The organism is Marinilabilia rubra, assembly GCF_003121985.1.
Taxonomy (GTDB): domain Bacteria; phylum Bacteroidota; class Bacteroidia; order Bacteroidales; family Marinilabiliaceae; genus Marinilabilia; species Marinilabilia rubra.
This window is the reverse complement of the sequence record NZ_QEWP01000011.1, coordinates 115,344-173,014: the sequence shown is the minus strand read 5'-3', so window position 1 is coordinate 173,014 and position 57,671 is coordinate 115,344. Positions and strand designations below refer to the sequence as shown.

Here is a 57,671-nt window from a genome sequence, read left to right as displayed (position 1 = left end):
TATTGATTTCAGTAACTGTATGGCATAACTATTCATGTAATTCCGTCCTGTAGCTGTTACCATGTTTTTGGCAATTTCCATTAAAGCTTCTGCTTTTAGGTTGATGATTTCACTATCATTTTTATCTATCGCAAGTAAATAATCAGATAACTGAGCCGCCCATTGATAATCTTCTTCTTTGAATGCCTCTAAGGCTTTCTCTTTGAGAATTTCTATCCCTCCAAGCATGTTTGCCATTCTTTCGGCTTCGGCTAGTGGAGTGAGTTTATTAAAGTTTATAGGATTACCGTCAAACCACCCTAAATAGCCATTGAAGATTGAACGAACAGCCCAATCCACACGACCGTAATATTCGATTAAATAGGGTTTGGTAGCAAGGTTTTCGGGTAGTTTTACATACTCAACCAATTGGTCGGGAGTCATACCTTTATTCATGCCTTCAATGGTTTTGTCGAATACAAATTTTATGGCATCGTGGTAATTGGTTAACGTTTCTTTTACCTTGTCTTTTCCAACTACAGGGCGAGTGTGGCCGGGCAGTAAATATTCCGAATTCTCGTTTCGCATTTTATCTATGCTTTGGTACCAGCTTTGCACATCACGGTATTGCGAGCCACGGATGGTATAAAGGTTAGGAAACGATTTGTAATAGGTATCCCCACAAAAAAGGATTTTTTGTTCTGGCATAAAAACATACATGTTGTCGTAGGTTTCACCTGAAGCAGCAACCAATTCAAATTTCACGCCGTCGATTTCAATTTGTTTTCGCTCTTCTGTAAAGAAATGTGTTGGACTAAATTCGGCTGTTTCCTTTCCACGGGTAAACATAGTTCGCTGTTTGTCGGGTTTGGCAGCAACGCCATTGTTAATATGAAGGGAATCGGGAAGAATAATACCAGCTTGTCGTCCCCCACGCACATTACCATACGTTAAGCCCGCCAGTTTACCGGCATTGGCTTCTATGTTAAAACCAACATTGTTGCCCAATGCTCCCCTTCTTCCCCAAACCTGTGGATTGCTACCTTCATCTAAAAACGCCTGAATGCCACCAAAATGGTCGCCATGCCCATGTGTGATAATAATTGCTTTTATCGGTTTGTTGGTAATCTCACGGAATTTCAATCGAAGTTTTTCCATTCGTACAGGAGACATTCCGGCATCGATTAATATAATCCCGGTTTCACCTTCAATCATCGCAATGTTACTTACATCGTAACCAACAGCAAACCAAACGTTATCTCCAAACTTGAAAATATCAGGAACAAACTCTGTGTTTTGTTCTTTTAATAAACGTGTTGCTTCTGTTTCCTGCGCATTAGTCATTGTTGTGTATAAAATTAATGCTAACACCAATATGATATTTTTTACTTTCATTTTTTTAAAATTATATAGTTTTTAAGAATCTGAATTTACAATCATTTATAGAGGTTTGATGCAATCCCTTTTAAATCTTCTTCTCCTTTACAATTGGGATATTTAGCATTCATTTGCTCAATGAATTCATCTGCTGTAGTTGCCTTTTCGGCAATTTTTTTCATTGTTTTCAAATATTTAATCTGAAATTTTAAGTCTTCAGTTCCGGCTTCACCAATTCCGTGAGAGCCCAGAAGTAGAGAGTATCCTCCTTTTTTTGCTTTCATAGCATCTGCCAAAGCACCGTCAATTGCTGATTTGCTGTTAATTTGGTTTTTAGAAGCATGCATACCTTTAACCGGAACAAAATGTTGGTAATAAACTTTTCCTCCTATGGCAATATTTACACCAGGCATTCCGGGAACTGCTGTTGGTTCGAGAACATATTCCACGCCGTCAACGGTAAATTTTGTGTTGGCATCAATATGTTCATCAAATTCAACCACTTCCGTATCCATAACACCATTAAATGCTTTGTCGAAAAATCCCAGCATACCTTGAGCAGCATCCGATTTCATAAATTCTGCCATGGGTTTCGTAATCACTTTATGTTCATTTTTATAAACTTTCAGTCCGGCAGCATGGAACGATACCAGTACTTTTTCGATGGGTTTGTTGAGTTTTTGAGTGTAATCCATAAATTCTTCCACCTTTCCCTTAAAAGCTTGGGGCTCTATTATTACCAAGCTGTTTTTTCCTTCAACAATAAACGACACATCTGCCATGGCATCGAAAGATGCATAGGTATGTAAGGTGAAATTTTCAAATTGGTCAGTTGTAAAATTTGCTTTTGGTTGTGCATGCACGGAAATGGCTACGATGCATGTAATAATTGCTATAAATATGTTTTTCATTTTTTAAAATTTTTATATTGAGACCGACATCCAGTATCAACCTCAATGGTTGTTATTTATATTTTCCTGAATAAAGTTTATGATAGTGCCACCTTTACCGATTCGGCGATAGGTGTAGTTCGACGCCCCAAAATATCGGTTAGATGATTGGTGTCGCAATACAAGTCTCCTTTAGATGCATTCACATCCCAACTGGCAAAAGCATTGGCCATTCCTTCAGGCAAACCTATGTTTTTAAGAATGTTGGCATACTCCTGCTCCGGAATATCCTTGTAGGGAATTGATTCTCCTGATTGTTTTGAGACTTCGGCTGCTAAATCTGACAAAGTATAAGAACTGTCGCCGGCTAATTCAAAAGTCTTGCCTTTATAGCTTTCGTCAGTAAGCACAATGGCTGCTGCTTCGGCATAATCGGCACGAGGTGCAGATGAAATTTTACCGTCTTTGGCGCTTCCTAACAATGCTCCACCTTTCATTGCTCCGGGTATTGGCATGGTGTAATTTTCGGAATACCATCCGTTACGTAAAATTGTGTAGGTGATACCCGATGCTTTTAGTGCTTTTTCTGATGCGATATGCTTCCCTGCGATATTTATTTTGGTCGTGTCGGCACGCAAAAGGCTGGTGTAAATAATCCACTTGACGCCCGCTTTTTTAGCTGCATTGATTACATTGGTGTGCTGAGTTGCTCTTTGACCAAATTCGCTTCCTGAAATGAGCAAAAGGTGGTCGATACCTTTGAGTGACTCTACCATTATTTCGGGTTTGGTATAATCAAATTCACGAACTTCAACACCTAAACCTGACGTTTTCTCAAGGTTACGCGCTAATGCTACGATTTCTTCGTTTGCGATTCTTTTTTTTAGTTGTTCAACAACCAACTGTCCGAATTGACCTGTTGCTCATGTAACTGCTATCTTCATAATGTATTTTTTAACTGTTTTTTGAATTAAAATTTACATTACAAAAGTAGGGTGCCAGGCAAAACGGGGAAAGGTAAAAAAGTGCCTTTGAATGGTAAATGAATTATTCGTTTTGTTGCCGGTACTCGGTGGGCAGCATTTTCATTCGAGTCTTAAAATATTTCGTAAAATTTGTTGGGTCTTCAAAACCGATTTCATAAGCAATCTCTTTAATTGATAACGTAGAATAAACTAAAAGGCGCTTTATCTCTAGTAAAATCCTGTCATCAATGTATTTTTTTGCTGTTATATTCTGGTATTGTCTTATACTGCCGTTGAGTTGTTTCTCCGATACATTTAATTGCTCACATAAGTCAACCACCCTAACTTTATAGTTTACATTCTCTTCGAGCAATTGTCGAAATTTTAAAAACAATTCTAACGAATCATTATATACAATATCGGTTCTTTGCCTCTTGTTTCGTTCAATCTGAATTAAAAAGTTCTTCAACAAATTACGTTGATATTCAGTCGTATTGAATTCAAGTTTTTTTTGTTGTTCAGAAACCATCTCATCAATTAATGTATAAACCGCCTGATTAGCAATACTGCTAATCGGATTAATGGTGTGCAGAAAGATGGTGAAGTCAAATAAATAGCTATAATCAAGGTTTTCTTTTATCAAAAAATCAGGAGTAAATAAAATGGCATATCCTGCAAGGTTTGGGTTTAAAGTAAAACGTTGTACTTGCCCCATAGCTACCGGAATAACAGTATTTTCTGAATAGGCTATAAGTTGGAAATCAACTTCATGAATGCCTCTGCCTTTGGTTATAATAAGTATTTGATAGAAGTTTAAGCGATGTGCTTTTAAGGCTTTATCTTTATGTGTCATTATTTTGCTCAAATCAACTATTTCTACACCTAAAGCTGTTTGCTTGTTATTAAAATCGTATGTTGATATTTCGGATTTTTGCATCTAAGTTTTTTACTAAAGTCAAATAACTATAAAAGTAATCTATATTTTTTTATGAATCTCTAATTGTCGATTCGACCTGAAATGAGTGATGGCAAAAAAACAACTCTTCCCGCAAAAATTGGTTGAAGCGTTAGCCTGTGCTTTTTTGCGGGATATGTTGTTTTGTGGGCGAGGTTTCTTTGTCTTTGTGCGGGGGGAGAAAAAACAAAAAAGGCAATACCGAAAAGCTTGATAACGCTTTACGGCATTGCCCCCGGCAATTTTTTCAATTTATATCCTAATAGTCCGTTAAACTTTCACAAGAGTCATTGAATCATCTGTTTGCGCCTAAAAAGCATTTTGTACTAATATGCAGACCTTCCGTGTTGCACGATTCGTTTTAAATCTCACATCTAAAAATATAACGATCTATTCGGATTCCTTAATCCCCTTTTAAAAACCTAAGCACCTCCTTGTTATCGCTATCCAGAAGAATGAGGTTCACCCCTTCCAGGCGGTAACCGGCAACCTGGTTAATGGCTTTCAGGTATTGGTCCGGAACTTGCATATCGGAACACATTTTCCGGGTTGAAGCCAGGTTACCGAATTGAATCGTTTCACCTGTTACTTCTTTAATAGATCCGGTGTAGTTGTTACAGCCATCGGACCCATAAACTTTCATTTTCGTAAGGTTTATTTCCAGGCGTGGAAACGAGTTCTTGCGAGTTACAGGTTCGCCAAATATTTGAGTGGCATTCCAAATGTCATGAAGTCTTTTATTAGCTTCGTTGGATTTCAGGAAAGACAGAACCTTTTCCCCGTGCTGGTTAAAAAAATTGAGTCGCCCCTCCTCCACAATATAAGTAGCCACGCTATTAACAGCCTCGTAATATTCAGGCTCAACATTATCATTCAGGCAGGCTTTTTTAGTACTCATGATGGGACCAAACCGGATGCTATCCTGCGTTAGTTGCTGAATAGTACCGGAATAATTGTTACATCCGCTGTAACCATTGACCCGCATCTCAGACAGTCGTATTTCCAAATCAGGCAAGTTGGCTTTTTTATTAATGGGATGATTATTCAAACCGGCCAGCCTCCAATTACCTTTTATCTGAGTTCGTTTATCCGGTTGTTTTACCAGTTCTTTTATCAAAGTATATTTAACAGAAGAGGCATCGGCAGGCACCTTCTCCTTCCTCTCTTCTTTTACTTTAATTTTCTTCAGATAACCCTCTTCAAACTCGAAATTCTCAATTTGAGAATAGAAGTTTTCCCATTCTGCATTTTCTAAATTTTCTCCTCTGTGTACATTCATGCATTGCATTTTTCCGGCACCTGCCGGGCATTCTGTTTTAATGCCGCTCACCCACATTATGGCGCTTTTCTGACTGCCACATGATTGAAAAATCATAAGTCCTAAAAGCCCGGATAAAAAATTGAATCTACTCATCTATTTGAATTTAATAATCTTTACTATACCACAATTTACTCTAACCTTCTTTATTCACAAATTATTTATTCCGATGCTCAACTACCTGCGAACTACAATCGTCCTCAATAAAATTGATTTGAAAATAATTTATTATTTCCTGCATTCATTTTATTTGCGGTTAATTGTATTTCCTGATATTTGAACATCTCATTACAACAATTCATGAATAAAGCAGGCTAAAGCCTTCTTCCATCAAAAACAAAATCAGGTTTAAAGTTAAACTTAGCGGATAGACGCCAGTTCCGGAAAATGGTTGCCTGGAAAAAGTTATGGAAATGCAGATTGTTTCAAAAACAAAGGCATATACAATCAAAGAGAGGGTATCTCAAAAGTCCAAATTAGCTGTCATTCTGAGCTTGTCGAAGAATCTGTTCTTCTGATAAACAGATGTTTCGCCTCCGCTCAACATGACATATTTTAGATGATTTATACTTTTGAGACAATTTCTTCCCTTATAGCCAACACCTTATTCACATGACTCTATTCACTGACAGAGCATAAAGCCATGACCTCTATTTCTCCACCACCGAATTCTCCACAAACCGAATCAGTGTGGCCAGTAAACCATTTCGGTTTCTCGATTTTTCTTCGAATGAATTTAAAGTATATCTATCCAGCCCCCTCCCGTTAACAAACACCATATCAGGCTTTTTCAGGACACCCGGATCAATCAGAGGATTATTATCCACAAGAATCAAATTGGCAATCTTCCCTTTTTCAATTGACCCCATATTATTTATAATCTTATGAGTTTTGGCGGCATTTATGGTGGCTGCCTTAAGCACTTCAAAGTTCGAAAGACCGGCCTGCCTGTAGAAAGAAAGCTCCTGGTGGATGGAATATCCCGGAACGGTAATGCCAATACCTGCATCCGTGCCACAAACAATATTAACACCGGCATCATGCAGTTTTCTGATGGCCAGAAGATGAAATTCGTGTTGATTCTTTATGCGGCTGACAACGGCAGTGTCTTCCATTTTAGCATTATGCCACCGGTCAAACTGGGTATGGCTGTCTAGCATTTTTATGGCAGGATTCATATATTGCACCATGCTGTCAGACAGGATCTCATCATCCTCAAGCATATTGTAAATGTTATAAAACGCCATAAGTGTAGGACACATTGAGGTGTGAGGTGAATCGGCAAATTCATTAGCCAGTTGGTTAAGCTTTAAGGTGTCGAGTTTGTAATCAAGGGCCCGCTGTACAATATCCTCAGCATGTTCAATGCTTGCAATCTGCGAGTTGAAATGATATGTATAGGGCACCTTATTAGAAGGATGCGCTACAATATCCATCCCCGAGATGGCAGCCTGATCAATGACAGCATCAAAAATATCCTTTGGTAAACCATAGTAAGTTTTAATAAAATCGTAGCCCCTCTTTTTGTAGGATCGCACCCTCTCACGACCTTCCTCAGGCGCAAAGATCTGAAGGTTATCAGACCCAATAAACTCAGGACCGGTGAGTTTGGGCCCGGTGGTAAAAAAGGAAGGTGAATAAATCTTATTATTGCTGACCGCCTCCTTAATTCTCAGGTGCATGGGCATTCCCCAAACGTTTCTGATAGCAGTCACCCCGTTTGCCAGATAGAGACCAAGCTCGTAACGGTCCCAAAGGTGAACGTGCATATCAATAAGTCCGGGAAGCAGATACTTATTCTTTCCTTCCACTACTTTTACATTCTGAACATCGATAGCCTCCCCAATCGCCTCTATCTTACCCTCCCTGATGTACACCATCTGATCCATCAGAATGGTGTCGCTGGTCATAGGGATCACATTTACATGGGTGACCAGACAAGTGCCGGCATTGGCCAGATCTTTATTTCGATTTTTCAAATAACGTGTCTGGTATTGGTCAATAGCCAAAACACTAACCACCACCAAAAAAATCACCCCGATTATGACAAGGGCAATTTTGACAATCCACTTAAATATTTTCATCCACTAAGAGTTTGTTCTTAAATATCGCTGAAAAAGAAGGTTAAACCATGGTCGTGGAGGAGTCTGCGATATCAGAAAAGGCACCCCCCTATTCCCATGCATTCAAATCGACATTGATCATCCAGTTTATGCCAAACTGATCCGTCAACATTCCGAAATAAGCTCCCCAAAAGGTCTTATCCATCGGCATAATCACTTTTCCGCCTTCTGATAATCCTTTAAAAATGCGATCGGCCTCTTTAGCGGAATCGGTACTGATATTTATTGAAAAATTATTGCCGGAAGTAACCGGAGGGCCAAATCCTTCGATGGTATCACTCCCCATCAGCTGTGTTTCCTGACTAACGGGCAGACTCATGTGCATGATCTGTCCCTTTTTATCTTCAGGAACCGGTTGCATTCCTTCCTGCGGAGGCATTTCACCAAAGGTTCCAACATAGGGAAACTCGCCGCCTAATACGGACTTGTAAAATTCAAAAGCCTCCCGGCAATTACCATTAAAGGTTAGATAGATGTTTACCGTTGTCATGATTCCAATTTTAGGAGTTAAACACAATGACAGAAATGATTTTACACGAAGAAATATTAATTGTTACCACATGAAAACCAAAATATAAAACACCTATACCTGTTACAATACTCCGTTAAACTTTTATAAAAGTCTAAAGTTCAATCTCTTGGGGATGAATAGTTTTTCGTCTTAAAGCCCGGATTATCAGTGTTATATGATCTATCTTAAATCTTATATCTAAAAGTCTAACGATCTATTGTGTTAATTAGTTCATGCGAAAGACTTTAAAACGTCACCATTTTATCCGCCCACTCCACCAGATCCACACAGTCGTTCATGGTTGAGATGGGACAAGCTTCGGAACTGTCGAGTTGTCTTGATTTCAAACAGGTGCCACAAGCAAAAATTTCACCACCGACCTCCACAAAGGCCTTGAGTTGTTCATCTACATTGTATTTCTCGTGGATCAGCCCTTCGCATTCTACGGCCTCTCCCATTAAAAACAGTTTTACCTCGTGCCCTCTCTTTTTGGCAGCGACAGCAAACCGAAAAGCGTTCCATGCCTTTTCAAATTCTTTTGTTTCTAAAATGATTCCTAATTTCATGAAATAGCAGTTTTAAATTACCAATAATCAACATGCCAGTCTCAGAAAAGTTATCTGACTATTTAAGTTTTTCGTCTTCACAAACGCAAAATTCTGATTCCGAAAAACAGCAATCGGCAAAAAAATTCAAAAAAATGCCACTTACTTTCTGAATGACGGAAGTTAATTTCTGAATGGCGGGGTTTGCTTTCTGAATGAACAATATTAAGTTAAACAGAGTTGATAAAAAACGTCCTGTAAACCGCATTCTACCGTTTAGCAATTTTCAGTATTACAACCTATTAAATTCATATTTATTACCTTCGATCTGGTTTTTACACAATCTTATAATTAAAAACGCAGAATTGGTTAAAAACCAAAAAACAGGTAACCCGCCAGCTGGTCATCTCCCGGGAACGTTTTTGGCGAGACATTCAGGAAGAGGAGGCTGACGGGCCCTGCAATGATAATTTAAATATTTTATTATGGCAATAGAAAATTTATTGTCTGTAACTCTTACCCAGGAGGAATTAACCCAGCTGGATGAGAACATCAAAGCCATTAACAATGTGTTAAGCGGCAAATGTATCAGTTTAACCCCGGATGAGCGCCAATCATACGCCAGACTTGGCGACGGAAACACCAACTGGTCGAGAAAGGTGATTAAGTACATGGGCGATCAGCCCGAGTTTACCCCTTCGTTTGTTGATCCCGGGGAAACCATGGCAGATTTTGAAACCCGCGAAGCATTAATTCCACGCTTTCGCAAACTGGAGGCCATCATGGACATGATTGACGACACCATGCTGGTACTCGGTTCTGATGTTTATGAAAGCAACCTGGCTTATTACCAAAACATCAAGTTACTGGCCAACCAGAACGTAAACGGAACAAAAGCCATTTATGAGGATTTGGCTTCCCAATTTCCGGGAGGCCGCCCAAGAAAGGTTAGTAATCCGGATGACAATTAAATTATTTAAGCCACCTCACAAGGGTGGCTTTTTTCTTTACACCTTTCCCGAATCAACAATGCCGCTGTCCCAAAAGCAAAATAAATTGCAAACATTTAAGTTGAAACCGGATAAAAAAACCAGAACACAGATGACGCAAATATGGCGGATGAAAGCGAATAAAATCTGCGTCCCATTAATTAAGACTTCTAAGTTTCAGGTCCATTCTTTCTCCCTTTTGAGTGTCTGCATAACCCCTTACCGAAGGGGTTATTACCCCTTACTGAAGGGGTTATTTTCCCCTACCTAAGGGGTTTTTTCCCCTTACTGAAGGGGTTATTATCCCCTGCTGAAGGGGTTTTCATCCCGTTACCAAGGGGTTTTCATCCCGTTACCAAGGGGTTTTCATCCCGTTACCAAGGGGTCTTCATCCCGTTACCAAGGGGTTTTCATCCCCCGGGAAAGGGGATCTATCCCTTTTTATATCCGCACTGCCTCAGGGAGACGTTAGATTATTTGATTTAAGATTTTTAGATATCCAGAACATCACGAAAATCCGCAGCCTACGCAAATCGATTTATTATGAACACCATTAAACCGATTACTGAATACTGACCACTTATTACCGATTATTAACTCAAGCTCCATGCCCTTATCCCATCCCTAACGGGACTCAAACCTATTTTTTCGAAATTTTGTTCTACCGACATCTCAGCCCTAACGGGCCTTAAATCAAATAACCATTACAACCATATCCAGGCCACCAGATTTCACCCTCACAACCAAAGTCCCGGAGGGACGTAATATCGGTAGAAAATTACCTCATTAAAGGAAACAAGTGCCGTAGGTACGGGATAATTTTCAATAGCAATAAACAGTGATCATTAACCACCGCCCCCCTCTCTATCTGCCCTTGCAGGGCGCCATAATTTCTATGCTCACTCTTTCCCGGAACGTTGCCCCGGGCTGATTTCAACCGGGCCTTCAGCCCGTTTCTGAACACTGGCTTCCCTGTGCCCAAGGCTTTCACCCCCCCGGAAGACATTAGATTATCAGATGTAAGATTATTAGATACCCTTAGCTTTTCAAAACTTCCAGGTCTGGACAAACGATGTAACAATCAGCAATATTCCACCCTCTAACCATTTCACCGTTTCACCATCCTGCCCTTCTCCCCTTCCCAACAAAAAACCCGGCATGCAAGTGCACGCCGGGCCATTTTATATTCCACTCCTTCAAAAAAGCTTCAATTAGTTTTATTCACTTTTATCATCATCATCCAGTTCAAAATTAACAGGTACCGTAAAAGTCACCGGAACAGCTTTCCCCCGCAGTCTTCCGGGTTTCCATTTTGGCATTGATTTCACAACCCTGATAGCTTCTGCATCAAGCGAAGGGGAAACTCCACGAGCAATTTTCACATTAGTAACATTTCCTTCTTTATCAATTATAAAAAGTACATAAACCCGCCCTTCAATGCCCTTCTCTTTAGCTTCCTTAGGATATTTAAGATGTTCGGAAAGATACTTTTTCAGGGCTGCATCCCCTCCTGGAAACTCAGCCATATCTTCGACAATAAAAAAGACAAGAGCTTCTTCCACTTCCTCTTGCGCTGAAACAGAGCTAAAATTAATTACTCCACTACTGGTAACATCCGATTCTGAAACATTAAGTACCATTTTGGATTCTCCATCTACAGCATTGTTACTAACTCCATCAGGCAAAGGATTAGGTTGTTTGACAGTTTTTTGCTCGCCTCCTTTGTTAGATATAACCGAATCGACTGCTATAAATGAAGTATACTTTGTAAGAAGGTTGTATTTCAATCCAAGGTTGGTAATTTCCTCTTTTAAGGCCTCCCTTTTCTCTGACGAACCATAACGATAACTATCTAAAGAAGCATAGTCACCTAATAAACGCACCTTTTCGCGGGCCCACAAATATTTCAAAGCCTTATTCTCATGATCATCAGCCTGAATATTAAGATTCTTTGAGATTTCACTTGCCCCGGCTGTTCCGGTGACTTTCAGAGTTCCTGATGGCTTTCCGCGGTATTTTCCCGAGATGATAATGGGTCTTTGGCCAAATAAGTCAGGAATAAATTCCGGTATAACATCATAAGCATTAAACCCTTCAAAGCTGTAATCAATGCCTGTCAGCACAGGTTGAGAAATGTATTTTTCAAATTTCTTTGCCTGTTTCACAGCCTCTTTTTCATCCATCGCCACAAAAGGTTCTCCATATCCCACATGGGCCATTCCTTCAATTAAGTGACGATTTACTCCCGAACCTATTCCAAAAGAAAAGAAGTTGGCCTTCCCAAGATTATTTCGAATATAATCGAAAGTCTGGTCTTCTACAGAAACATAACCATCGGTCAGAATCACAAAGGACCTGGCATAATTTCCCATTTGGTTTAATCCCATGGCACTCTGAAGGGCATTTATGAGTTCAGTTCCACCACCCCCATTCTGGTTGTCAACAAAACTCATAGCATTCTCAATATTCTCTTTTGTGGCAGAGATGGAATTTTCTTTATAAATGTATGAGCCGCCTGCAAAGAAAACGATATTGAAAAGATCCTTATCGCGTAATCCACCGAGAAGGTTTTTCATCAATTTTTTCGAGACGTCCAACGGAAATCCATGCATGGAGCCTGAAACATCAACAATAAAAACATATTCCCGGGCCGGGATATTCTCAGGTTCAACCCGGGCGGGAGGCTGCATCATGGCCACAAAGAATTTTTCACCATCCGGATTATCGTACAGCAACACCCCGGTTTCAATCTGATTACCTGCCAGTCGGTATTGCATTACAAAGTCGCGATTACCGCCGTCGGGTTCTTCCATAGCCACGGTGGCAGAAGATTTTTCCTGATATTCAATTTTGTTTTTGTGGGTTTCGCACCGAATATCCTGAATAGGCAGTCCCGTATTTAAGCTAATACCAATATCAAGGGTGGAAGTTGGCTTCTCCCCCTCTTTCAGGTAAGGATTCTCTGTCCAATTTTCGGTTTGTTCCTCCGCCATTTCTCCTTTGCTCACGTAACGGGGACCAACCACTGTGGGGTAAACAAATTCATAGACTTTGTCGGAAGGCACCAGTAATTCGGTATAGGACATTTTTACCTCAACGGTGGCGCCGGGGACAATGTTGGCCACATTCATTTTAAAAACATTGGGCCGTTTTTCTTCGAGCAAAGAAGCAGTTTTCCCTTCCTTCTTAGCCTCTTCATACTTTTTGCGGGCTTTCTTTTTCTCTTCAATTTTGGCCATAATGATACGGTCACCCACTTTCATTTCCATTTTATAAACTGCTGCCCGGGTGGAAGCGGGAAAAACATAAATGGCCTCGATAACAGACTCACCAGCATTGACGTAAGTCTGATTAACCGTTACATCAGCAATAACACCGGAAATATCGACATCAACATCAGTCGATTTCAGTGGCAGACTGGCTTTTTCGTCAGCACCGGATAAAACAACGAAATAGGGAGAAGCGTTTTTGTCCTGTGCTTTGGCAGAAGTAATGAAGCAACCAGACAAAATAATTAACAAAATAGCTGCTTTTGTAAAAAGATCCTTTGTTCGCATGGTAAAGTGCTTTAGGAGGGTTTAACAATGAAAGAAGAGAGAAAATCAGTTTACTAAACTGACTTTTAGTTCGTGTTCCCTTTATCTAAAGCTACCAAAAAATAAAAATCAAAAAAACATATTAAATGACCATTTGAATTTTTTAAGGTATTATTAAGTTTCATTATACTAGTGAAATATCCGGCACTAAAGCAGCCAATAAGCCAATGCAACTGCTATAAACAAACATAATTCAGATTAAACACTATACTTAATGAAACAGTTTTTAACAAAATTGTATAAAAAGACACTTACAAAACCTCTTTAGTTCTTCAGCCAGGAATGGAAAAGATGGTTAGATACTCACGACTACTATAATCATGTGGGCTCTGTACTACTCTTATATCTCGCCCATTCAGGGCTCTTAATACCACTGGTATTTTCATTCCCGGGGCTTTACCCCGGGCTTTCTGATTTCGGGCCGTTGGCCCTTTTTCCCCTATGCTCCAGGCTCCATGCCCTTATCCCATCCCTAACGGGACTCAAACCTATTTTTTCGAAATTTTGTTCTACCGACATCTCAGCCCTAACGGGCCTTAAATCAAATAACCATTACAACCATATCCAGGCCACCAGATTTCACCCTCACAACCAAAGTCCCGGAGGGACGTAATATCGGTAGAAAATTACCTCATTAAAGGAAACAAGTGCCGTAGGTACGGGATAATTTTCAATAGCAATAAACAGTGATCATTAACCACCGCCCCCCTCTCTATCTGCCCTTGCAGGGCGCCATAATTTCTATGCTCACTCTTTCCCGGAACGTTGCCCCGGGCTGATTTCAACCGGGCCTTCAGCCCGTTTCTGAACACTGGCTTCCCTGTGCCCAAGGCTTTCACCCCCCCGGAAGACATTAGATTATCAGATGTAAGATTATTAGATACCCTTAGCTTTTCAAAACTTCCAGGTCTGGACAAACGATGTAACAATCAGCAATATTCCACCCTCTAACCATTTCACCGTTTCACCATCCCACCTTTCTACCCTCTCTCCATTCCCCCCGGAAGACATTAGATTGTTAGATCTAAGATTTTTAGATATCCACGTGGCCTATAAAATCCCTATCCCCCCAACAATCGACTTATTATGAAAAGCATTAAACTGATTACTGACCACTGATCACCCTCGCTACCTGCCTTTACAGGGCGCCTTAATTTCCATGCTCACTCTTTCCCGCGATGTTGCCCCGGGCTGATTTCAACCGGGCCTTCAGCCCGTTTCTGAACACTGGCTGAACCATGCCCTCTTACCGTTTCACCATTCCACCTTTCTACCCTCTCTCCATTCACACAAAAAAAGGCCGTCCCGAAATGGAACGACCTAAAAAGCTATGTAATCCGAAAATTAAGTGGTATCTAGTTGTTTCCGAGATAGCTGGCAATACCTTCCTGAGTAGGATTCAATGCCTGTTCTCCTTTTTGCCAGTTGGCAGGACAAACCTCTCCGTTGGCTTCAAAGAACTGGAGTGCATCTACCATTCTCAATACCTCATCAACGCTACGCCCAAGAGGCATATCATTTACCACCTGGTGACGAACAACGCCTTCTTTATCGATAAGGAACAAACCACGGTAAGCTTGTGGGTTTCCATTAAATACAGCCTTACCTTCCTCATCGTAATCCCATTCACCGGCCAAAACATCGTAGTTTTCAGAGATTGTCATGGCGCTGTCGGCAACTAAGGGGAACTTAACACCTTTGATACCGCCTTCGTTTTTGGGAGTCTGAAGCCATTTCCAATGACTGAACTGCTGGTCGGTAGAAACACCGACCACTGCTACGTCGCGACTTTCGAACTCAGCCAGCTTCTCCTGCATGGCTACAATCTCAGTGGGGCAAACAAAAGTAAAATCTGCGGGGTAAAAGAAAAACACAACATATTTTTCACCCTCGTATTGTTTAAGTGAAAAGTTTTCTACAATTTCTCCACCATTCACTACAGCAGGTGCTGAGAATTCAGGAGCTTTTTTTCCAACTAATACAGACATAAATATAAGTTTTTAGTTTTCTACAATTAGAGTTTTCAATTATCTCTCTTCACAAAATTACAAAACAAACCTCCCGCACCAATTATTTAGGTATCTTTTTACCTGTTTATTTATCTATATGATATAGATGAAATTTATATTGCTTAGATATCACAAATTTCCCTTCAATGATTCGCAAAAAATTTTGTTTAATAATGGGGGAAATTCTGCAGCTGATAAAATCGATCTTTCCTGCATTGCTCCTATTCGCGCAGCGGTAAATGAAGGGAAATAAAAACCGTATTGAAGGAGACAGAAGCCGCGAAGGGGCGGTATAAAACTTGCCTCGAACGCAGCTCCGCAGCTTATTTTAATTCTTAAAATTATTCTTTCTACTACCACTCTACCGCCGTTCTGCTGATTTCAAAAACCAACGAGAAACACAGCACAAAGGAATATTTTTCTACCTTCAATCCTTGCAACTAACCACAATTGACTATCACTAAAAACTATAATCCCCTACCCTCTCTTGCCCAGCTCAATTACCTCAAGGTCTTTTACTTCGCCATTATCAATGGCAAAGCGAACGGCGGTTCTCATCTGGTGAAATCCCGAACGACCAGCGGCACCGGGATTAATGTGCAGGCAACCAATATTTTTATCGAACATTACTTTCAGTATATGACTGTGACCGGATATGAAAAGCCCCGGGGGATTTTGAAAAAGACCATTTTTAACTGTCGGTGAATACTTTCCCGGATACCCGCCGATATGGGTCATCCACACCCTCAGACCTTCACATTCAAAACGCTGATGCTCTGTAAGCCGGGTTCTTAATTCCCAGTCATCAATGTTGCCAAAAACAGCACGGCAAGGCTTAAATGTTTCCAGGTCAGTCAAAACATTTCCGTTACCAATATCCCCGGCATGCCATATTTCATCCACCTCCGAAAAAAGATCAAAAAACCTGGGATCCAAAAACCCATGTGTATCAGACAGTAACCCTATTTTCCTCATTACTTTTAAAACAATTTAAGACCTACAACTCTTGGTTTTAGAAATTAAATATATAGATTTGCATCAGCAAAAGACACAATTATGAATAATATCACTTTCGCATCTGCAACCAACACCATCCGTCGTCGTAAAATGATGATGTGTATGTGTACAGGCATGCATTATGCGGAAGAGATTACGGTGTTTTAATTGACCATAACAATCAGTTTATTACCCAACAAGAGGCTCTTCCAAACAGGGAGGGCCTTTTTTTTATTAAAACTTTAATTATTTATTTATGCCAAAAGTAACATTTTCCCTTTCGGGACAGAATGAGAGTCCGACTAAATTCGTAGCCAAAGCGCGCAATTTCGAGATTGTAATTGATGAACCGGCGAATCTGGGCGGAACAGATCATGGTCCCAATCCGGTTGAATACATCCTGGCCGGTTATGCCGGTTGCTTAAATGTAATGGGCCACCTGGTTGCAAAAGAGCAGGGTATTGAGCTTCAAAAACTGGAGATTGAGCTGGAAGGCGATCTGGATCCCGACAAATTATTTGGAAAACCTACCGATCAGCGTGCCGGTTACCAGGAAATTCGATTAAAATTAAAACCCCAGACTACTGCAACACAAGAGCAACTTGACAAGTGGGTGGAAGAGGTAGAAGCCCGTTGTCCTGTTAATGATAACCTTGCCAATATCACGCCTATAAAGGTGGCAGTTGAGAAAACGCTTGGGGTGTCTTCTAACTAAGAAAGATACAGAATGCCAAATACTCGGGGTTGGATGCTGGGGGTAGAGGTTAGAGGTTAGATGCTAGAGTTTAGATGTTAGAGGTTGGAGGGTAGAGGTTAGAGGTTAGATGCTGGAGGTTAGAGGTTAGAGGTTGGAGGTTAGATGCTGGAGGTTCTCACCTACGATATTATTAATTCAATCTTTATTTCAAGTATCTGGATTCCAGTATCTAACCTCTGGATTTCAGTTTCCAGCATCTAACTTCTAACTTCCAGCTTCCAGCATCTAACTTCTAACCTCACCTTGAAAACCGCCTTCTTCGGCCATAAACAATCAAGGCCGCTTTAACTTAAACCGCAATCTCAACACTCCCTCTTCATTAGAAGTAGAACCGAGAACAAACTCCCCCACTTCAGAGGTGTTTGATACGTGTTCCCCGATGCAGGGACAGGCGTCATAATCACCAATTGTCACAATACGAATATTATCTTCCGCATCATCCGGTAATTTTCCCAGATTATAACGTTTTTCGGCTTCCTCTTTACTCAACCAGTGTTCTTCTACCGGCAAATGGCGTTGAAGTTGCTCATTTACAGAATCTGAAATGGCTTTTTCCTCCTCCGGGGATAACGCCCGGTTAAATTCATAATCACATTTCGACTTCTTTCGCTCCAGATGATTAGAAAAGGACCGCTCAATCCCAAACATCTGAACCATGGTCTGATTCAAAACATGCTCGGCGGTATGCATATGCGGGTCATATCTTTTCATGAAATCACCCCCGATCCGGTTAGCTCGTCGACTTCATACCAGGCAGCAAATTGTCCGGCAGTGATGCCACGTTGCGGTTCATCAAAGACAATGAACAAGCCATTTTTGCGTTGATAAAGCACTCCATCCTGAAGCGGCTGACGGTAACGGATCCTCACTTTCAGTCGGCGTGATTCACCAGTTTCCATAGCCAAATCGGGCCTTAGCCAGTGAACCTCTTCGTTGTTTATTTTTAAAACTTTGCGAAATAATCCGGGATGCTTTTTCCCCATCCCCACAAAAACCTGATTGTATTCAACATCTGTTCCAATCACGAACAAAGGTTCGGGGAAACCACCTAAATCAAGACCTTTACGCTGACCAATGGTATAGAAGTGTGCGCCATTATGCTCGCCTATCTTTTTTCCATATTCGGGATGAAAGGGATATGCTTTTGCAAGGATTTCCAGATCCTCATCACACGGCTCATTTTCTGCAAATTCCCATTTCCGCTCAAACAATTCGGAATCAGATGGCACTAGAAAGACCCGGCCTTTTTTGGCTTCCAGCTTCTGCTGCAGAAACACGGGCAAATCAACCTTACCAACGAAACAAATACCCTGAGAATCTTTCTTATGAGCAGTAATTAGCTTCAACTCTCCCGCTACTTTTCGCACCTCAGGCTTCACCATATCGCCAATGGGGAAAAGTGCTTTAGCCAATTGTTTTTGCGAAAGCTGGCAAAGAAAGTAGCTTTGGTCTTTGTTTCCGTCAATCCCCGCCAATAAACGGTGCATTTCACCATTTTCGGTCTGAATGGTCTCTTTCCGGCAATAATGTCCTGTAGCTACATAATCAGCCCCCAACTCAAATGCCTTTTCCATAAAGACATCAAACTTAATCTCACGGTTGCATAAAACATCGGGATTGGGGGTTCTGCCTTTTTCATATTCCGAGAACATATAGTCGACTACACGGGCACGATACTCAGTGCTCAAGTCCACAAAGTGGAAAGGAATATCCAGCTTACGGGCAACAGCTTCTGCATCGAATTTATCATCCAGCCACGGGCAATCGGCCTCCAGCACACCTGTTGTGTCGTGCCAGTTTTTCATAAACAATCCAATCACTTCATACCCCTGATCTTTCAACACACGGGCAGCCACACTGGAATCCACGCCTCCCGAGAGGCCTACTACTACTCGTTTTTTTTGACCTGCCATTCATTAAAATTTTGAGGTGCAAAGTTAATGGTTTTGTGCGAAAATCAGGGCCATATAAAAACGGGAATACCTGTAATTAAGAGATCATTAGATTGTTAGATAGAAGAATTAAGCCGGGAGCGGTGGAATACGCCATTATAATTAACTTTAAAATATTCAATCACACCAACAAACACTTAATTGCAAGGTTATTTCACATTATACCCGGATTCCTTCGCACTTGGAAAAATAAAAATCTCTAATCAGAAGAACAATAATTGACAGGTAAGCCATCATTCAACACTTTGAGAAAAGCCTGCCGGATAAGCAAAAACTTTAATGAAAAGCAACTCGATAACAACACTTTATCCGTAAATCAGCAAAAAAATAAATCGAATTAAATTTTTATTCTGAGTTTTCATGTAAAATCACAGCATCGCCAATCTTCCTGCCTGTTGCCCGTGCAATCTCTTCACATTTAACCATAAACAGGAAAAAAAGATTGGTTTTATTCACCTGTTGGAATAACCCCTCAAAATTCCCCTGCCCTTTTGAAACAACAACATCGGCCTTTTCAAAAACTGAGCGGAATTGGTCTGAGCAATATTCAGGCAAAGTGGAGGGTGCGTCAAATCCATTATCAATAATCTTAGCTACCTGATCCATCCCCACCTGCAAAGCATCCGTTCTGGTAACATCATTTATCACAGGCTGGCCCCGAACAGCAAAATATACATTGGGGTGATTCAACTGTTCTATGAAAAGTTTATCGGTAACAATTTCCCCTGCATTATCACCCAAATAAAGGACCAGGTCTGCTTGGTGAATCGCCTTAAACAATTGCTTCGAATGATCAACAGCCAACGGTTTCTCCAGAGCATCTGCAAATGTTTGTTCCACATCGAATTGGTGAGGAGGTCCGAAATCAATAATATTCCCGGCCAAGGCATATTTGGCTGCGGTCTTCAGAGGATTCGAAGAATTCTCAACCTCCCTTTTCAATTCAGAAAAACAGTCAAGCAATAATTGATTGAAATACTTTTTTTCCTCAAGGTACAAGTCGCCAAAACCCGTCTCCTCTTTTACCATCCTGTTCAAAAACCGGGCACTCATAGGAGAAGGAAGTGTCTTTCCATCGATTTCGAGATAGCGGTTAAAAAGATCCATAAGATCTCTTTGGCGACCGCAAGGAATCGCATGCTTTGCAAACATGCGCTCTGCTTGTTTTCTAAAGCAGGGAACACAATTAACATCAATCATAAAAAGTCATTAGTGACTGCATTGATTAATTCCGGCAACTAAATCTCCGGACATATAATCGTTAATTAACTCAGCCGGGCTTTTCTCAGGCACTCCAATGATGGGTTCAACATTAAACTGCTTAAAGATATCCACCGCTTTCTGACCAATACCTCCAACAAGCACTACATTTATTCCTTCACCACCCAGCCATTTTGGTATAACACCCGGAGCATGAGGGGGAGGCACAAGTTCTTGCTCTCCAACAATTTTTCCATCCTCAATATCTGCCACATAAAAGACCTGGCAATGGCCAAAATGGGAACTTAAAAGTCCCTGTACAACTGGGATTGCAACTCTTTTCATCATAAAAAAATATTAATTGTTAATTTTTTAAGTGGTACCTGGTGCAGGGATTAAGAAACCGGTTAATGGGTGCCGCAAAGAAAATTTGCTTATAGCATCTAAACAATAAATCATTAGATCTAAGACAAACCATACAATGCTAATAACCGGAACTTTAAAGCAATCATGCATACAATTCCAAAAAGTTGATTTATAGATTTTTTACAATCCCGAACCATCGGGATAACGGCGTATTGTCTAAAAAAAGCCGACCGGAAAACAAAACGCTAAAACCAGGCATCCGGTCGGCATAATCATAAAGAAAATCGTCCACCTCAGGCATTGCCACGGCCACGGCCACGGCTTCGTCCAAGACCGGAGCCACGCCCCTCGCCTGTTTGAGCCTTTCGGCGCCCTTCATGTCGGCGATTCTCATCATCATAATACCCTGAGCGGTCATTTCCGCCACAAAGGCCTTTTCCTCTTCCGGAACGGGTTCCTTGCCCCGTTGGCCCGGTTCTGTCTCCTCCCGGCATAATATTTACTTTTAAAATTCAACATCCGTCTCACAACACAAAGTGAGCATTTGTTCATTTAAAAAGCAAATTTTTTTGCACTTTTTTATCCGGAAACTGAAGATTCAACAAAATCAGGGACTGCAAGCCTTGTTACTTTGTTCTTTTCATTGAGAGCCGTCATGATAAAATCAGCCCTGCATGCCAACTTCCGGCCCGAATCATAAAGAGACTCCATCCATGCCTCTACAACTATTTCCAGTTTTACAGGACCGGCATTTTTTACCCGGGCAACGATTTCCACTATCGAATTTTCCTTAACCGGACAAAGAAATTCTACATTTTCAACCTTTGCTGTAAACATTTTTTGACGTGTGGCACGGGTGCTGCAAATAAAAGCCGCTTCGTCCATCCACTTCATCATCTCTCCCCCAAAAAGCGTTTCATTGGCGTTGAGGGTACCCGGAAAAACCATCTTGCACTGTCTGGTTTCAGCTCCCCGGAAAATCTTATTCTGATGATCCATAGTCATTTATCACTTTGATGAAAAATTTTCGGGCGCAAAGTTACACAATAAAACTAAAATCCCGACAAAGGATTCAACCCCATTTTATCGTACCATATTGAAAATGCTTATCTTTGCATGTCACGGTAAAACTTAAAAGAAACAATGCCCAATCAAAGAAGAAACCGGAAAATTGAATCGCCACCATCGGTTGAAGGATTTAAACCCTATGGTGTACGGATGAAAAATCTCCAAAAAGTGATTTTACTTTTTGAAGAATATGAGGCCATAAGACTCATTGACTATGAAGACTTAAACCAGGAAGAAGCAGCTGCAAAGATGGATATTTCACGGCCTACCTTCACCCGGGTTTACAAAAAAGCAAGGAAAGCAATTGCGCAGGCATTGGTCGAAGGCAAAGCGATTTTAATTGAAGGTGGTACATATATTTCAGAGAATTACTGGGTGCGATGTGGAAAATGTTCTAAGCTTGGAACTGCACCCGCCCCTATAAAAAACTGTCCGCATTGTCAATCTTCAGAAATAAAAGGAATTCATCAACCTAAATAGGAGCATAATTCAATTTTCTTTTGATGATCAAAAAGAGGTTTCCCACAAAAATTCCTCCTTTCCCCGGAGACAAAGTGACTGCTAAAAATCTCAAAGCCATCCTTTAAGCCCGGTCTCTCTTTTATCAAGTTTACGGATTAAAAAAAGATGATTGTCCCGGGTCCACTGACCTGAACAATCATCTTAAATAAATCAGGGTAAATCCGCAATTGACGGAAAAATTAATGCCATCAATTTTTGTAAGCCTCGACAAATCTAAAGAATCAGCCTCACTATTTCAACTGATGACTATAACTATTGGCTATATTACTTCTTCTTCTCCCATAAAGCTTCCATATCCTCAAGTGTTCTTCCCTTCGTTTCAGGAACAAATCGCCATACAAATATTAGAGACAAAACACTCATAAAGCCATAAAAACCATAAGTCACAGCTCCACTAAATTCCATCATAGCCGGATAAGTGGATGATATAAGATAATTGGAAGTCCACTGTGCCGCAACGGCAATGGCTACTGCCTTACCTCTTATTTTATTGGGGAAAATTTCAGCAATAAGCACCCAGGTTATTGGTCCCCAAGACATCATAAATGAAGCGGTGTAAACAATGATAAAAACCAATGTACTGATACCGATAATTTCAAAATAGGCCAGTCCTGAAATGGCGAACATACCAATGGCCATACCGGCAGAACCAACAATAAGAAGTGGTTTTCTCCCCCACTTATCAACCGTATAAATGGCAACAACGGTAAAGACTACATTTACAAGTCCCATTATCACTGTCTGCATCATAGAAGCATCTTTGGCAGCTCCCATACTTTCAAAAATACGCGGGGCATAGTAAAGGGCCACATTGATGCCCACAAACTGTTGAAATACAGAAAGCAATATTCCTATAATAATTACTGTTTTGCCAAATGACAGAAGTTTACCGGAATGATGTTCCACGGTGGCCTTTATCTCTGCAAGTACCTGTTTGGCACGGTCGTGTCCGCTAATTTTGGTCAGAACTGAGAAAGCTTTGTCGTCCTGATGGTTGAGCGCCAAATACCGGGGTGTTTCAGGAACAAAAAACAAAAGGATACCAAACAGCCCGGCAGGCACAGTTTCAGAGAGAAACATGCGCCGCCAGCCAATGGTATTGATCCATTCAATAGTTTGGCCATTGGCAATTCCGTAGTTCACAAAATAGACCACCAACATACCAAAAATAATGGCAAACTGGTTTAGAGAAACCAGCTGTCCCCGTATGTTAGCGGGGGCAATTTCACCGATGTACATAGGACTAATAGCAGACGCCAGGCCTACTCCAATTCCACCAATGACCCTGTAAAAATTAAACATTAGCAGAAGACTGATGGTAGCTTCACCTTCCGGAAAAAACAAAAATTCAGGATAACCTGATCCAAGGGCAGAAATGAAAAACAAAACTGCAGCCAATTGAAGTGACTTTTTTCGCCCCATACTGGAAGCAAGGATACCGGAAATGGCCCCTCCGATGATACAACCAATCAAAGCACTGGATGTGGTAACTCCATGAATCCAAGTACTTAATCCCTGGCTATCGATCAAAAAAGCCTGAATAGACTTCTCAGCTCCGGAAATAACGGCGGTGTCATAACCAAAAAGGAGTCCACCAAGCGTTGCCACAAGTGTTATTGCAACAACATAAAACTTTCTTTGTCCGTCCATTAGAATAATATTTTTAATACCTGCTTATCATCTTTTGGAATGATAATAATACGACAATATTTTGCAAAAACTGAGTTGTTTTAACATTTTTCATTTGGTGCAAAAGGAAGCGACAAATGTCAATTAACACATTGTCGCTCCCGGGATGAAAGGACCTTTAGATATAAAGATTAATCAATTGTTCGTAAAGTTCCTGCTTTCCGCTTGTCATTTCAGGCTCACCATTCTCAAGGGCAATTTTTCGCAGATCTTCAAGAGTCAGTTTACCATTTTCGAATTCGGCACCTTTTCCGCCATCGAAAGAAGCATAACGCTCGCCACGCATTTTCTTGTAATCAGATTCTTTCAAAATGCGATCAGCTGATTTTAGAGCACGTGCGAAAACATCCATGGCAGCGATGTGAGCAATGAAAAGATCATCGCGATCGGTAGAGTTACGTCGTAACTTGGCATCGAAGTTCACACCTCCGGTTGTAAAGCCACCAGTTTCGAGAATAACCAACATTGCTTCGATGGTCTCATAAATATTGATTGGGAACTGATCAGTATCCCAGCCATTCTGATAGTCGCCACGGTTAGCATCGATACTTCCAAGAAGACCGGCATTAGCAGCCATCTGCAATTCATGCTGGAAGGTATGCTGCGCCAAAGTAGCGTGGTTTACCTCTATATTAAGTTTAAAGTCTTTATCAAGACCATACTGACGAAGGAATCCAATCACAGTTTCAGCATCAAAATCATATTGATGTTTGGTTGGCTCCATTGGCTTAGGTTCGATCAGGAAGCTGCCATTAAAGCCATTTTTACGTCCGTAATCACGAGCCATGGTCAGCAATTGAGCAAGATGCTCTTTCTCACGCTTAGTATCGCTGTTCAACAGAGACATATAGCCTTCTCTGCCACCCCAGAACACATAATTCTCACCACCAAGAGCAATGGTAGCATCAATGGCATTTTTGATCTGAGTACCTGCGTGAGCCACAACGCTAAAATCAGGGTTGGTGCCGGCACCATTCATGTAACGAGGGTTACTGAAAACATTGGCAGTACCCCAAAGAAGCTTAATACCTGATGCTTTCTGTTTTTCTTTGGCATATTCTACCATTTTTTGCAGACGCTCTTCAATTTCACCTACTGTTCCATCCTCAGAAACATCAATATCATGGAAGCACCAGAAAGGCATTCCCAGCTTAGTCATAAACTCAAAAGCAGCATCCATGCGGTTCTTGTTGCGCTCCTCAGCCGTCGAGGCATTGTCCCATGGAAATTTGATAGTTCCACCACCAAATGGATCTCCACCATCACCGGTCATTGCGTGCCAGTATGACAAAGCAAAACGAAAATGCTCTTTCATGGTTTTACCGGCAACCATCTCGTCTTCATTGTACCATTTAAAAGCAAGAGGATTCTTAGAATCTTTACCTTCAAATTTAATTTTTCCGATTTCCGGGAAATACTCCTGTTTTCCAATCAATACATCCATTGTTTCCTTATTTTAAAAGTTTGTCTAATTGTTTTTTCCAATCTTCGTAATGATCATTTACAGCCTGCTCTTCACTGTCAGGTGTAATAGTTTCCAGTTTGGTAAGGCTATGAAAGGCCTCTTTGGGTGTATCCCAGATTCCGGCACCCAATGCGGCACCACGCGCGGCACCTAATGAACCGTCAGTATCGTACAATTCAATAGTAGCTCCGGTTAGATTAGCTAGAGTCTGACGGAACAGAGGGCTCAAAAACATATTGGCTTTTCCGGCCCGGATGACTTTGGTGCTAACCCCCATATCACCCATAATATCCATTCCGTAACGGAAGCTGAAAGCAATCCCTTCCTGGCCGGCTCTAAGCAGGTGAGGTTGCTTATGAATATTAAAGTTCAAACCAGCTAGTGAAGCTCCGGGATTATTGTCCTCCAGAACCCTCTCAGCACCATTTCCAAAAGGGAAGAAACGAAGTCCCTCAGCACCGGCAGGGGCATTCAATGCTACTTCATTTATTTGGGTATAACTCAATTCTTTAGCTGTATTTTGTCGAAGCCAGGCATTCAGGATACCTGTTCCGTTGATGCATAAGAGAATTCCCAGGCGCCTTTTTTCTGCAGAATGATTCACATGAGCAAATGTATTCACCCTTGATTTGGGATCAGGTGCCAATTGGTCACTAACACCATATACTACCCCGGAAGTTCCGGCTGTAGCAGCAACCTCTCCGGGTTCCAAAACATTAAGTGAAAATGCATTATTGGGTTGATCACCTGCCCTGTAAGAAACCGGGATATTTGCTTTCAGTCCCAATTCATCAGCAACATCAGGAAGTAGTCCGCCCTGCTTAGAGAAAGTATCGACCTGGTCGGGAAGCAAGTCTGCAGAAAAGCCAAAATAATCCATTAATTCCTGAGAAACACCATCCCTCTGAAAATCTACAAAAATACCCTCCGAGAGACCCGACAATGTAGTATTCTTCTCTCCGGTCAGTCTGTAGGCAATATAATCGCCGGGAAGCATTATTTTGTCGATTCGCTCATAAACATTTGGTTCATTTTCTTTTACCCACTTAAGCTTGGCAGCAGTAAAGTTACCAGGTGAATTCAAAAGATGGTTGAGCGACCATTCTTCACCCAGTCCATGAAAAGCTTCGCGCCCATAACCTACAGCACGGCTGTCGCACCAAATAATCGACGGACGTACAACTTCACCATTCTTATCCAGGGCTACCAAACCATGCATCTGATAAGTAATGCCAATGGCCATAATTTGAGAAGCTTCCACATTGGCTTCACCCAAGACCTCTTTTAGAGCACTTTTTATATTCGTCCACCAATCTTCGGGGGACTGTTCTGCCCATTCGGTTTGCGGCACAGAAATGGCCATTTCTGTTTTAGGAAAGAAAGCTGTTGCAACGCCGGCTCCTTTCTCTATATCCAGTAAACTTACTTTTACTGAAGAACTTCCTATATCAAAACCAAGTGTGTAACTCATATTACTCTGTTCTGTTCTGGTTTATATGAAAAATTTTAATTTTCTGTTTCTCTTAATCTTTAAAATCTTAAAATGATTCTCGCAATTTAAGATGTGTAGGAATGCATAACCTCATAGGGGCATCATGGGCAACAAACTCGGCTGCCTTCATCCCCATTTGTTTAAAATCGGTCGACAAAACCGTTATCCCCTTGTATATAAATTTTTTCATAGGAGTTTCGTTGTAAGATATAAAACCGACATCCTCACCAGGCTCTAACCCTTTCTCTCTGGTTTGTTCAAGAAATATTCCAAGAATACGGTCACTTACACTAATATAACCTACCCCTTTCTCAATCTCAAAATGACTGCTGTCGTCAATAACCTCACAATTAATCTTGTGTTTCCGGCAGAACCGCAAAAAGTAGTCAACCGAATCATATGGGTGGTTGGTAAATTCAGGATAAACAAACGTCAGTTTTTTGTATTTCCTGATTCTGTTCATCGCTTTTTTCAGTTCATCATTTATTGGCTGACCAAAGTCTTGATACAGCACGTTACTGGTTGGAGTATCATATATCTTCCAGTCAATCAACAACAGTTTTTCCTCCGGCAATAATCTGAGGGAATCCTCCATTGAAGGGTGATCAAACGGCATTACCACATATTTGGCATATTTCCCAATACTCTCTTCTATTTGCTTTCGGAAAACTCCGGGATTGTAATGATGAAAATGGACATCTGCAATAACATTATCCGGTAAATTTTTAAAAAAGCTATCGTACAGTACCTCTTTATAGGCTTTGAAAGTATCCAGAAACAGGAAAACCCGTCTGATCTCTTTCGCTATAAAATACCCCTTATTGGGAACAGACTGAATAACCCCCTGTTCCTTCAATAGGGTATAAGCTTTAAAAACTGTATCGCGGGATAATTTATACTCATTGCAAACCTTATTAACAGAAGGTAAATGATCTCCAACATTTAAACGTTTATCGGAAATTGCATTATTGACTGACTCGATCAATTGACGAAACTTCGGAACATCCGAAGAACTATCTACTAGAAATTTAAACTCGTTTTTATCCATCCTGTTCTGGTATGTAAGCAATGCAAATATAGTATTTTTTCTAATTCTGAAATACCCGTACCAAATTATTTAATTGGACCCGGATCTTTTTCAGAAACCATTCCCCCAACCCCAAAAGACTCAAAAACAACAAACTCACACAAAATCACATACTTTTCTTCTGTCGTAAATTTATCAATTCGTAAATTTGTATCAAAGAATAAAACAAACAAGGTATTCTGCACAACCTCATGCCTTCATTCAACATCAAAGGGTTAAAATTCATTAATAAAACCACCCGGGTGAGTGTTTTCCAAATATTCCGATTACTTTTGCCCTCACAAAATTAAGAGGTAAGGAAAATTCTCCAAACCGCTTTTTTTTAATGAAATATCACTTCACGTTCAGAACAACCATAAAAAGGGCGAGGTTGAAAAGCGTGAACTATAACATGGAACACGTTTCTTTTTGGGTTGTTGGCATCAAAACTACATTCTATTAAAGAGACTTTTAAAAAGGGAATCTTTAATGATTCAGAAAATGATTATCGGTTTATTATATCGTAAAATCTATCTTCGGCACGGGATATTGAAAAAGCAATTATAAAGGCGCCAAAGGATCTGAAAATATCACCTTCAAATTGAAGTTAGACTCAGGTTGCGTCATTGTAGTTTCTGATCCAATTAAACAATAAAGGAGAAATAACAAAGGTTTTAGTTTGTTCTTTCTTTATCCGGAAAGCTTCCCTCAAATCAGCATTTTGACCTAAATGTTCTCATTTTCGTCAAAGAAAAATAAAAAACATGCCCTTAATAAGAATTGAATAAATGTTCCCAACTCAAGAACGAAAATGGAATTTCATTCAACAGGGAACATGTAATACTAATTACGATTTATGCAAACATTTAGTGAAACCGGGTTAAAACCCGAAATCCTCAAATCTCTCGAAAAAATGGGATTTGAAACACCTACTCCTATTCAGGCCGAAACAATTCCTTATATTCTGGAATCAACAAATGACCTGGTGGCCCTGGCGCAAACCGGAACAGGTAAAACCGCAGCTTTCGGACTTCCGGTTCTCAATAAAATAGAGCCCGGCCAAAAAAAGATTCAAAGCATTGTACTATGCCCCACCCGCGAACTTTGTCTTCAAATTACCGGTGATATTGAGCGATTCAGCACCAATCTGCCAATCACAGTGGTTCCTGTATATGGCGGAGAACCCATTTACAGACAGATTGGCGCCCTCAAAAAGGGGTGCGAAATGGTGGTTGGAACCCCCGGCAGGGTAAATGACCTGATCAATCGTGAGAAACTGGATTTGTCAAATGTCCGTTTTTTGATTCTGGACGAAGCTGATGAAATGCTGAAAATGGGTTTTAAAGATGAGATGGATGCCATTCTTGCTCAGACACCCGCAATGAAGCAAACATTACTTTTCTCTGCCACCATGCCTCCCGACATTGCGTCAATGACCGGCAGATATATGAATACTCCGCACAAAATAAGCGTAACCAGCCAGAATAAAACAGCTGAAAACATTGAGCACCACTATATGCTGACTTCTCCTTCCACTACCTATCAGGCATTGCGAAGGTATGCTGACATGCACCCCGAAATATACAGTATCATTTTCTGTCGCACCCGCCAGGAAACAAAAGATATTGCTGACCAACTTATTGCCGATGGGTACAATGCGGATTCCCTCCATGGTGATTTATCGCAGGCCCAACGTGATCAGGTAATGGGACGTTTCCGCAAAAAACATCTTCAGATTCTGGTTGCTACTGATGTTGCCGCTCGCGGATTGGATGTAACTGAGCTTACACATGTCATACACTATCATTTGCCAGACGATCCCGAAAACTATGTACACCGTAGTGGTCGAACCGGAAGAGCAGGCAAATCAGGAATTTCAATGGCTATTATCACTCCGGGTGAGCAGCGAAAAATTAAAATCCTCGAACGGCAAATCAAGAAAAGCCTGATCAGGGATATGGTTCCGGAAGGAAAAGATGTTCTTAAGAAAAGACTTACCAACTATCTGGACACCATGGCTTCCTTCGACGAGGAGAAATCTTCTTTTATGGGCGAGTATGAAACTTTAATCGCAGAAAAACTAGGTCACCTTTCGAAAGAAGAGCTGTTAAAAAAATTCATCTCCCATGAATTTGCAAAGGTTAAAGACGAATACCATAATTCCCCGGATTTAAATTCTAATTTCAAGTATAACCAACAGCCCAAAGGGAAAGGTCAAAGAAAAGGAATTGGAAGAAAAGGCAATCGTCTTTCAAGATTTTCCATTAATCTGGGAGCGAAAAACAATCTCAGACCCGATCTATTAATCAACATTATCAATCGTCACACTCCTGAGCATAAAATCAAAATCGGAAGAATTGATATTCAAAACAAACATACCGTTTTTGAAGCTGACGGGAATTACGAAAGAGAACTTGTTAAGGCTTTTAGAAAGGCAAGATACAAAGGAAATTCGTTATCTGTTCAGCCCTTTCAGCAAAGATAATTGATTTCAGAAAAAGGTCATTAAGAACTAACGGGACTGCAGTACAAGCAGTCTCGTTTTTTTTGTTCCCACCAAAAAAATATCCGCTTCAAAAAGGGCAGATTTACCAATACCGTTGATAACAATCCATTATTTCAGATCAATTCAGAGTCCACAAAAAAGAGGGCCATTCACCAAAAGCGAATAGCCCTCCATTAACCAAACCTAACCCTAAACTATGAGAAAACTTAAATAAATATAAACAAAGCTCGTGGTATCGTCAATAGGAAAAATGTTAAATCAAAACATCTTAACATTGCTAATATAATTAGGTAAACAAAAGTAACTACAAAAGGATCAAAGAGCAGGAAAAGAATTCCTGCTCTTTGCAACTTAACCTAATTAACCTAACCTTACCTAAACCTATGAAAAACCCTTTTGTTTTCCGGCAGCAAATATAGAATGAAAAAAAGATTCCCAAGATGAAGTTGAGTTAAACAAAGTTAAACTCATTGCGATTTTTTCATGTAATTCACCTTCAGCTTCACCCACCCACATCTCCTGTAAATCAATTCATAAGAAAAAACAATACCACTACTTTCGGATTGTTTAAAACACAAGAAAAAGACTCACAATTCACAATTAAAATCAACCATTTTCTTTCGCCCCATTTCCTCTTAAAGGGATATTATTCTTTTAGCCTTCTTTATTCATGAATTATTGTAATGAGAGGTTCAAATATCAAGAAATACAATCAACCGCAAATAAAATGAATGCAGGAAATAATAAATTATTTTCAAATCCATTTTTTTGAGGACGGTTGTATTTCGCAGATATTTGGGCATCGGAATAAATTATTTGTGAATAAAGCAGGTTAGATTACTGCTAAAATTTATAGCTAAAGGAAATACTCATAATCTCCCTAAACTGAAGCTTGTCCGATTCGTTTTTATAATATCTCAAATAAGTACTAATACGTGTGCTCAAGAAGATATTAATTTTCATATCCAATATTAACTCCCATTCAGCTTGTATTTGGTTATCGGTTCCCATGTATTCATAGAAAAAATCGAGATTAGAGACAAGATTAAAGTCCTTGGACATTGACCATTTAAGTTTATTGACCAAAGATGCTCCCCCCATGTTGTCTGTTTTCTTGTCCTTATCAACATCGTAACGAGTCTGATCAAACTTTACAGTATCAGCAACGATGGTTAATTTATTGGTAAAAGGCAATAGCATCAGAGTGAAATTCTTCTCTTTGTAGTCCATACCAAGGGCCATTGTCACATATCCGGGAGCTAAAAAGCCGGAAATAGGATTTTCTTTGTCCACATCGTTCTTTTTATACCCATCGAAAAACTGGGTCTTAAAATTAAACAAACCACTATAGAACCACTTTTTACCGGCTTTCAATCCATATTTAGTATTTAATTCTATCAAATCGTCATTAATCCTGCCTTTTTTTTCCTCAGTTTGCAAAATCCCGAGCTTATGAATAGCATAGCTTTCCCATTCCACATCATTCTTCTTATATCGGGCATTTATGCGCAAGTCACTCAATAAGGAAACCGAATTCTCTCCACCTTTAACCCAATTATCAGCATAAGCCTGTGACAACTGAATATTTTCAGTGCCACCGTATGTCCATTTCCTTTTAATCTCTTCTTTTTTATCCAGCTGCTTTTTAGTTTCAGGGCTTTCCCATTTTATAAGTTTACTAATTACATCATCAGCATTTTTTTTCTCTATATACCCATCACCATAAGATATCTTTGGTGGTTCCGGAATACTGTCCCACACTTCATCAGTCTGATAAGGTTTTTCGATTACAAGTTGAGACATTGCTTTCTTTACAGGTGACTGCTCCAAATGGTTATACAGGGTATCAACCCCGGAAGGATGTTGCAAAAAACTCCGGTATTTATTCAAAGGAGTAGAGGCATATTCGGAGGGAAAATCAACCACCGGATCATAGTCCCGGCTTTTGTATTTCAGGGAAAGTGAAAATGGTTTATATTCTGGAGGCTGTGGCCATTTTGTAGACAAGCTGTACGGATTAAAATCCGGTTTTAAAGAAGGATCAAACAAAAGAAAACTTTGAATACGGTGATCCAGCATCCCGGATCGAACCAACTGATTGTAAAAATTTGGCAGTAAAAGCTTTACTCTGTCAAAGGATACAATATTACTGTCGGGAAATAATGAATCTACTTTCAACAAATAATCGGCAAATCTTGCACTCACTTCACTTTTAACAGAATCTTCTATTGATAGAATTTCTTTTTTATGATGATCCGGGATAATGATAGATACTTCAACCGAATCCACAGAAATAACCTGAGCGGCTGAAAAACAATAAACGATCAAAAACAAATGAAGAAGAAAAAATTTTTTTACCATTTTTATAAAATTCAGGCAACAAAATTAAGTGAATTAAAAAAACCGGCACGGATTTATAATCAAAAACCGTGCTTTTTTTTCTTTTTAATAAAACTCGCATTCCACCAAATATATTTTACCTAGCTTTGCATTTTCCGCAAAACAAGTTCCCCAATGAGAGATTTAACCAACGGACCTGAAGGACGTCTCATACTTCGTTTCGCAATACCGATGGTAATTGGCAACATTTTTCAGCAGTTGTACAATGTGGTTGATTCAATCATCGTGGGAAAAATCCTTGGAGATCAAGCCCTTGCTGCAGTAGGTGCTTCTTTCCCTATTTTTTACACCCTGATTGCTTTTGTTATTGGAATAGGCAGTGGAGCGACTGTTGTCATCAGCCAGTATTTTGGTGCAAAAAACTATGTGGAAGTAAAAAAGGCAATAGGCACCATCTACATATTCATTTTTCTGGCTTCAATAGTGCTGTCAATCACGGGAATTACTTTTAGCCGTGAAATATTCACCATGCTAAAAGTAGGTGAAGATGTTATGCCGGAAGCCATCAGTTATTTCACGATCTACCTCTCAGGCCTCGTGGTATTTTTCGGTTTTAACAGTACTGCATCTATTTTACGGGGATTGGGAGACAGTCGTACCCCCCTTCTGTTTTTCACGATATCTACTTTAGCAAACATCGGCCTGGATCTTCTTTTTATTATTGTATTTGGCTGGGGGATAGAAGGCGCTGCAATTGCAACGATAGTAGCACAGGGGGGTGCTTTTGTCACTGCCATAGTCTTTTTAAACCGACGTGACCACCTGATACATTTCAGTTGGAAGTCAATGGTCTTTGACCTGGAAATTTTCAAAAAAAGTGCAAGAATAGGGCTGCCAACAGGGTTCCAACAGGCCTTTGTTGCGCTGGGTATGATGGCCCTTATTCGGATCATCAATAATTTCGAAACACCGGTACTAGCAGCCTACACAGCAGCCAGCCGGATTGACGCTCTGGCCGCAATGCCGGCAATGAACCTGGCATCAGCCCTGGCAGCATTTGTAGGACAAAACCTGGGTGCCGGAGAGATAGGCCGAATAAAAAAAGGACTGCGATCGACACTGATTATGTCATGGGCAATAAGCTTCTTTGTTATGGCCATAGTTATATTTCAGGGAGAAGCGCTCATGAAGTTATTTTCAAATAGTGCTGAGGTTGTTGAGCACGGCAAGAATTACCTGATAATAATAAGTTCATTCTACCCGGTATTTGCTACCATGTTTATTATGCATGGTACGCTAAGAGGAGCGGGCGACACACTTATTCCAATGTTTATCACACTTATCTCCTTGTGGATAGTGCGCATACCACTTGCTGCAATACTATCAGGGGAAATGGGCCCCTCCGGAATATGGTGGGCGATTCCGTCCGGATGGACAATAGGATTAACTGGAACCTTATCATACTATCTTTCAGGAAAATGGAAGAACAAAGGAATCATAAAAAACAAAAAAATCTGATTGTTTTCAGTCACTAAATTTCAAAAGTCTGATGGCCTCTTTGAAACTCTTTATAGAAGAAACAACTGTAAAATCCCCGGGGAGCTTCGGATTTAAATCTTTAAACTGAAGGCCATTAACAAAAAATGGAATATCCGGGAAATAATTCCTTAACTCTTGCAACAGGCTTTCAAGTTCATTCTTTTCACGCGAAGTTACAAAACTGGTAAAAAAGGCATCCGCAGGCCTTACCTGGTTCACTTGCTTCAAGTCACCCAGTGGTACAGACATTCCCAGATAAACAACATCAAGCCCCTCTTTTCGGGCCAAAAAATTGAAAAAGAGTAGTCCAATTTCATGCATTTCCCCCTCAGGTAGGAAGAAAATCATGCGCGGACCGTTGGCTGTCAGGTTTTGCATTTCGTTATCAATGGCAACAATGAGCTTTTGTCTGATTAAATTAGAAATAAAATGCTCCTGAGCCGGATTAATTGTACCGGCCTGCCACAAAGTTCCAATACGATCTAAAAAAGGAAACAGGACAAACTCCACAGTATCTTCAAAACCATATTTAATAATGGCACCCGAGAGAACATTTAAGAACTTACGCTCATCGAGTTCTAAGAGGGCCACCATCATACTTTCGATCTGCACACTGTTATTACGTGCATCAAGACACAAGTCCAATACACGGTCGCGAAGTTGTTGCTCATCAAAATGAGCAATCTTGGAAATCTTAAATCCATTTTGATTAAGGATGGAAATATTCAACAACTTCTTTAAATCGTCATCTGAATAATAACGGATATTAGTAGAGGTTCGCTTTGGCTGAACCAATGCATACCTCCGCTCCCAGATGCGGATTGTATGTGCTTTAATTCCGGAAATTTTTTCCAGATCCTTAATGGAATAGACTGCCATAATAGTACTAATTTCGAAAAAGAAACGACGAACAAATGAATTTGTTCATTGTCGCGACAAAAATAAAGAACAAAATCAAAATAAAAAAGGAACCCCTCGTGGAGAATCAAAGGTCCACAGAGAGGTTCCGGGCATTAAAAGTGACATCAAAATCAGGGCACTATTACCTGATCAATAACATGCACTATACCGTTTGTTCCCTGAACATCAGCAAGTACAACATTTATTTGCCCGTCAATCACTACGCCATTATCGACATTAATCTCAATTGATTTTTCGGAATAAAGGGTAGGAACTGATCCGTTGGATAAATCGGTTGACGCTACATTTCCGCTAACCACATGTGAAAGGAGCACATTTGTCAGTGTGGCAACATCAATATCATCCACGCCAGTTACCTCCAAAGCTGAAAACAAATCATCGAAAGCTGCATTGGTAGGTGCAAAAACAGTAAACGGTCCTTCTCCACTTAATGCATCAACCAAATCTGCTCGCACCAAAGCATCCACGAGTGTTGAAAAGTCACTGTTATCAAGTGCGATATCCACAACTGACGGAGGAGTTACAACCTCATCAATAGCATGTATGATACCATTGGTAGCAACAACGTCAGTTACAACAACGTTACTGGAACTATTCAAAGCTACACCATCGCCAACTGTTACCTGTAAACTTGCCTGTCTACCCTGAGCGGAACTCAAAGTTGGAACGTACCCTGAAGCAACATCTGCTGCCGGAACAAAACCATCAACTACATGATAGAGTAGAATCGGAGTCAAATCATCTGCGGTTAAATCATCCAGAGTTACGCCCAAATTGGTAAGCAGAGCTTCGAAAGCCGAATTTACCGGAGCAAAGACAGTGTAGGTAACTTCATCACTATCCAATGCATCGGCCAAATTGGCTTTAGTTACTGCAGCCGCAAGTGATGAAAACCCCTCATTGGCAACAGCATGACCAGTAATTGACATAGGTAAAATAACCTGATCGATAACATGGATAACGCCATTGTCCGCCAAAATATCAGTATCAATAATACCGGCACGGTTGTTAATCATCACATCTTCCATGTTGATATACATGGATAAAGTGTATCCTTCCTGAGGACCATCACTCAATGTACTGTAGTATCCGGACTCAACCTGTGAAGCAGTTGCTTCACCCGAAAGCACGTGATAGAGTAGTACACTTGTTAAAGTTTCGGAAGGAATATCTTCCAGGCTTGACACTCCCAGTTCATTCAACAAACTTGCAAAAGCATCATTGGTTGGTGCAAAAACAGTAAACGAAGCACCTTCGTTTGCCAATGCATCATCCAGACCGGTTGACTGCAATGCTTCAACCAGGATTGAAAAATCCGGATTTCCGGCTGCCACATCCACAATGGTATTACTCTCTTCTACCATTACATCGTCATCATCATTCTCGTCGTCGCTACAGGAAGCCATAACAAATACTCCCATTAGCAAAATCATCATTAGCTTAAAACTCACCTTTTTCATGACCTTTGATTTTTAATTAAAATTGGTTTTGTTTAATTCTCACAATATAAACATGAACAAAATCTTTTTGTTTAGTTTTTTGTATTTTTTCTTAAACATTTTTTGCCAAAAGTCCAAACCCCACAACCTATCAGACTGTATTTCAACGTTCTAAAAAGTTATTTTTTTTGAAAAATATTTCTGATTTTGCTAAAGAGAAACCTTTTAAACCATCCAGAAAAAAAGTATATCCTCTGAAACAAGCTACACTTCTTTATTATGTTCCAATATATTGGCTAAATTTGCAGTCATATTAAAACAAAATATCAATGATAAAATCGATGACAGGTTTTGGAAAGTCAGTTTGCGAACTTTCAACCAAGCGAATAACAATTGAACTAAAGTCTCTCAACAGCAAACAACTAGATATCAACACACGCATTCCCGGCTTATACAGGGAAAAAGATCTTGCCATACGCAACGAAATCAGTCAAAGATTGCAACGTGGAAAAATTGATGTCACGTTCTATGTGGAATCAATGATGCCGGACAAAATATCTCAGGTTAATGAAGAGGTAATATCAACCTACCACCAGCAACTCAAAAATCTGGCAGACAAACTGGGCCTTGCAGACAACACTGATTTTCTCCGTATTATAATGCCATTACCCGACACACTGAAGTCACCCCAGGCAGAGCTGGACGACACTGAATGGAAAGCTGTTCACAAAAGCCTCATTGAAGCACTGGACCAGCTCAACAACTTCAGAGTTCAAGAAGGCGTTTCGATGCAAAAGGATGTTACAGAAAGAAATGAAAGTATTGCAGCTCTTTTAAGTCAGGTTGAACCATTTGAAGAACAGCGGACAGAAAAAATCCGCTCACGAATAAAAGACAGTCTGGCTGAACTGGGTACGAATGGCAATATAGATGAAAACCGCTTTGAGCAGGAATTAATTTATTACATTGAGAAACTGGACATCTCAGAAGAAAAAGTAAGATTAAGCAACCATCTGCAATATTTTGTAGAGACATTAAATGAAGAGGGACCAGTTGGCAAGAAGCTCGGGTTTATTTCACAGGAAATAGGTCGTGAGATCAACACACTGGGCTCAAAAGCCAACGATGCCAACATACAGCGGTTAGTGGTCAAAATGAAAGATGATCTGGAAAAAATAAAAGAACAAATCCTCAACATTTTGTAGTTATGACCAACAAAATAATCATCTTCTCGGCCCCTTCGGGTTCTGGTAAAACCACAATTGTCAAGCACCTGATGAATCAAATCCCTGAATTGTCATTTTCAATTTCAGCAACCAGCAGGGCCCCCAGAGGTAAAGAAAAGAATGGGACTGACTATTATTTTCTGGATTCTCAAACATTTCGTCAGAAAATCAATAAAGGAGAATTTCTGGAGTGGGAAGAGGTGTATGAAGAAACCTACTACGGCACCTTACACAGCGAAGTCGACCGCATCTCGGCTGAGGGTAAAATTGCCATATTTGATGTGGACGTGGTAGGAGGCACCAATATCAAGAAACAATTTGGGGAATCTGCCCTGGCCATCTTCATTAAAGCCCCCTCTCTGGATATTTTGGAAGAACGCTTAAAGACAAGAAACACCGACTCTGAATCAACTATACAAAAAAGACTGGCCAAAGCCGAAAAAGAATTGGGCTATGCCCAGTTTTTTGACAAAATAGTAGTCAACGATAATCTTGAAAAAGCAACCCGTGAGTCTGAAGCCATTGTTAAAGAGTTCATCCAAAGCTAAAAACTAATCATGAAAAAAACAGGACTTCTCTTCGGGTCATTCAATCCCATACATATAGGGCACCTTGCTTTGGCTAATTACCTTATGGAGTACGCCCCCTTCGATGAAGTTTGGTTTATGGTCAGTCCTCAAAACCCTTTTAAAGAGCATTCTGAGCTCGCCCCGGCTGACCAGCGGCTTGAGATGGTTAAACTGGCGACCGGGATAGAGCCCAAATTTAAAGTTTGTGACCTGGAATTTGATATGCCGGTTCCTTCCTACACCATCAATACCCTAAAAAGGCTTTCAGAACTTCATCCCGATCATCAGTTTTCATTAATAACAGGAAGTGATAATATATTGACTTTCCCAAGATGGCATAAATCAGAAGAGATTTTAAACAACTATCCCATTGTTGTTTACCCAAGGCCTGGATATGAAGTAAACGAAGCCAATACCGGGTTATCGAAGTTCGTAAAAGTCGTAGAAGCACCATTGCTTGACATATCATCAACTTTGATAAGAAACGGTCTCAATAACCATAAAAATCTTAGATTTCTCCTCCCCTATGGAATTTTTGATTTTATTTTAAAGGAGGGATTATATTTACCGTCATCTTAGGGCGCGCTAAAAAACGCATATTTCGTTAACTATTAGAAACGCAAACACATCAAAATATTAATGGTGCAAGGTTATTTCACTGCATACTGGAATTCCTTTGAACTTGTATAGAAGTAAGCGGCTAATCAAAAGAACAAAATTTACTTCACCGCTCCAATCTTGAAGTATTTTAATACTCCTTCGATTGGGTCGGCTTGTAAATTATGCTCTTTTGACTTTTTTAGCAGACCCCATCTTAGTGAAAAACGGACTTTTGAATTAGCGTTTACCAGCATTCTTTAAACCACAAAAAAAAGACCGTACAGATGAACTTGCACGGTCTTAAGAGTAATCAGATAATAATTTTATTGTGGATTTTCTGCCAGCCAACGTTCGGCATCCATAGCTGCCATACAACCAGTGCCCGCAGCTGTTACTGCCTGTCGATAAACAGAATCCTGCACATCACCACAGGCGTAAACGCCAGGAACATTAGTTTTAGTGGTACCCGGAATGGTTTTAATATATCCCACCTGATCAGTTTCCAGATAATCCTTGAAAATATCTGAATTCGGCTTATGCCCGATTGCTAAAAAGAAACCATCAATCTTCAACATCACTTCTTCCTCCTGGGGTGTACCTTTTTTCTTCGTAAGAATAGCCCCTTCGACAACACCATCACCATAAAGACCTTTGGTCTGATGTTCCCATAATACTTCTATATTGGGTGTTTTAAAAACTCTCTCCTGCATCACTTTGGAGGCCCTTAAAACATCCCGGCGGACAATCATGTATACCTTATTGGCTAATCCGGCAAGATAAATAGCCTCTTCAGCAGCGGTATCTCCACCACCAACAACGGCCACATCTTTACCACGATAGAAAAATCCATCGCAAGTGGCACATGCAGAAACTCCGGATCCCGCATACTTATCTTCATCCTCAATACCAAGATATTTGGCTGTAGCTCCGGTGGCAATTATCAAAGATTCAGTTTCGATGACTTTATTATCATCGATGGTCACCTTAAATGGTCTTTCCGAAAGATCAGCATCGGTGGCAAGTCCAAAACGAATATCAGTTCCGAACCTTCCAGCCTGTTTCTTCAAGTCTTCCATCATTTCAGGACCGGTGATACCACTTGGGTAACCCGGGAAGTTTTCAACCTCTGTTGTAGTGGTTAGCTGCCCTCCAGGCTGAAGTCCTTCATACATCATTGGTTTGAGGTTTGCCCTGGCAGCATAAATTGCAGCTGTATAACCAGCAGGCCCGGAGCCAATAATCAGTACTTTGGTTTTTTCAACATCCGTTATTTCTTTACCTTTTCCCTGATCTTCGGGTTGACCAGCATCCAGGTTATCTAACTTTCCAAATAATGCCATAATTTTTATCTATTAATAGTTTTAACTTTTCCTCTTATATTGACATATATTCATACTTCAAAAAGAATACCAGGTTTTAAAAATCTGTTTGCCACCCACCAAATGGGCAAAAAAATGACACACCGTCAAAAAAACACTGCCAATATTTCAGCAAATGATTATGGTGTATTCCCATTTTCAAATATCAAAGAATCAGCGGCCGCGCTGTATCCTGCCACTAATCCAATTCCATTATTTACGTTGTTGTAAATTCTTATGGGATCAATAATTGGCAGATCATATCCATATTCTGCCACAACCCTGCTTCTGTAATAATCGTAATACTCCCTTTTATGAGACAAAAGTATGAATAATAATTTTCTGTCTGCACCAGGATCACTTGGCGCTGATGCATACTGAACCGGCAGATTAAGTGTCAACTCATAGTTTGTACCTTCAAATATATGATCTGAAAAGCAGCCTCCAAAATCAAGCCCACCAATCAGACTTCCTTCAAGATTCCTGACATAAAACACAGGATCTTCTTTCGCATAATCTATTTTGGTTTCCTCACAAGCAGAAGAAAGCCCATTTCTGCAAATCTGCTCAAAAACTATAAGTTGATAATAATTATCCTCGCCTTCTGGATCATCAATGTTCAATAAGCATTGTAATACAGTTTCAGTGCCGTTGTCGCGGGTCGCCTGCTGAACAACAGCAGTATCAACCACTTCTATCCCCACGGCATCCGGAATTACTGTTTCTGCAAAAACCCTCTCACCATCCCCGTCGGCGGCTTCAACTCTCACTGTATCCCCCGTTTTCAATGAAATATCATCGCGAAAAGTCCACGATTTATCGAACGGAAAGATAAAGTCATCAGCAATGACCCCGTTTTTATATACAGTAATATTACCCTCATAAACCCTTTCAAAATCATCAACAGAAGAATGACTAACGCTTTTACTTAAATGAACACTAAAAACAGAATCGGGTGATAAAAAAGAAAACAAAACCAACTGACCTCCCTGACTGGACTCTTCCCATTCCAAATCCTTCTCACATCCATTGTTTATTGCGGCAATACCAAGAAGAAAAAAAACAAGAATAATTTTGAAACAGGTTCGAATATAACCATCGATCTTTCCCAATGGGCATAAACTCAGGCACATTTTTTCATTAAAGTGCCGATTACTGTTATTTTGAGAAAAGCCCCTTACTCCTTTCATGACTTCTTTTTAAAACTTAAATGAGTATTTGACATACGGAATAGGAAAAGGAAATAAACTCAATTGCTTCAACTGCCTCATAGAGTTTCCCTGAGGAGAGTTTTCACTTTCACTAAAGTAAAGCAAAAAAGGATTCTGCCTTCCATACGCATTAATAACACCTAAACTCCAGGTCCGTTCACCCCTCTCTCTTTCTTTTGTAAAATTAATCCCTAAATCCAACCTGTGAAACGACGGCATCCGATAATTGTTTATTGAATTAACACTTTCAGAGAAACCATATTCAGGCACCTCTTCAAATGGCAACCGGGGGGCATAGTATTTCTCTTCGGGCAATGTAACAGGATTACCGGAGCCAAAAAGCCAGTTCATACTGCCCGTTATCCTTTTATTGATCTTATAGTTAAGAAAAACGCTGATATCATGCCTGCGATCGAATCGGGCAGGAAATGATTTTCCATCATTCAAATCATCGAAAAAACTGGTTGTTTTAGCATAAGTATAACCCAGCCATCCTGTAAAATTACCCCGATTCTTCTTCAGCAATAATTCACCACCAACCGACTCTCCCTTACCCGATGTAAGCTTGTCCTCCCATGTTGTGCTATAATCGAAAAACCCGGTACTTTCTTTATATGATAGCAGATTCTTAAAGGATTTTGCATATCCCTCAACAGATAAAACCAATTCATTTCCATCACCCAGATAAAAGTTAACACCAATGGTGGCCTGTTCGGATCTCATAGGCTCAATTTTATCACTAACCGGCAGCCACAAATCCGTTGGCAAAGAGAATCCTGAGGTTCCAACCAAGTGAACAAACTGTGACATTCCGGACAAGGTAGTTTTCAACTCAATCCGCGGTAAAAGACGATATCGCAAAGCAAGACGTGGTTCGATGGAGTAATAAGGAGTACCCTCTCCCATAAAAATAGCAGAATGTAAACCGGCATTTCCTTTCCAGGTTTTTCCCAATTCAAACTCACCCTCAGCATAGATACGATACTCCTGCCCTGAAACTCTGACATCTTCAATGATGGTCTCTTCTGTTTGATCTAAAGCCGGGGTAGTTCTAACCACATCAATTCCAGGATTAAACTGATGAACCACACCATTAGCTCCAAAACGAACAGTAAAACGAGGTGATTGAAAATATTCAAAGTCAGCCTTGAGAGTATAATCCTGTATCCCACTCAAATATCTCTGTTCATACCTGTTCAGGTTTTGGTCATTGGCATCATTTCGTTTTAAACCAATAAAAAATCTATAATTAGAATAGGTTGCTGTAAAATTTGAGAACAACCGGGGATTAAAGACATAATTCCACCTGAGAGCTCCCGTAAAATTACCCCATCCGGCATTGCTTTCATCATTTATTGAAACGGTCTCTTCCAAATCTCCGTTTCCTACATTAATATTGAAATCCCGGACGTTATAAATGGTATAAAATTTATCACGCCCCCAATACGAACTGAAAAACAATTTGCTTCTCTCCGAAAACTGATAATTTATTTTTCCATTAAAATCAAAGAAATAATAATTGGTTTTTTCGTCCTCCCCTTGCTGGTAAATGGATGCAAGTGCATCAATATAAGTACGGCGGAATGAAACAGCAAATGTAGATTTATCCTTAAAAACAGGGCCATCAAGAGACACCCCGGATGATAATAGGCCAAGAGAAATATTCCCGCCTATCCGGTCCTTTCTCCCCTGTTTCATCCTAACATCTACCACAGAAGACAAACGCCCTCCATAACGGGCAGGAAACCCATCCTTCGTTACCGAAACCTGGTTGACAGCATCGGGATTAAAAACAGAGAAAAAACCCAAAAGATGACCAATATTATAGATGGGAACATCGTCAAGCAAAACAAGGTTTTGATCGGGCCCTCCTCCCCTTACAAATAAACCGGTAAAGCCTTCAGACCCGCTTTGAATTCCCGGCAACATCTGAATTCCACGCATAAGATCAGGTTCACCAAACAATGCGGGTGCTTCAACAACCTGATTCATAGAAACCCTGGTGGCACCAAAACTAGTCCCTTCTATGGCATCAGGAATTTTGGCCCTTACCACTGATACTTCAGGTAACTCAATACTGGGATTTAGTTGAAAATTAATAATGGTGTCAGACTTTAAAACAAAAGAAGTGTTTTGCCCCCGGTAACCGACATATGAAGACTGAAGCCGGACGCCCCCCCCTTTTAAGGTAAGACTGTAAAACCCGTAATTATTGGTCGCGGTGCCCTGTTGCAGGTCACTATTAAAAATATTGGCTCCCAACAACCTTTCACCCGTTCTGGAATCACTGACATAGCCAATGATGGAAAAAGAAGTTTCGGAAAGAGATTTAGGTCTTAATATCAAACGATTATCTCGCTCAATAAACTTAAATGGGCAATCAGAAAAGATTTCATTCAGGAAACCAACGAGAGTATTCTCAACAGTAGACAAAGTGACATTGTCTTTAAAGCAAAGACGTGAGCTGTAACTAATCACAAAGCCACTTTTGTCCTGAAGATGCTCAATCAACTCTATAGATGAACCACTCGATAAATCTAATTTGAAAATTTTCGTACCGGCAATTTGAGCCATTGACGAAAAAGAGGCCACTACCAACAAAAAGGTAATGACCATCCATTTAAGTTTTATATCGTTTGCAATCCTTCTCAATTTCGAATGAATCCATCTGGTAATGAATCTTCGAAATTAGTCAGAGATTATTAAAACTCCTTCTTTTAGAGTAAATTTTTTATCAAAATGAAATTCCAGTTCATCAAGGACATCAGAAATGGGCTGATTGTTAAAAGTAGTGGTAATTAAAATATCACTTTGAGTTGATCCATCAATCTTATCTACTGAAGTATAATATTCCTTCAGTGCATCCACTATAGACTTGAGGGAACTTTGAGAAAAAACAAGTTTTCTGGTTTTCCACGACAAAAAATTGGTATTGGTAGTTGGCAAAACCTGAAGTTCACTACCATTAATAACAGCAGAGTTTCCGGATTCTACCTTATCAGAAAATTCCCTATAACTTAAGCCAACGACCCCTTCAGTTACATTAAGCTCAAGATTTTCAATCCCCTTTCCTGACTTCAAATGAAAAGATGTTCCCAAGACCTTAACGTCAACACCTTCAGGGGTATTAACCATAAAAGGATTATCTGTATCCCTAGTTACATCAAAGTATCCTTCTCCATCAAGAGAAACTGCTCTTCTTCCTGCTCCAAAGCTCTTCAGATACTTAAGCGAAGAATGATTATTCAGAAAAACCATGCTATTATCCGGGAGTTGAAGAGAATCTACATAATCCCCTGTTTGGAATGCAGTCCAACGACCAAAACCAGGCACATTCCAATAAGTATACAACGCTCCGCTCACAGTTAAGAGCAGAATAAAAACAGCTGCAACCCGGGAGATAGCATTCCAAATCCCAATCCGGCGCTTGACCGGGGATTGAAATTGTATACGCTTCCTGATTCTGGACCAGTCCTCCTTCAACACATCTTCCGGAAGAAGGGATTGATATTTAGCATCCCAGATTTTCCTGAAATCCTCAAAAAAGGACTCATTCGTGGCTGAGGATTTACGCCATAAATCAATCCGCTCTTTTTCTTCGGAGCTGCATTCTCCGGAAAAGTAACGTATCAGTTCTTCTGAATTTATGGATGTTAACCTACCCATGTAAAAATAAATTTTAGCAATTGACAGCGATCGACAAAGTTTCGTTTACACTATCTTTCTTTAGATGTTATTTCCAAATTAATGAAACTGCATTAATCCAAAAATGACAGGCTCTTCTTCAATCGATTCATTTTGCATGAGAACAGCCTCAGTACTTTCCTTCTCGTCTTTGACTTCTTGCTCAGGAAGAATTTCACTTTCATTCTCCACAGAAGGAGATCCCAAAAACTCGGCAAACATTTGCAATAAAAATTCCATTTCAGTAATGTTTTAATTAAAACTACTTGATCCATGCAATGCTAACTGATAAATTATTGAATTAATCAGCATTACAAACAGCCAAGATTCCCATGCATAATATATGACAACCCAACTATCGGGCACACGTATCGTCAACTTACTTTAAAATGTTTCTAAATAGAAAATCAAACAAGAATAACAACACAGGCAGGTAACCATATTTCAAAAGGTCTTCCCGGATTTTCTTCAAAGCTTTACTGATTTGAGTTTCCACCGTCCGCTTTGAAATATCTAAATCTGATGCAATATCAGAATTGGAAAGCCCTTCCTGCCTGCTCATCAAAAAAATGCGCCGACACTGCCCGGGGAGTTCCTTCACAACGTCCGCAATTCTCGCCTCCAACTCACTAACAGCCAACTTGTCTTCGTAATAGGATTGATCTTTTTCCTCCTCCAATATCCTGTTATGATGATCCCGCTGCATTTTTTCACGTTTCAATACGTTAAGCGCTCTGTTTCTGACAGATTGATAAAGATGTGCTTTCAGGGAAGTATGAATTTTAATAGATTCCCGCTTATCGTAAAGACTAACAATAACATCTTGCACTACATTTCGAGCTGAATCCAGATCATTAAGATACCGGTAAGCAAAACTAACAAGCAACTGATAATAAACATCAAACAAATGACGAAAGGCCGATTCTTCCCCTGAAGAAATGCCATCCAGAAGTTGTTGCTCTGACCATTCATCATTTCGCTCCTTGCTGTTATGTATAAACTCAGATTTACTCAAGTATCACTTCCTTTCCTAAAATTCAATTTCGAAATCTCTGAAAAGCAAAAAAACGACACTAATAAAGGTGGCTTTTCCCGATGCTTTCAAACACAAAATTAACCAATAAACCTAGACGTGCCACATAAATAATAATTTCTTCCCATGAAAAAACACCCTTGTTTTTGACTTTTCAATTTCATGGGTGCTTAGCCTCAATATTCTTTCATCAAATAATGGGGGTCATTAAATTCCGGCTATCCTAAAAAACATAAAAAAATGCCTGTTGTAACATTTTTAAAATCAAACCAGTTATTCCTTTCACACTAAAAAATGAGCATTTTTTAAGAATTCGGTGTTGCACAGAGCCCCTTTTTGGTTATCTTTGCACCGTCTTAAAAACAAGGCACCATAAGTATCGGGATGTAGCTCAGCACGGTTTAGAGTACTCGTCTGGGGGGCGAGGGGTCGGAAGTTCGAATCTTCTCATCCCGACTTAAAGAATTTTTTTAAAAATAAACAAAGCTTAAAAGCCGCATGAACATCAATGTTTATGCGGCTTTTGTTTGTTTTACCCCTTTCTTTGTTGTTACTTAAAAAAACATCTAAAAACGGTTTTTGTGATACATTTGCGATACACAAAACTCGTTTTTGTGATACAGTGTATCACGTTTTTTTGAAAACAGATGGAACAACAAGCAAAGTACAAGTTCGTCTTCAACAGGAGAAAGAAGGAACTTGAAAACGGTGACAAAGCACCGTTGGAACTGGAAGTGTACTTCAGTCGCAAAGAGCGCAAGTACATTTCAACAAAAGTCATGCTTCAGGCAGACCAGTGGGGAATCACCGGAAGGTACAAAGACAAAGTCAAGCCCTCCCACCCCAATTATCTTTCCATTAACCAGTACCTCCACAGTTTGGTTAGCGACATTCAAAACTTCGAATTTTCGCTAATCAACAGCGGTCGAAAATTCACCAAGACTGCCCTGGAGGATTTCATCAACAACAAGAATGCCCCCTTTGACCTGATCACCTTTTTGGAAACCGAAGCTGAGAATAACGAACATATGGCTTACGGCACAAAAAAAGAATGGAACTACACCATCAACATTTTTAAGGAATTCTGCGGAGAAAATCGTTGCGAGTTCTCAGACTTCAATTATGACAAGGTGGTTGGTTTTGACAAAATGTTGCGTGGAAAAGGGCTTAAACAAAACACTATCCACAAGCATCACAAAAACCTGCTTCGCTTCATCAACATTGCCATCAAGCGAAAATACCTTAAAGCGGAAGACAATCCGTACAATGAATTTTCCTCCAAGAAAGTTCCCGGTACCAGGGAAAACATTTCGATGGAAGAAGTCAAGCGTATTGAAGAGCTGGAATTCCCGGAGATTGGATTTGAACAGATCAGTTATGTCAGAGACCTGTTTCTCTTTTCGGTCTATACAGGAATTCGTTTTTCAGATTTGATGGCCCTCAAAGAGAAGAACATTGAGTTATCCCCGGAAGGCTACACAATCCGTTTCAAGCAAACCAAGGTTGAATATGCCAAAACCACCGATGTGGTGCTGCCATTACACCTCATGTTTGACGGAAAACCACAGGATATGCTCAAAAAGCTTCTGGAAAAAAGGAACGGTTCATCAGGAATTATCAAGCCAATTGCCAACCAGGTTGTGAACCGTCACTTAAAAAGCATTGCCGTAATGGCCAAAACACGAAAAGCCATCAGTTTTCATGTGGCCAGGCATACTTTCGGAACCTTGCTGGCGGATATTACGGCCAATCCATACCTGATTATGGAGCTGATGGGCCACAGTGACATCAAAACCAGTATGATTTACATTCATCAAAGCGAGCAACGATTACGGAAACAGCTCAGGAATGTAAAATGGTCTTAGTAAGAGGAAGCATTTGGCCTTTCCGGTATGGTTTTGAACGCAGAATCATGCCGGAAAGGTGACAAAAGGTGAAGGAAAGGACGAAAAAGGTCAGGAAAGGTCAGGTTTTTTGAGTCCTTTCAAGTGTAATGAGACGTTGTTTGTAAAAGGTAACCAGTTCGTGAAGAATGGCGATTTCACGCTCCAGGGCTTGGTTGTCTTTTTCCAAAAGCTCAATTTGCTTTTGTTTGGCCTCTACCAGCTCATTGCAGTAACTCAACTGAACAAGATCCTTTTGAGTTAAGGAAGATTCATGGTCAAATAACATGTTGCCATCTCCCGTAAGCACCCAGGTCATATTGAGCTCGGGGTATAATCTGGAGATGTTATGAATCTTGTCGGGCTGAAGCGATTTGCGCATGGCGCTCACAAAGGACTCAGACACACCGATGCTGCGGCAAAAGTACCGCTCGCTGAAGCCCCGGTATCGGACAAATTCCTTAAGTCTTTCTTTTACTGACATATTGAAAAAAATTTGATGATTGAGTGAAAAATTTTTTATTAAATTTTGAAATCGAATTGAGTTTTATTCTATGTTTGTGTTTAACAATCATAAACATATTAACAACAGAATAATACTTGATTACTAAACAATTAGAACAACAGGGTTAACAACATTTTTGCAGGGTTAGATCGTTGATGCAGATAAAGATTGAGAATAATATTTATTAGGATCAAAAATTTAATAGAAAATTTCACAATATGGCGGGCAAGGGTATGGCACTCTAAAACTCTTGCCAATTCTAACTTTTAACAATTTATTTTATGGAGACCCAAACAATTCAAAATCCTTTTGAAGTGCTGATGTCAGAAATCAGACTTCTCAGATCGGAGCTTTCTTCTTTAAGCTCTCAGATTGTTTCAATTTCAGATAAGGAAATTTTTGATACAGAGCAGGCCGCCAAAATTATCGGCGTACACCGCAATACTTTGGTGCAGATGCTTCGCCGCGGCGATCTTAAGGCCCAGCGTTCAGGGAGGAAGTACATCATCACCCGTGAGGCTCTGGATGAATTTCTGGCGGAGTCTAAAACGACCGGAAGACGCCCCTTTATGCAGGGGTATTAAATAGAGAAAGGGGACTTTTTGGAGTCCCCTTAGATGAGCATTATTGGCGATAACACTCAAATTTCACAAAATGACAACCATCGGGTGGCACCCCTAATGGATGTCTGGCCACTTTAAACAATTAAAATGAAACCGCATCAAAAGTACAAACCTTTGGCTAAAATATCAATAGCCAGACCATATATCAAACGTGAAAGTTTTCAGGTTCATCAGCAGATCCTGGATAACTATATCTTCTCCACCAACAAAGCCATTGAGCAGCACAACCAAAAATTTCCCGGTCGAAAACGTCAGAAACTGACCGAAGCTCACCGTTCTTTGCTTCAGCAGATCTATTTTGAAGCCGTCAGTCAGTTTGAATTAAGGCTCTCCCTTTTTGAAAGCACTGAGCTGAGTCCCCTCCCCATAAAAGCAGGTGACCCGGTAATGGTCAACACCAACAACAAAGATCTGGCTTACCGGTTAAGTCGCAGTACCCCCAGGGCTGCCTCAACCATTTACCGGCGACTGGAAAGGTTAAAAGAGTGTGGAGCAATACTCAGTAAAATCAACCACGGCGTGCAGGCCAATTACGACCTTTACATCAATCCGGATCTCATTTTACTGTGGGATGCAGCGAATCCAGCCTACCATCCGACTTCGAAATTTTTAAAAGGCGGAAATACAGCCCGTTATCTGAAAGATAAATCAAATTGCAAACCATCTAAAGTATCTGTTTCTTTCAGAAAAAATAAAAAAACAATACCTGTTAATTCCGAAGGTGTTGATAACTCATCTTCGGACCGTCCCACACCGGGCAATGAAATGCCTGATTCAAAGACGGAGAAAAAGACACTTTTAGAGACACCGGAAGTGGATCCGACGGCGGCGGCTGACCTTCCCTCCTACTCTTCGCAGCGGGATGAGGCTCAAAATTTCGACAACCAGGGGGCGCGGCGCGATTATGTTAATCAAACAACCGACAACGCCCGGAAAAGATCCACTCTGGCAGCTGAATATCTCTACAAATACGCGGTCTGGCTCCTTTGGCAGGGGAATCCTGAGAAGGACAACCAGCACCTCCCGCAGCACCTGAAGACGCGTTATGGGGGAAAACTCTGGAACGACCGCAAGATTCATCGCCCGGAGGAACAACAGACCATCGAATATCTGGCAACCAATTATTTCTGTCACGACACTTCTCCCGGGGCTTTGCAACTGCAGATTGAGAACCTGCAGCATCGCTTGCGCATGGTTTCCGGGTATCTGCGTCGAAAGGAGTATTACCTGAACGGACAGTGGTTTGTCTCTCCGTCCATGTTTTTCGACAAGAGCAATCCCAATGGCATGAGTGGTACCTTCAAGTGGGTCAATCAAAAACGCATGTGGCAGGAGCGAAAGAAACGCCTGGCAGATGGCCGAAAGAGACTGCTTCAGTGTGTGGAGAATTATCTTCAAAATCCCACCATCGAAAATTACTCCAGGCAGCTAAGTTCGGTGCGACGTTCCATACCGTTTCTGGAAGCGGAATTCATCCAGCGTATCACCAATCGTCCCATGGGGGAAGCCTCTGAAAAGGGCGGAAGCAATCAAGGCTTTCTGTCCATGTTGGATGAGATACACACTTTACGCAAGACCAACCAGCCTTTTATCATCGTTAACGCTTAAACCTGAACATCATGGGTAAATTCTTTGATCCTGACACAGCATTGTCTTATGCCTGGATCGTTTTTCGCGATGGCACCTCCACCAACAGGGCCTCGGTGACCAAATGGGACCGGTACTCCCTCCAATACGGAGCCATGAAGCTGAAGCGCTACATCATGCGAAGTTTCAATGAGTCGCAGATTCAGAAAGTGATCCTCTTCGACAACAAGACGCGAAAGGAGATCGACCGGATGATCCCGTTTACCGATTCCTGGAATGACCATTATCCACCAAAGCAAATGACAAAAGACGGAACCCGGCCCCCGGCGTCTCCGATTTATTAATCTCAAATACATTTTTATGGAAGTGAAAATCAAAGGGTGTGTACCCAAGTCCCTCTTTGCGCGAATGTACATGCGTGAAGGGGTTTACGCGCGTCCGGTGGAAGCCTTTACCAGGATGCTGAAAGAGAGCCGTGAAGTAATGGATAAACTCCGGGCTGCCGGCTATGCCCCGACGCACAAGACGCTCACGCCAAAGCAGGCACAGATCGTCATTGATCATTTCGGTTTGCCCGATATTGATAGTCCCGAAACTAAAAAGTATTTCTCATGTTCGACCACTGTCACTCCCTCGAAGAGCTGAAGGCGGAATACCGCCGCCTGGCTTTTGAAGCTCATCCCGACAAGGGCGGAGATCCGGAAACGTTCATTAAAATTCAAACGGCCATGAACCAGCGATTAAAAGAGCTATCCGGCAAGGGGCAATTCCACCTTTCGGATTTTCTGCCCCCAGACATGTCCCGTAAAATCATGGATCTGGGATTTGAACTACTGGACGATGCTGTCCTGTCGTTGAAAGAAAAGATTTCCAAATCCCTCTTTGAACGCCGCAACTAAGGTCAGAAACGGTCAGCCGCTTTTGACGACCCGTAAACAGGGACAAAACCGGATGCCCCCGTTTAATAATGAAGATCCTTTAAAATTCAACCTAATACCCGTCCGGGCCTGATCAACGCCGGATGCCTCAAACAGGTCGTGCTATTTTCGTTTCATGAATCGGAAAAAAGCAGTTTTGTTTGGGTTATTCGCCGTTGGAACAGGCGTTGCAGTAAAGAAACTCTGGTCGTTGATGGACATCAGCGACCGGGTTTCTTTTGTTGTTTCATCCTTCAAGGTGCATAATGTCGTTGTACCTTCCAATGTATTGGATGTGGTTGCCTACCGGCTGGTTTTGTCTGCCGGCATTCGTATCTACAACCACTCCTCCAGCACGGTCAGCTTGCAAATACCCGGTGTTAAAGCTTTATATAATGGCCAACCCATCGGTTATTCAACGCCCGATGGATCCACTCTTACAATTCCGCCCAACACCGCAGGAGATAAGACCCTGAAAATTGAAATGCCTGTTCACAGTCTCAACAGCAACGGGGTGACCCGTGACATTATGGCCAATCCCGAACAGCTGAAACAGATACTGGCGGAAAACCTGGCATTTTTAATCACTGTAACGGTCAACGGGGTAACCACTACTGTTAACAAAACCCTCAACGGCACCGGCCTGGCCTTATCCGCCGGCCCCAGAAAAGTTAAAGACGGCTCCAGATTCAATAAGTATTTTCCCAAACCGGAAAATAAAAACAAGCGCCTGACCGGAAACGGTGAGGTGGAGGAAGTGGTGGATCTGGCCATACAAATTGTCAGAGACCATCATCAGGAAGCAGCTGGCATTGCCCGGGTACTCAAAGGCAGAACCATCCAGGAAACGGCCGCCAACATTTTCGAGTTTGCTTACAATTATCTGCAATACCGGCGTGACCGCCCGGGTGTGGAAGAGCTTAGAACTCCAGCCCGCAGCTGGTACGATGGTCAGGTTCGTCACAAACAGATGGGCATTGACAGTGCCGGTATCGACTGCGACTGTTATTCCATCTTTTGCGGATCTATCCTGCATTGTCTGAAGATCCCTTTCAAGTTCCGCATCACCAAATATTACGGACGAGATTATTTCCAACACATATACGTGTGCATTCCCGCGACTGAAAACAACCCGGAAATTATTATTGACCCTGTTCTGGACAGCTTCAACTATGAGAAGCCCTACTCGGAACAAAAAGACGATTTTAATATGGCCTCACTTTATTCGGTAGAAGGATTGGCAGGAATGCCCATCGAAATGCTTCACGGCATTGACAGTACAGAACTGGAAGACATCATAACGGGACGAACCCTCATGGAAGGGCTTGAAGGGTTGGGGGATGTCTTACAGGAGGATGTTCTGGAAAAGACTTACAAATACCTGGTTCAAACCCGCAATACGATTCAGGCCAATCCTGAATTGATCAAAAGCTTCACCAACGACATCCCCAGTCTGCTCAACATGCTCAACGATGCCATCAAATACTGGCACAGCCCAATGCGGGATCAGGTTCTGGAGCGGCTGGAGCGCTATGAAGAGCTTCTGGAGAAAAGTGGTGTATTCAAACCAACCATTCAGGGACTGGACGGAGGTCTGGAAGGCGGTTTCTTTAAAAAGATTGGCAGGCTGGCCAAAAAGGCGGGTAAAGCCGTTTCCAAAGTAGCCAAAAAAGGATTTAAGACCGTTACCAAAATTGCCAAACCATTGATTGCTCCGGTTCTGACAGCTGTGGTGGCTTCCAATCCCTTAACCATGGCTTTGGCACCGGCAGCAGGCAAACTGACCTCTTCCCTGGTGAAAAAACCTTCCGGCAGCTCCAAAGGGAAAACCGTTGTGCAAACAGCTCCTGTGTTAAAAAGCAGCACTTCCGTTGCCCCTCCAAGGGTTTATGCAGCTCCGGCAACAACCAGCTTTACCCCTCCGGTGATGCCCGTTTCTCAACCTTACGCTACTTCAATGCAAACCATACCATCTATGTCAACACCAGCACCAGTTCAGCAGCCGGGCTTTATAGCCAGGCACAAGAAAAAACTACTCATTGGCGGAGGACTCCTCCTGGTAGGAACCGCCGCTTATGTCATGTTCAAACCAAAGCCCAAACCAAGGGCACTGCCAAAAGCGGCACCTCGTCCCAAAGCATTGGCCGGGCCTCCCGCCGTTAAGCGGAAAAAGAAGAAAAGGAAACCGGTTAAAAGAAAACCTGCCATACGCAGGAAAACACGGCGGGGCGTAAAAAGAGTGACGCTCCGGTAAAAATCAAAACCCCTTAAAAATTTCACAAAATGGCAAGAAGAAAAACAACACGAAGACGCAGGAGGTCTGTTAGCAGGACTCCCCGCAGGACTTCCTCCCGCTTATCGGGTGATAAAATGATGGAAGACCTTAAGGTCGTTGCAGCAATCGGCGCAGGCCTGGTATTTGGAAAAACCATCGCAGGTCTGGTTGACAAGGGCACCAATACCGTCAGTGGCATGATGGGTATTGATGGCGCTGAGTTAAGACCTTTCATCCGTCCGGTAGTCACAACCGGAGTAGGACTGGCAACCAACCAGATGGCCAGTCATCCCCTAATCAAAAGAGTCGGCCTTGGCGTCGCTTCTTACGGTATGATGGACGGAATCCAGAAACTGACCGGACAAAAGATGCTGGCCGGCCCCGGACTGGGAGATGTTCCTCCAGCTTATCTGGCACTTCCCGAATATCAGATTCCGGTGATGGGCCCTGATGATGAGCCAGAGGTGACCACCACTCCCTCTGAAGAGGAGTCTCAGGGCACAGAAGGAGTTGGAGATTTGGCCAATGCCACTGCAGAAGACATCACTGCCGGTCTGGATGGAGAGGGCTCTCTCTCTTCGATCGATGGTGACGAAGACGATCTGACCATCACAGCATAACCCTCGATCAAATCTGCTTTATTTCCGAAAGAACCATTTTTTTAACAACTAATTAATTGATGCCATGATTGAAGGTTTAGAGTATGCCAGCTCTTCCATGGAAGAGGAAATCGAAGGTGTATTGGGTGAAATAGGTGTACCTGCTCAGGTCCGTCGCCCGGCCGCCAGAAGAATCTCTCAAAGAGCGGTCAAACCATTTGTACGTCAGGCGCACAGTGCCGGACAAAAGAAAGGTAAGAACGGCGTTATGACAGCCGCGGCTTTTCGCAGCGATATCACCTCGAAGGGCTACTTTGAGATGAAGAAAAGTGAACTGCCTCCTGAAATCGTCAAAGGACTGGCCAATCGCGCCCTCCAGGTAGTAGATGCCAATATTTACGGAATAAAAGCCATCGAAGGCAAAAGTGTTATCGACCTGCTGACCAGCAGTGATGATAAAGCAACCGGCCGCAGTAACCTAAACGGTGCCAAGCTGGATTTGAACGAGCACTTCCTGGTAACAGCCGTATGTCTTGACTTCGGCACTTTCCCGGATGGCGGAGCTGCTACGGATTCTGATTTTGTGGGCGATTTGCCGGCCAAGATCAAGAACGGGGAGTTTGAACTGAAGGTAGGTGCAGAAAGCTTGTTGCCGGAGAACCTATCGTGTGAGATTTTCAACAATGAAAGCTCCGATGGTGGTAAACCCCACATTTTCAAGCTGGATCACCCCAAATGGATCAAGCCCCAGATGGAGATCAAACCCAGATTGACCATGACCAAGGCGGGTTCGGCTCTTGAAGCCGTGAAGCTGACCCTTATCGGATGTAAAGTCCACAAAAAGTAAGAGGAACAGTCTTTATGGTTATGATCCTGTTATGGATTTTTCTAAAGAAAAGGCGGCATCAAAGGCCGTCTTTTCTGAAAAACAAAAAAACTAAAAAACTATCTGTCATGGAAAATGAAGAATTGGGGGCCATCCGTAAAAAAGGCCGCACCACCGAAGTTAAAGGCATCCAAAAGTATCAGGTCCTGCGCCTTCAGGTTGCTGAAGCAGGCCAGACTCAGACTCTGAATACCAACACCAAGCAGGAGCACGATCGCATTACGGGTGTTTTCATCAATGTGGATCAGCAAAATGCACTGGTGGGTTCATTGCTGGATCTGAGCATTGACGATACCGAGATCATCCCTGAAGGATTTGAGGCGGTTTTGATCAATCGCACGGTGGGTGTGAGCATCAACCAGATGCCTTATGAATTTGAAGTCCGGGCCCGCAACAGCAAGATAAAGCTCAATTACAAAGACGGTGCTGCACCAGGAGCTATCTATCCCTATACCGTGAGTGTGTACCTCAGGGCCATCGATTATTAATCTCAGTCTACTCCGGCATGGCTAAAAAAGTGCTTATTCATACCTGTCAGGCGCAACCGGGAGAAGATTTCCTGGCTGACATTCAGCTTCCGTTAAACACCCGTGAGGTGACCGGATTGCTGGTCAATGCCTACGACCGTGAAAAGGGTGTAACCGTATCCTGGGGTTATGATCATTTGCAACCCTCCTATTCTGTGAATTCATTCCTCAGTGACAACCAGGGATTGCCGGCTTTTCTTGGCCGTAATGTTTTGGAAGAAGGAGCAGGCGATGAAACACTGACCGAAACGGCACGCGACAACTTTGTCAATGCCCTGATAGGGGAATACATGACTGCACTGATTGACCGGGAACAGAATGCTGAAAAGAAAGGCATTTTTACACCGGAATATCTTGGCAGCAAACTGCTCTCACTGAAAGACCGGGTGAATGCCGGGTTCTTTGCCACAGGTCTCAGGCCCCGTTGGTATGTTCAGCTGGGGGTTAACCGGAAAACGGCCATTGACGGGACTGTTACTTACGGGACGCAGGAACCGCTTAAACTGATTTCGCAGCAAAAGGCATGGAATCCTGAAGACCTCAAAGCCTGGTATTCAATGTTTGCCAAGGACATGGTCTACAAGGCAGATGCCACCACCCCCAACTACCGCAATACGTTCTTTGATGAGCCGGCCAACTTTGCCCGCGAAACTTATCAGGCGGCCACGGTTTTTGTCAGCATCTCATCGGGTGGTCGTGAGGCTACTTCTGAGGTCAATGCTTACACTTACTTCGGCAATCTTTACGGTTATCCTGATGCGCAGTGGTTTGGCTATGTCCCGGAAACATTCAACACCTACAGTTTTGATGCTTACGAGACAGCCCGAATTGTACTGAACCATTACTGGAATCACATCACCTGGGTGAAGTCGGGCAGCTACTGGCAAAACATCAATTGGGACAAATCCAATGTGGGAGAACTCAGCGTGCTGTTCAACAGCGGGCGGGATATTGCTGTAAGGGATATGCCCATCGACCTGAATATGAACTCCAAGAGTGTGCATTACGACCTGCTCCGGCTTTCCCAGAAAGAGCAGGTGAATTCGTTTGTACGACTGGTATTCAAAAACAACGGCCGGGCGGTTAATCCCTTTTATGTGAAGACTTATTTTTTCTACGAAACCATTTAAGAACCTGAACCAATGGATGTAATTCTGCAGGAACGCATCAAAGAGAAAGTCTATGAGCTGGAAAACATCAAGACGCATGTTACAGTGCCAATGGTACTGATGATCAACTCTCCCCGTGAGATTCATGACATCGGAAATGCGTTCTATTTCCTGACCGGAAAGAACCTCAATGACATTGACCAGGTAGCCAGACTGCGCCTCCGCAGCAGCGACAACACCTTTACCACCTCTCCCATTGAGTATGGTAATCTGGAACTGTCACGATACGCGGCATTCAGAGATTATCTGGAGATCACTCTGGAGAATTATCTCTCTTTCCGGCCTTTCAAACTGGAATTCCTGAAAGTCCAACCCATCTATCACGACCACGATTAATGCTTTTACGACATGGAAAAGAAATATCTTAAAGAAATTGAAGCCATCGCCAAGAAATACGATTATTGGGATGAAGCCAAAAGCCCTTATGCTTTCCTGGTGAGTTAT

51 protein-coding genes, 1 tRNA gene and 1 pseudogene (2 of these 53 cut by a window edge) are annotated in these 57,671 nt (G+C 41.4%); 22 read left to right on the top strand and 31 right to left on the bottom strand.

Features of this window, described 5'->3' with window-relative positions:
• The 8 genes and pseudogenes from DDZ16_RS14030 to DDZ16_RS13995 all read right to left on the bottom strand — a co-directional run.
• On the bottom strand, positions 1-1,374 hold the 5' portion of the coding sequence (locus DDZ16_RS14030) for an alkyl/aryl-sulfatase (RefSeq protein WP_198416723.1). The gene continues 9 nt to the left of window position 1, outside the view; the window shows 1,374 of its 1,383 coding nt (coding positions 1-1,374); it begins with the start codon at positions 1,372-1,374; the stop codon falls past the left edge of the window.
• A gap of 41 nt (positions 1,375-1,415) precedes the next feature.
• Positions 1,416-2,267, bottom strand: coding sequence for a hypothetical protein (locus DDZ16_RS14025; protein ID WP_109265115.1), 852 nt, complete (start codon positions 2,265-2,267; stop codon positions 1,416-1,418).
• Positions 2,268-2,344: 77 nt separating this feature from the next.
• Positions 2,345-3,157, bottom strand: a pseudogene (locus DDZ16_RS14020) (SDR family oxidoreductase); the annotation flags it as partial.
• Positions 3,158-3,293: 136 nt separating this feature from the next.
• Positions 3,294-4,148, bottom strand: a complete 855-nt coding sequence (locus DDZ16_RS14015) for a helix-turn-helix domain-containing protein (protein ID WP_109265114.1) — start codon at positions 4,146-4,148, stop codon at positions 3,294-3,296.
• 421 nt (positions 4,149-4,569) lie between these two features.
• Positions 4,570-5,580, bottom strand: coding sequence for an META domain-containing protein (locus DDZ16_RS14010; RefSeq protein ID WP_109265113.1), 1,011 nt, complete (start codon positions 5,578-5,580; stop codon positions 4,570-4,572).
• A 554-nt stretch (positions 5,581-6,134) separates the two neighbouring features.
• Entirely contained in the window at positions 6,135-7,568 is a 1,434-nt protein-coding gene (locus DDZ16_RS14005; RefSeq protein ID WP_109265112.1) for an amidohydrolase family protein, read from the bottom strand.
• A gap of 88 nt (positions 7,569-7,656) precedes the next feature.
• The gene (locus DDZ16_RS14000; RefSeq protein ID WP_109265111.1) at positions 7,657-8,097 is read right to left on the bottom strand and encodes a VOC family protein; all 441 of its coding nucleotides are present in this window, start codon (positions 8,095-8,097) and stop codon (positions 7,657-7,659) included.
• A 266-nt stretch (positions 8,098-8,363) separates the two neighbouring features.
• Positions 8,364-8,684 (bottom strand): DsrE/DsrF/TusD sulfur relay family protein, encoded by a 321-nt coding sequence (locus DDZ16_RS13995; RefSeq protein WP_109265110.1) that lies wholly within the window; start codon positions 8,682-8,684, stop codon positions 8,364-8,366.
• Between the two features lie 464 nt (positions 8,685-9,148).
• On the opposite strand from DDZ16_RS13995, the gene DDZ16_RS13985 reads away from it, so the two are divergent.
• The gene (locus DDZ16_RS13985; RefSeq protein ID WP_109265108.1) at positions 9,149-9,634 is read left to right on the top strand and encodes a hypothetical protein; all 486 of its coding nucleotides are present in this window, start codon (positions 9,149-9,151) and stop codon (positions 9,632-9,634) included.
• A gap of 1,235 nt (positions 9,635-10,869) precedes the next feature.
• Here DDZ16_RS13985 and DDZ16_RS13980 read toward each other — a convergent pair.
• The 3 genes from DDZ16_RS13980 to DDZ16_RS13970 form a co-directional block, all read right to left on the bottom strand.
• Positions 10,870-13,209 (bottom strand): TonB family protein, encoded by a 2,340-nt coding sequence (locus tag DDZ16_RS13980; protein WP_109265107.1) that lies wholly within the window; start codon positions 13,207-13,209, stop codon positions 10,870-10,872.
• A 1,394-nt stretch (positions 13,210-14,603) separates the two neighbouring features.
• Positions 14,604-15,236: a peroxiredoxin gene (locus DDZ16_RS13975; RefSeq protein WP_109265106.1), complete on the bottom strand. Its 633-nt coding sequence runs from the start codon at positions 15,234-15,236 to the stop codon at positions 14,604-14,606.
• Between the two features lie 498 nt (positions 15,237-15,734).
• Complete coding sequence (locus tag DDZ16_RS13970) at positions 15,735-16,232, bottom strand: metallophosphoesterase family protein (RefSeq protein ID WP_109265105.1); 498 nt, start codon at positions 16,230-16,232, stop codon at positions 15,735-15,737.
• Positions 16,233-16,509: 277 nt separating this feature from the next.
• Between DDZ16_RS13970 and DDZ16_RS13965 the strand changes: the two genes are divergently transcribed.
• Positions 16,510-16,968 carry an OsmC family protein gene (locus DDZ16_RS13965; RefSeq protein ID WP_109265104.1) on the top strand — a complete coding sequence of 153 codons (459 nt, stop codon included), beginning with the start codon at positions 16,510-16,512 and terminating at the stop codon, positions 16,966-16,968.
• A gap of 315 nt (positions 16,969-17,283) precedes the next feature.
• Here the strand turns inward: DDZ16_RS13965 and DDZ16_RS13960 are convergent, their stop codons facing one another.
• The 6 genes from DDZ16_RS13960 to DDZ16_RS13935 form a co-directional block, all read right to left on the bottom strand.
• Positions 17,284-17,721, bottom strand: a complete 438-nt coding sequence (locus DDZ16_RS13960; protein WP_232526691.1) for an alanyl-tRNA editing protein — start codon at positions 17,719-17,721, stop codon at positions 17,284-17,286.
• On the bottom strand, positions 17,718-18,923 hold the full coding sequence (gene mnmA, locus DDZ16_RS13955) for a tRNA 2-thiouridine(34) synthase MnmA (RefSeq protein WP_109265102.1): 1,206 nt from the start codon (positions 18,921-18,923) through the stop codon (positions 17,718-17,720). The genes DDZ16_RS13960 and mnmA overlap by 4 nt, the downstream gene beginning before the upstream one ends.
• A 384-nt stretch (positions 18,924-19,307) precedes the next feature.
• On the bottom strand, positions 19,308-20,162 hold the full coding sequence (locus tag DDZ16_RS13950; RefSeq protein WP_109265101.1) for a damage-control phosphatase ARMT1 family protein: 855 nt from the start codon (positions 20,160-20,162) through the stop codon (positions 19,308-19,310).
• A gap of 9 nt (positions 20,163-20,171) precedes the next feature.
• A complete protein-coding gene (locus DDZ16_RS13945; RefSeq protein WP_109265100.1) occupies positions 20,172-20,510 on the bottom strand; it encodes a NifB/NifX family molybdenum-iron cluster-binding protein in 339 nt (112 codons plus the stop codon).
• A 311-nt stretch (positions 20,511-20,821) separates the two neighbouring features.
• Positions 20,822-21,022 carry a DUF5320 domain-containing protein gene (locus DDZ16_RS13940; RefSeq protein WP_109265099.1) on the bottom strand — a complete coding sequence of 67 codons (201 nt, stop codon included), beginning with the start codon at positions 21,020-21,022 and terminating at the stop codon, positions 20,822-20,824.
• A gap of 85 nt (positions 21,023-21,107) precedes the next feature.
• Positions 21,108-21,527, bottom strand: coding sequence for an acyl-CoA thioesterase (locus tag DDZ16_RS13935; RefSeq protein ID WP_109265098.1), 420 nt, complete (start codon positions 21,525-21,527; stop codon positions 21,108-21,110).
• A 144-nt stretch (positions 21,528-21,671) separates the two neighbouring features.
• On the opposite strand from DDZ16_RS13935, the gene DDZ16_RS13930 reads away from it, so the two are divergent.
• Complete coding sequence (locus DDZ16_RS13930; RefSeq protein WP_109265097.1) at positions 21,672-22,076, top strand: DUF134 domain-containing protein; 405 nt, start codon at positions 21,672-21,674, stop codon at positions 22,074-22,076.
• A 306-nt stretch (positions 22,077-22,382) separates the two neighbouring features.
• Here DDZ16_RS13930 and xylE read toward each other — a convergent pair whose 3' ends face one another.
• The 4 genes from xylE to DDZ16_RS13910 form a co-directional block, all read right to left on the bottom strand.
• Positions 22,383-23,768, bottom strand: coding sequence for a D-xylose transporter XylE (gene xylE, locus DDZ16_RS13925; RefSeq protein WP_109265096.1), 1,386 nt, complete (start codon positions 23,766-23,768; stop codon positions 22,383-22,385).
• Positions 23,769-23,925: 157 nt separating this feature from the next.
• Positions 23,926-25,251, bottom strand: a complete 1,326-nt coding sequence (gene xylA, locus DDZ16_RS13920) for a xylose isomerase (RefSeq protein WP_109265095.1) — start codon at positions 25,249-25,251, stop codon at positions 23,926-23,928.
• A gap of 7 nt (positions 25,252-25,258) precedes the next feature.
• The gene (locus DDZ16_RS13915) at positions 25,259-26,743 is read right to left on the bottom strand and encodes a xylulokinase (protein WP_109265094.1); all 1,485 of its coding nucleotides are present in this window, start codon (positions 26,741-26,743) and stop codon (positions 25,259-25,261) included.
• 67 nt (positions 26,744-26,810) lie between these two features.
• Complete coding sequence (locus DDZ16_RS13910) at positions 26,811-27,812, bottom strand: GntR family transcriptional regulator (protein WP_109265093.1); 1,002 nt, start codon at positions 27,810-27,812, stop codon at positions 26,811-26,813.
• An 874-nt stretch (positions 27,813-28,686) separates the two neighbouring features.
• Between DDZ16_RS13910 and DDZ16_RS13905 the strand changes: the two genes are divergently transcribed.
• Positions 28,687-30,315, top strand: coding sequence for a DEAD/DEAH box helicase (locus tag DDZ16_RS13905; RefSeq protein WP_109265092.1), 1,629 nt, complete (start codon positions 28,687-28,689; stop codon positions 30,313-30,315).
• Positions 30,316-31,179: 864 nt separating this feature from the next.
• Here DDZ16_RS13905 and DDZ16_RS21175 read toward each other — a convergent pair.
• The gene (locus tag DDZ16_RS21175) at positions 31,180-32,697 is read right to left on the bottom strand and encodes a DUF3078 domain-containing protein (protein WP_109265091.1); all 1,518 of its coding nucleotides are present in this window, start codon (positions 32,695-32,697) and stop codon (positions 31,180-31,182) included.
• Positions 32,698-32,850: 153 nt separating this feature from the next.
• Here DDZ16_RS21175 and DDZ16_RS13895 point away from each other — a divergent pair, with 153 nt between their 5' ends.
• Positions 32,851-34,194: an MATE family efflux transporter gene (locus DDZ16_RS13895; protein WP_109265090.1), complete on the top strand. Its 1,344-nt coding sequence runs from the start codon at positions 32,851-32,853 to the stop codon at positions 34,192-34,194.
• 6 nt (positions 34,195-34,200) lie between these two features.
• Here the strand turns inward: DDZ16_RS13895 and DDZ16_RS13890 are convergent, their stop codons facing one another.
• Both DDZ16_RS13890 and DDZ16_RS13885 read right to left on the bottom strand, forming a co-directional pair.
• The gene (locus DDZ16_RS13890; RefSeq protein ID WP_109265089.1) at positions 34,201-35,094 is read right to left on the bottom strand and encodes a MerR family transcriptional regulator; all 894 of its coding nucleotides are present in this window, start codon (positions 35,092-35,094) and stop codon (positions 34,201-34,203) included.
• A 152-nt stretch (positions 35,095-35,246) separates the two neighbouring features.
• Entirely contained in the window at positions 35,247-36,596 is a 1,350-nt protein-coding gene (locus DDZ16_RS13885; protein WP_109265088.1) for a fasciclin domain-containing protein, read from the bottom strand.
• Positions 36,597-36,904: 308 nt separating this feature from the next.
• Here DDZ16_RS13885 and DDZ16_RS13880 point away from each other — a divergent pair, with 308 nt between their 5' ends.
• Genes DDZ16_RS13880 through nadD form a run of 3 tightly spaced genes read left to right on the top strand, consistent with a single transcriptional unit; the run spans position 36,905 to position 38,949 of the window.
• The gene (locus DDZ16_RS13880; RefSeq protein WP_109265087.1) at positions 36,905-37,780 is read left to right on the top strand and encodes a YicC/YloC family endoribonuclease; all 876 of its coding nucleotides are present in this window, start codon (positions 36,905-36,907) and stop codon (positions 37,778-37,780) included.
• Between the two features lie 2 nt (positions 37,781-37,782).
• Positions 37,783-38,349, top strand: coding sequence for a guanylate kinase (gene gmk / locus DDZ16_RS13875; protein WP_109265086.1), 567 nt, complete (start codon positions 37,783-37,785; stop codon positions 38,347-38,349).
• Positions 38,350-38,358: 9 nt separating this feature from the next.
• The gene (nadD, locus tag DDZ16_RS13870) at positions 38,359-38,949 is read left to right on the top strand and encodes a nicotinate (nicotinamide) nucleotide adenylyltransferase (RefSeq protein ID WP_109265085.1); all 591 of its coding nucleotides are present in this window, start codon (positions 38,359-38,361) and stop codon (positions 38,947-38,949) included.
• Between the two features lie 344 nt (positions 38,950-39,293).
• Here the strand turns inward: nadD and trxB are convergent, their stop codons facing one another.
• The 6 genes from trxB to DDZ16_RS13840 form a co-directional block, all read right to left on the bottom strand.
• On the bottom strand, positions 39,294-40,310 hold the full coding sequence (gene trxB / locus DDZ16_RS13865; protein WP_109265084.1) for a thioredoxin-disulfide reductase: 1,017 nt from the start codon (positions 40,308-40,310) through the stop codon (positions 39,294-39,296).
• A gap of 158 nt (positions 40,311-40,468) precedes the next feature.
• Positions 40,469-41,518 carry a DUF4249 domain-containing protein gene (locus DDZ16_RS13860; RefSeq protein ID WP_232526687.1) on the bottom strand — a complete coding sequence of 350 codons (1,050 nt, stop codon included), beginning with the start codon at positions 41,516-41,518 and terminating at the stop codon, positions 40,469-40,471.
• A 9-nt stretch (positions 41,519-41,527) separates the two neighbouring features.
• A complete protein-coding gene (locus DDZ16_RS13855; protein WP_109265083.1) occupies positions 41,528-44,155 on the bottom strand; it encodes a TonB-dependent receptor in 2,628 nt (875 codons plus the stop codon).
• 72 nt (positions 44,156-44,227) lie between these two features.
• On the bottom strand, positions 44,228-45,205 hold the full coding sequence (locus tag DDZ16_RS13850) for a FecR family protein (RefSeq protein WP_109265082.1): 978 nt from the start codon (positions 45,203-45,205) through the stop codon (positions 44,228-44,230).
• 78 nt (positions 45,206-45,283) lie between these two features.
• Complete coding sequence (locus tag DDZ16_RS13845) at positions 45,284-45,463, bottom strand: hypothetical protein (protein WP_109265081.1); 180 nt, start codon at positions 45,461-45,463, stop codon at positions 45,284-45,286.
• A gap of 139 nt (positions 45,464-45,602) precedes the next feature.
• Positions 45,603-46,238: an RNA polymerase sigma-70 factor gene (locus DDZ16_RS13840; protein WP_232526685.1), complete on the bottom strand. Its 636-nt coding sequence runs from the start codon at positions 46,236-46,238 to the stop codon at positions 45,603-45,605.
• Positions 46,239-46,636: 398 nt separating this feature from the next.
• On the opposite strand from DDZ16_RS13840, the gene DDZ16_RS13835 reads away from it, so the two are divergent.
• Together DDZ16_RS13835 and DDZ16_RS13830 are read left to right on the top strand one after the other, a co-directional pair.
• A tRNA-Pro gene (locus tag DDZ16_RS13835) sits at positions 46,637-46,712 on the top strand.
• A gap of 191 nt (positions 46,713-46,903) precedes the next feature.
• Complete coding sequence (locus DDZ16_RS13830) at positions 46,904-48,121, top strand: site-specific integrase (protein ID WP_109265080.1); 1,218 nt, start codon at positions 46,904-46,906, stop codon at positions 48,119-48,121.
• A gap of 100 nt (positions 48,122-48,221) precedes the next feature.
• Here the strand turns inward: DDZ16_RS13830 and DDZ16_RS13825 are convergent, their stop codons facing one another.
• Positions 48,222-48,623 (bottom strand): hypothetical protein, encoded by a 402-nt coding sequence (locus DDZ16_RS13825; RefSeq protein WP_109265079.1) that lies wholly within the window; start codon positions 48,621-48,623, stop codon positions 48,222-48,224.
• Positions 48,624-48,925: 302 nt separating this feature from the next.
• On the opposite strand from DDZ16_RS13825, the gene DDZ16_RS13820 reads away from it, so the two are divergent.
• The 12 genes from DDZ16_RS13820 to DDZ16_RS13765 all read left to right on the top strand — a co-directional run.
• Complete coding sequence (locus tag DDZ16_RS13820) at positions 48,926-49,228, top strand: helix-turn-helix domain-containing protein (protein WP_109265078.1); 303 nt, start codon at positions 48,926-48,928, stop codon at positions 49,226-49,228.
• 126 nt (positions 49,229-49,354) lie between these two features.
• A complete protein-coding gene (locus DDZ16_RS13815; protein ID WP_109265077.1) occupies positions 49,355-50,875 on the top strand; it encodes a hypothetical protein in 1,521 nt (506 codons plus the stop codon).
• An 11-nt stretch (positions 50,876-50,886) separates the two neighbouring features.
• The gene (locus tag DDZ16_RS13810; protein ID WP_109265076.1) at positions 50,887-51,198 is read left to right on the top strand and encodes a hypothetical protein; all 312 of its coding nucleotides are present in this window, start codon (positions 50,887-50,889) and stop codon (positions 51,196-51,198) included.
• Positions 51,199-51,214: 16 nt separating this feature from the next.
• Positions 51,215-51,499 (top strand): DUF4248 domain-containing protein, encoded by a 285-nt coding sequence (locus DDZ16_RS13805; RefSeq protein WP_109265075.1) that lies wholly within the window; start codon positions 51,215-51,217, stop codon positions 51,497-51,499.
• Complete coding sequence (locus DDZ16_RS13800) at positions 51,466-51,753, top strand: hypothetical protein (protein WP_109265074.1); 288 nt, start codon at positions 51,466-51,468, stop codon at positions 51,751-51,753. Before DDZ16_RS13805 ends, DDZ16_RS13800 begins: the two co-directional genes overlap by 34 nt.
• 154 nt (positions 51,754-51,907) lie before the next feature.
• Positions 51,908-54,025 carry a hypothetical protein gene (locus tag DDZ16_RS13795; protein WP_109265073.1) on the top strand — a complete coding sequence of 706 codons (2,118 nt, stop codon included), beginning with the start codon at positions 51,908-51,910 and terminating at the stop codon, positions 54,023-54,025.
• 29 nt (positions 54,026-54,054) lie between these two features.
• Positions 54,055-54,666 (top strand): hypothetical protein, encoded by a 612-nt coding sequence (locus tag DDZ16_RS13790; protein WP_146192241.1) that lies wholly within the window; start codon positions 54,055-54,057, stop codon positions 54,664-54,666.
• 64 nt (positions 54,667-54,730) lie between these two features.
• Entirely contained in the window at positions 54,731-55,492 is a 762-nt protein-coding gene (locus DDZ16_RS13785) for a hypothetical protein (RefSeq protein ID WP_109265071.1), read from the top strand.
• A 107-nt stretch (positions 55,493-55,599) separates the two neighbouring features.
• Positions 55,600-56,019: a hypothetical protein gene (locus DDZ16_RS13780; RefSeq protein WP_146192240.1), complete on the top strand. Its 420-nt coding sequence runs from the start codon at positions 55,600-55,602 to the stop codon at positions 56,017-56,019.
• A gap of 17 nt (positions 56,020-56,036) precedes the next feature.
• Positions 56,037-57,188 (top strand): hypothetical protein, encoded by a 1,152-nt coding sequence (locus tag DDZ16_RS13775; protein WP_109265069.1) that lies wholly within the window; start codon positions 56,037-56,039, stop codon positions 57,186-57,188.
• 12 nt (positions 57,189-57,200) lie between these two features.
• The gene (locus tag DDZ16_RS13770) at positions 57,201-57,563 is read left to right on the top strand and encodes a hypothetical protein (RefSeq protein WP_109265068.1); all 363 of its coding nucleotides are present in this window, start codon (positions 57,201-57,203) and stop codon (positions 57,561-57,563) included.
• Between the two features lie 12 nt (positions 57,564-57,575).
• Positions 57,576-57,671 carry the start of a bZIP transcription factor gene (locus DDZ16_RS13765; protein WP_109265067.1) on the top strand. The gene runs 906 nt beyond the window's last position, so the window shows 96 of its 1,002 coding nt (coding positions 1-96); the start codon lies at positions 57,576-57,578; its stop codon lies off the right edge, out of view.

Excerpts from the sequence above, each read along its gene's own strand:
- DDZ16_RS14025 (WP_109265115.1), bottom strand. The coding sequence starts at position 2,267 with ATGAAAAACATATTTATAGCAATTATTACATGCATCGTAGCCATTTCC.
- DDZ16_RS14015 (WP_109265114.1), bottom strand. The coding sequence starts at position 4,148 with ATGCAAAAATCCGAAATATCAACATACGATTTTAATAACAAGCAAACA.
- DDZ16_RS14010 (WP_109265113.1), bottom strand. The coding sequence starts at position 5,580 with ATGAGTAGATTCAATTTTTTATCCGGGCTTTTAGGACTTATGATTTTT.
- DDZ16_RS14005 (WP_109265112.1), bottom strand. The coding sequence starts at position 7,568 with ATGAAAATATTTAAGTGGATTGTCAAAATTGCCCTTGTCATAATCGGG.
- DDZ16_RS14000 (WP_109265111.1), bottom strand. The coding sequence starts at position 8,097 with ATGACAACGGTAAACATCTATCTAACCTTTAATGGTAATTGCCGGGAG.
- DDZ16_RS13995 (WP_109265110.1), bottom strand. The coding sequence starts at position 8,684 with ATGAAATTAGGAATCATTTTAGAAACAAAAGAATTTGAAAAGGCATGG.
- DDZ16_RS13985 (WP_109265108.1), top strand. The coding sequence starts at position 9,149 with ATGGCAATAGAAAATTTATTGTCTGTAACTCTTACCCAGGAGGAATTA.
- DDZ16_RS13980 (WP_109265107.1), bottom strand. The coding sequence starts at position 13,209 with ATGCGAACAAAGGATCTTTTTACAAAAGCAGCTATTTTGTTAATTATT.
- DDZ16_RS13975 (WP_109265106.1), bottom strand. The coding sequence starts at position 15,236 with ATGTCTGTATTAGTTGGAAAAAAAGCTCCTGAATTCTCAGCACCTGCT.
- DDZ16_RS13970 (WP_109265105.1), bottom strand. The coding sequence starts at position 16,232 with ATGAGGAAAATAGGGTTACTGTCTGATACACATGGGTTTTTGGATCCC.
- DDZ16_RS13965 (WP_109265104.1), top strand. The coding sequence starts at position 16,510 with ATGCCAAAAGTAACATTTTCCCTTTCGGGACAGAATGAGAGTCCGACT.
- DDZ16_RS13960 (WP_232526691.1), bottom strand. The coding sequence starts at position 17,721 with ATGAAAAGATATGACCCGCATATGCATACCGCCGAGCATGTTTTGAAT.
- mnmA (WP_109265102.1), bottom strand. The coding sequence starts at position 18,923 with ATGGCAGGTCAAAAAAAACGAGTAGTAGTAGGCCTCTCGGGAGGCGTG.
- DDZ16_RS13950 (WP_109265101.1), bottom strand. The coding sequence starts at position 20,162 with ATGATTGATGTTAATTGTGTTCCCTGCTTTAGAAAACAAGCAGAGCGC.
- DDZ16_RS13945 (WP_109265100.1), bottom strand. The coding sequence starts at position 20,510 with ATGATGAAAAGAGTTGCAATCCCAGTTGTACAGGGACTTTTAAGTTCC.
- DDZ16_RS13940 (WP_109265099.1), bottom strand. The coding sequence starts at position 21,022 with ATGCCGGGAGGAGACAGAACCGGGCCAACGGGGCAAGGAACCCGTTCC.
- DDZ16_RS13935 (WP_109265098.1), bottom strand. The coding sequence starts at position 21,527 with ATGGATCATCAGAATAAGATTTTCCGGGGAGCTGAAACCAGACAGTGC.
- DDZ16_RS13930 (WP_109265097.1), top strand. The coding sequence starts at position 21,672 with ATGCCCAATCAAAGAAGAAACCGGAAAATTGAATCGCCACCATCGGTT.
- xylE (WP_109265096.1), bottom strand. The coding sequence starts at position 23,768 with ATGGACGGACAAAGAAAGTTTTATGTTGTTGCAATAACACTTGTGGCA.
- xylA (WP_109265095.1), bottom strand. The coding sequence starts at position 25,251 with ATGGATGTATTGATTGGAAAACAGGAGTATTTCCCGGAAATCGGAAAA.
- DDZ16_RS13915 (WP_109265094.1), bottom strand. The coding sequence starts at position 26,743 with ATGAGTTACACACTTGGTTTTGATATAGGAAGTTCTTCAGTAAAAGTA.
- DDZ16_RS13910 (WP_109265093.1), bottom strand. The coding sequence starts at position 27,812 with ATGGATAAAAACGAGTTTAAATTTCTAGTAGATAGTTCTTCGGATGTT.
- DDZ16_RS13905 (WP_109265092.1), top strand. The coding sequence starts at position 28,687 with ATGCAAACATTTAGTGAAACCGGGTTAAAACCCGAAATCCTCAAATCT.
- DDZ16_RS21175 (WP_109265091.1), bottom strand. The coding sequence starts at position 32,697 with ATGGTAAAAAAATTTTTTCTTCTTCATTTGTTTTTGATCGTTTATTGT.
- DDZ16_RS13895 (WP_109265090.1), top strand. The coding sequence starts at position 32,851 with ATGAGAGATTTAACCAACGGACCTGAAGGACGTCTCATACTTCGTTTC.
- DDZ16_RS13890 (WP_109265089.1), bottom strand. The coding sequence starts at position 35,094 with ATGGCAGTCTATTCCATTAAGGATCTGGAAAAAATTTCCGGAATTAAA.
- DDZ16_RS13885 (WP_109265088.1), bottom strand. The coding sequence starts at position 36,596 with ATGAAAAAGGTGAGTTTTAAGCTAATGATGATTTTGCTAATGGGAGTA.
- DDZ16_RS13880 (WP_109265087.1), top strand. The coding sequence starts at position 36,905 with ATGATAAAATCGATGACAGGTTTTGGAAAGTCAGTTTGCGAACTTTCA.
- gmk (WP_109265086.1), top strand. The coding sequence starts at position 37,783 with ATGACCAACAAAATAATCATCTTCTCGGCCCCTTCGGGTTCTGGTAAA.
- nadD (WP_109265085.1), top strand. The coding sequence starts at position 38,359 with ATGAAAAAAACAGGACTTCTCTTCGGGTCATTCAATCCCATACATATA.
- trxB (WP_109265084.1), bottom strand. The coding sequence starts at position 40,310 with ATGGCATTATTTGGAAAGTTAGATAACCTGGATGCTGGTCAACCCGAA.
- DDZ16_RS13860 (WP_232526687.1), bottom strand. The coding sequence starts at position 41,518 with ATGAAAGGAGTAAGGGGCTTTTCTCAAAATAACAGTAATCGGCACTTT.
- DDZ16_RS13855 (WP_109265083.1), bottom strand. The coding sequence starts at position 44,155 with ATGGTCATTACCTTTTTGTTGGTAGTGGCCTCTTTTTCGTCAATGGCT.
- DDZ16_RS13850 (WP_109265082.1), bottom strand. The coding sequence starts at position 45,205 with ATGGGTAGGTTAACATCCATAAATTCAGAAGAACTGATACGTTACTTT.
- DDZ16_RS13845 (WP_109265081.1), bottom strand. The coding sequence starts at position 45,463 with ATGGAATTTTTATTGCAAATGTTTGCCGAGTTTTTGGGATCTCCTTCT.
- DDZ16_RS13830 (WP_109265080.1), top strand. The coding sequence starts at position 46,904 with ATGGAACAACAAGCAAAGTACAAGTTCGTCTTCAACAGGAGAAAGAAG.
- DDZ16_RS13825 (WP_109265079.1), bottom strand. The coding sequence starts at position 48,623 with ATGTCAGTAAAAGAAAGACTTAAGGAATTTGTCCGATACCGGGGCTTC.
- DDZ16_RS13820 (WP_109265078.1), top strand. The coding sequence starts at position 48,926 with ATGGAGACCCAAACAATTCAAAATCCTTTTGAAGTGCTGATGTCAGAA.
- DDZ16_RS13815 (WP_109265077.1), top strand. The coding sequence starts at position 49,355 with ATGAAACCGCATCAAAAGTACAAACCTTTGGCTAAAATATCAATAGCC.
- DDZ16_RS13810 (WP_109265076.1), top strand. The coding sequence starts at position 50,887 with ATGGGTAAATTCTTTGATCCTGACACAGCATTGTCTTATGCCTGGATC.
- DDZ16_RS13805 (WP_109265075.1), top strand. The coding sequence starts at position 51,215 with ATGGAAGTGAAAATCAAAGGGTGTGTACCCAAGTCCCTCTTTGCGCGA.
- DDZ16_RS13800 (WP_109265074.1), top strand. The coding sequence starts at position 51,466 with ATGTTCGACCACTGTCACTCCCTCGAAGAGCTGAAGGCGGAATACCGC.
- DDZ16_RS13795 (WP_109265073.1), top strand. The coding sequence starts at position 51,908 with ATGAATCGGAAAAAAGCAGTTTTGTTTGGGTTATTCGCCGTTGGAACA.
- DDZ16_RS13790 (WP_146192241.1), top strand. The coding sequence starts at position 54,055 with ATGGCAAGAAGAAAAACAACACGAAGACGCAGGAGGTCTGTTAGCAGG.
- DDZ16_RS13785 (WP_109265071.1), top strand. The coding sequence starts at position 54,731 with ATGATTGAAGGTTTAGAGTATGCCAGCTCTTCCATGGAAGAGGAAATC.
- DDZ16_RS13780 (WP_146192240.1), top strand. The coding sequence starts at position 55,600 with ATGGAAAATGAAGAATTGGGGGCCATCCGTAAAAAAGGCCGCACCACC.
- DDZ16_RS13775 (WP_109265069.1), top strand. The coding sequence starts at position 56,037 with ATGGCTAAAAAAGTGCTTATTCATACCTGTCAGGCGCAACCGGGAGAA.
- DDZ16_RS13770 (WP_109265068.1), top strand. The coding sequence starts at position 57,201 with ATGGATGTAATTCTGCAGGAACGCATCAAAGAGAAAGTCTATGAGCTG.